Genomic DNA, 56,218 nt, shown 5'->3' with positions numbered 1-56,218 from the left:
TCGGGCGAGGTCATCGCGGTCGGGCCGGGCGTCACGAATTTCCATCCCGGCGACCGCGTCGCCTACTACCACAATCTCGGCGCCTATACCGGCGAGCGCAATATCCCGTGGGAGAAGCTGGTCAAGCTGCCCGACCACATCACCCACGAGCAGGGCGCCGTGCTGATGCTCAAGGGGCTCACGGTCTGGTATCTTCTGCACAAGACCTTCAAGGTCGAGCCGCACCATCGCGTGCTGATCCACGCCGCCGCCGGCGGCATTGGCCTGCTCGCCTGCCAATGGGCGAGGGCGCTCGGCGCCCACGTCATCGGCACGGTCGGCTCGCGCGAGAAGGCCGAGCTTGCGGAAGCCAATGGCTGCGACCACGTCATCCTCTACAACGAGGAGGACTTCGTCGCGCGCGTCAAACAAATCAGCCGCAACGAGGGCTGCGATGTCGTCTATGACGGCGTCGGCAAGGCGACCTTCCCGGGCTCGCTGTCCTGCCTGAAGCCGCGCGGCATGTTCGTCTCGTTCGGCAATGCCTCGGGTCCGGTGCCGCCGTTCTCGATCGCCGAGCTCAACAACCACGGCTCGCTGTTCGCGACCCGGCCGAAGCTCAACGATTACGTCGGCACGCGCAAGGAATTGCTGGAAGGCGCCGACACGCTGTTTTCCGCCGTCATCAACGGCAAGCTGCACGTGCCGATCAACCACGCCTACGCGCTGAAGGATGCCGCCAAGGCGCATATCGATCTCGAAAGCCGCAAGACCACCGGCGCGTCGATCTTGAAGCCGTAGCTAACCGTCGTTCCGGGGCGGCTCGAAGAGCCGAACCCGGAATCTCGAGATTCTCAGGCGCGCAATTGCGCACCGTAGTTCGATGCTTCGCATCGCCCCGGAATGACGAGCTTGTGTATGCGCCGCTACGCCACGCGCCTCGCCGCGCCGGCCTTGGTCAGGATCGCGTCGAGGCAGTCGATCATCTCGGCGATCTCCGCCCGCGTCACGTTCAGCGCCGGCATGAAGCGCAGCGTGTCGACCTGCGGTGCATTCAGCAGCACGCCGGCTTCGAACGCCTGCGCGACGATGCCGGGCGCGATCGGCAGCTTGAGGTCGAGCGCCAGCAGCAGGCCGCGGCCGCGCACGCCGCCGAGGCCATGCCGGGCCGAGACCTTCTGCAACTCGCTTTCGAGCAAGAGGCCGGTCTCGGTGACCGACTTCAGGAAGTCCGGCTTGCCGACCTCGTCCAGCACCGCAAGGCCGGCCGCGCACATGATCGGGTTGCCGTTGAAGGTGCCGCCCTGGTCGCCGTGCTCGAAGCAAGCCGCGCGTTCGGTCGCAAGCAGGGCGGCGAGCGGCACGCCGCCGCCGATGCCCTTGCCGAGCGTCATGATGTCGGGCGAAATCCCGGCGTGCTCGTAGTGAAAGAGCTTTCCGGTCCGGCCCATGCCGGTCTGGATCTCGTCAAGAATGAGCAGCAGACCGTGCGCCTTTGTCAGCGCGCGCAGCTCCTGCAGGAACTGATCGGTCGCGGGCCATACGCCGGACTCGCCCTGGATCGGCTCGAGCATGACCGCGACGGTGTTGTCGTTGATCAGCTTCTCGACCGAGGCGATGTCGTTGAGCTTCGCCTTCTTGAAGCCGGCGACCTTCGGCTCGAACAAGGGCTCGAACGCCTTCTTGCCCGAGGCCGACATCGTCGCCAGCGTCCGGCCGTGGAAGCCGCCTTCGAAGCTGATGATCTCGAATGCGCCGCCCTTGTGCAGGCTGCCGTATTTGCGCGCGAGCTTGATCGCGCCCTCATTGGCCTCCGCGCCGGAGTTGGCGAAGAACACCTGGTCGAAGGCACTGTTTGCGACCAGCGCCTGCGCGAGCTTGAGGCTCGGCTCGTTGTAGAACGCCGGGCTTGGCGTCAGGAGCCGCTTGGCCTGCGCGGCAAGCGCGTCGGCGATCGCCGATGGCGAGTGACCGAGGCAGTTCACGGCCCAGCCCTGCACGAAATCGAGATAGCGCTTGCGGCTGTCGTCCCAGAGGTAGGAGCCGGCGCCGCGGACGAACACGGCCTTGGGCCGTGCGGTGATGTCCATCAGCGCATCATACGGATGGGTGGCGGTGGTCATGTCGAACTCCTCTGGAGGGGCGGGTGGAAAATGGACGCAAAAAGCAAGAAGGCCGCACTTTGCGGGTGCGGCCTTCTCGAAAACTGGCTGAATTCAGTGCTTCAGCGGCGTCGTCGGACATGGCGCAACCCATCATCGTCGCGGGTGCGACGACGGAAAGCTGCGCGGCGGTTGGTCCGAGAATTGATCATGGGCCGCGTCCCTACAGCCGAAGGGCAGGGCTTGTCAAGCGGGCGTTTCGCGAGATGCCCGCCGAGCGTGCATCGGTCAGGTCGGATGCGCAGCTTCTTCGGCGTCCTCCGCCCCCCAATCCGCAGCCGCAATCGCGCTGTCGATGAGCTCGCCGCGCATCAGCTTGAGCGGGGATGTCCAGTACAGTGCGATGTTGTGGAAGGGATCGGTCAGCACCTTGAACACCCATACCAGTCCGGTTGTGACATCGCGCGCGACGAAGAGTTGGATCATGCGCGCAAGTCCGCCACCGACGCCGATCGCGAGCCAGAGCGCGCCGACATGGCGGATGAAGTCGAGACGCGTGGCGGGTGGATCGAACAGTCCGAACAGAGTGGGGAACACGTACAGCGCGAGCGGCGCGCTGCCCCAGACCAGGAGCAGGATGATCTTGCGGGTCTGGTTGTAACCGACCTTGACCGCTTCCTTGTACGCGTTGCTGACGTCGTTGACTGCGTCATAGCCGCTCGGCTCGAAGAAGAAATGCCCGGTCTGCCGTGTCAGCATCGCGAGCCAGCCGACGAGTCCCGCGAGCGCCGGATCTTTGAACAGCAGCGCATAGCAGGCGAGGAAGATCACGGCGCTGAAGAAGTGCAGCGTCTGGTTGACGGTGCTCTGGTGGTAGAAGCGGTAATCGTCGAAGCGCTGCGTGCGCAGCATGTCCGAGAGGCAGCTCATCATCAATCCTCGCTCGCGTTGAAAGCGCGGCAGAGTTAGGACGAGTCCGTGACCTCCGCGTGAATGCACTATAGTGTCACATTCCGGCGTGCGGTCGTACGCGGCACGACGGTTGCGCAGAGAAATTACTGCACGCCGTAACGGGCGAACACGTCGGCGATGCCGGCATTGATCGCCCTGGCCGCGGCGATGTCGCGCTCCGCGCCGTCGGCGTCACCCGTCCTGCGTTTCGCAAGGCCGCGGCCGTAGAGCGCGCTGTCGAGCTCCGGCTTTGCGCTCAGCGCCGTGTCGTAGTCCGCAATCGCCGCGTCGAGATTGCCGAGCTTGAGGTAGGTGAGGGCGCGGCTGTCCAGCGTGTAGGGATCGCCCGGGCGCATCCGAAGCGACTGCTCGCAATCGGCCAGCGCCTCCTGCAATTGCCCCAGGATCGCGCGCGTCATGCAGCGGGCATTGAACACGCCGGCATAGCTCGCATTGGCCTTGATCGCGCGGTCGTAGTCTTCCAGCGCCCGCGGGTAATCGTGGTCGTCGAAATACATGTTCGCGCGCGCATAGGCGTCGCGGTCGTTGTTCGGCATGAGCTGAAGCGACTTGCCGAAATCGGCCAGCGCCCGGGCCCGCTCGCCCTTGTCGCGGAGGATGCGTGCACGGTTGCCGTAGGCCGGGCCATAGTTGGGATCGAGCCTGATCGCCATGTCGAGATCGGCGAGCGCGCGATCGGCCTCGCCGTGCTCGCGATAGGCCGTGCCGCGATTGAAATAGGCGAGCGCGAATGTCCGATCGAGCTTGATGGCCTGATCGTAGTCGGCGAGCGCATGGGCGTAGTCGTTCTTGCCGATGTAGGAATTGCCGCGGTTGTTGTAGTAGAGCGCGTCATTTGGCTTGAGCCGGATCGCGCGCGTATAGTCGGCGATGGCGTGGTCGCGATCGCCGAGATCGTCATAGGCAATGCCGCGATTGTACCAGGCGATGGCGTCGTTCGGATCGAGATCGATGGCGCGGTTGAGATCGGCGAGCGCACGCTCGGCGTCGCCCTTGCGCCGGAAGATCTCGCCGCGGTTGGCAAGCGCCAGCGGATTGGAGGGATTGGCTTGCAGCACCGCCGAGCAGCCGGCGAGGCGCCGGTCGTCGCCGACCTTGTCGGTGCCGAAACACCATTGCCGCGCCTGGGCGGGTGATGGCGATTGTGCAGCGGCGGGAAGTGCAAGCAGGATCAATGCTGTGCCAATCGCGCACAGCCCGGCCCGGATACCAACCTCGTGATTGTATTTCATCGATAGCCGCGCAGAAACCATTGAGCCTCTGGCGCGTTTGTGATCGAAGGACGCGAATTGGTTCGAACCGGACGCTGGTCCGTTGAGACCAACACTGGCGTGACCAACCAGACAGTATTCAGCCTTGTCCGATACGCCTTACCCGATCGACCTCGACAGCATTCGCGGCGCATTTCCGCCGGGCATCGAAGCGCCATCCCTGCTTGTCGAATTCGCCGATTGGCTGAACGGGCGCCCGTGGGGCAGCGTCGGCCGCTTCTCCCTGCAAGGCCAGTTCTCCGATCATGCGCCGATCGTCGACGGTAGTCCCCTGCGCGACAGGTTTTCGTTGTTCATGCGACTTCCGGACGGCTCGGCCGTCGGCGGGTGGTACGGTGCCGGTCTCGACCGGGACAATCCGCCGATCGTCGGTCTGGGGTCGGAGGGCGACTACGAGCTGCTGGCGCCGAGCCTTGACGGTCTGCTCGCAAAACTGACGTCTCAGCAATTCGGTAACGCCTGGAGCGACCTGCTGCCGCATGACGAGGTCGAGTGTCAGACGGTCGAGCTCGCGCGGTGGCTCGCCGGGCGGCCGGCTGGCGAGCCGATGACGCCGGACGACGCATCGTCGGAGCTTCCCGACTTTCGCGGCTTCGTGGAAAAATGGAGCCGGGATCGCGAGGACTATTGGGCCAATCACCGCCTGATGGCCGAGTTGGGCTGGCGGTTGGCTGCGCATCTGCCGAAGGGGAAGAAGCCCTGGGACAAGACGAACTTCGAGGTCGCGATATCGGGCGCGCAGTATCAGGCGCGCGTCCTCACGCGTGGACCGCAGCCGTTCGAGGAAGCTTCTTCGATCGAATCCCTGCTACGCGACCTGCGCGAAGAGATGCGCCGCGCACAGCCCGAGCTCGGGTTGTGGTACGCGATGAGTTTCGGGCTCTACGCCGACGGCCGCGTCATGCCGAACTTCGAATACGATCTGCGCCCGACCATCGACGGCGAGCCTGCGCTGCTATCCGAGGCGAAGGCCGATCTCGTCCGCGCTCCGCGCCCGGAGCGCTGGGTGCCGAAATGGCTGGCGGCATCCTGAAGCTCGGAATCCCGCGATGCTGCCGCCCAGCCGGCGCGCCGAAATCTTCTGCTGTCGTGCCATCTTGACCTCGCGGGAACGGCACCTTCGATCCCCCTTGACTTAGAGTGCGCTCGAGGGGGTATCTGTACGTGCGTCAGTACGAGAACGGGCACACATGAAGATCGGCGACCTCGCAAAACGAACCGGCTTGTCGACTCACACGTTGCGTTATTATGAGCGCATCGGGCTGCTGCCATACGCAGACCGGGATCGTTCCGGCCAGCGTGACTTTGACGCATCGATCCTCACATGGATCGAATTCCTCGGTCGGCTCAAGACCACGGGAATGCCGATCCGGGACATGTTGCGCTATGCGGCGCTTCGTGATGAAGGCGAAGCCACCGGGCCAGCCCGGCGGCAGATGCTGGAAATCCACCGGGAACAGGTTCGCACGGAGATTGCCGAACTCCAGGAATGCCTGCTCGTCCTTGATACCAAGATCGCCGGCTATGCCGGCGGCGAACAGAGGACGAAGGAAAATGACGCACGCCCAAACACAAGCCGAAAGCCGCTTCGATCGCGGCCAGCGGGCCCTGTCACGCATTGACGGCAGAGCCGGCGAAAAGGTCGTCACCTCACTCGCCGACATCGCTCCGGATTTCGCACGATACGTGATCGAGTTTCCCTTCGGCGACATTTACAGCCGCCCGGATCTCGGCCTGCGCGATCGAGAGATCGCGACGATCGCCGCGCTGACGGCGCTCGGAAATGCCGCGCCTCAGCTCAAAGTGCATATCGAGGCGGGTCTGAACGTCGGGCTGTCTCGCGACGAGATCGTGGAGATCATCATGCAGATGGCCGTCTATGCGGGCTTCCCGGCGGCGGTGAACGGGCTGTTCGCAGCCAAGGAGGTGTTTTCCGCGCATGATGGACGGCAGGGGTCGGGAGAAGCGACATGACGAACTTCGAACACGATGTGCGCCCGACGATCGGGGGCGAGCCGGCAAAATTAGCCGAGGCACAGGCCGACCTCGCCCGCGCGCCGCGTCCGGAGCGCTGGGTGCCGAAATGGCTGGCCGAAGCCTGATCGCGACTTCGCACTTGCGCCCGGCGCGCGCTTGGTGATGCTGCCTCAGGCAGCATCGGGGGCTCGTTTGATTAGATCGATACAGTTCGAAAAGATTGGCACGGCGCCGACGCGTCTCGGATTTTCGCTCGTTGCGAGCGGGGTTGCGGGCGATCAGTCGCTACTTTTCCTGTTCGAGTCCTCGGGAGACAGCGCATCGACTGCAGCCGCGTTGCGCGCTTCTGGCGTATTGCCGCATCCGAAGATGGAAAGGTTGAAGCGTTACGGTCTGCACAAGTCGGCTGCCGGATCGGAGCTATGGATCGATCTGCCTCCGCTTGAGCTCGGCCATTCTCATGTCGACCTCTTTCCCGACGGGCGGGTCTTGCTGGCGAGCCGCAGACACAACTGGCGGGCCGAGACCGACCACGACCTGAACGGAGTCATCTTTGATCCCCGGACCGGACGAGCAGACCGCGTCGGCCTCGGCGATGCCATCAGCGATCTCCAGATCGATGACCTCGGACGGATCTGGATTGGGTATTTCGACGAGGGTGTTTTTGGCAGTTCGGTCGGGCAGGCCGGCTTGGTTTGCTTCTCGACTTTGGGAGAGAAGGTCTGGGAATTTCCAGCAGATGCAGACCACACGATTGACGACTGCTACGCGCTCAATGTGGCGGGCCCAGAGGCCGCCATTTTCTTCTACTCGGATTTCCCGCTCTATCGGATTGGCGCAGACTTCGAATTGACCTGGAAGCAAACGAAGCTTCGAGGCTGCCACGCGTTCGCAATGTCCGAGACGGAGATTCTGTTCTCGGGCCAATACGACGATCCACCCAATGTGGCCTACATCGGACGATCGGATCGAGAGGGCATGATTCTTGTGAGGCGGGCATACCTGTTCATGCCCGACGGCTCAGCGCGACCGCGCGGCCGTTTGCAGGGCCGCGGCAGGCATCTCTATCACTTCGGCGAGGACGGGATTTACCGGGCGACACTGGGTTGAGCCCGTTGACGGAGTGCTCTCAGAACCCCGCGACGCTGCCGTGCAGGTCGTATTGGTCGGCGCGCTCGATCTTTGCCGTGACGATCTCGCCGACGCGCAAGGGGCGGCGGCTCGACAGGTAGACCGCGCCGTCGATCTCGGGCGCATCGGCCTTCGACCGGCCCCGGGCAACGGTCGGGCCGACCTCGTCGATGATGATCTGCTGGCGCGTGCCGACCTTGCGCTTCAGCCTGCGCGCCGAGATCTTCTGCTGGCGCGCCATCAGCGCGTTGTAGCGCTCCTGCTTGACCTCTTCCGGCACGGGATTGGCGATCGCATTCGACGTCGCACCGGCAACCGGCTCGTATTTGAAGCAGCCGAGGCGGTCGATCTCGGCTTCGTCGAGCCAGTCGAGCAGATAGGCAAAGTCCGCGTCGGTCTCGCCGGGGAAGCCGACGATGAAGGTCGAGCGCAGGGCAAGATCAGGGCATTCCTCGCGCCAGCGCTTGATCCGCGCCAGCGTCTTGTCCTGCGCCGCCGGGCGCTTCATCGCCTTCAGCACCTCGGGGCTCGCATGCTGGAACGGGATGTCGAGATAGGGCAGCACCGTGCCTTGCGTCATCAGCGCGATGACCTCGTCGACATGCGGGTAGGGGTAGACATATTGCAGCCGGACCCAGGCCCCGAGCTCGCCGAGCTCGCGCGCGAGGTCGAGGAATTTGGCGCGGACCTGGCGGTCCTTCCACGGGCTCTCGGCGTATTTCAGGTCGACGCCATAGGCCGAGGTGTCCTGCGAGATCACCAGCAGCTCCTTGACGCCGGCGCCGACCAGCCGCTCGGCCTCGCGCAGCACGTCATTGGCCGGGCGCGAGACCAGATCGCCGCGCAGCTTCGGGATGATGCAGAAGGTGCAGCGGTTGTTGCAGCCCTCGGAGATCTTCAAATAGGCGTAGTGCCGCGGCGTCAGCTTGATGCCCTGCGGCGGCACCAGGTCGAGATGCGGATTGTGGGCGGGCGGCAGCGCGCGGTGGACCGCGTCCAGCACGCTCTCATATTGCTGCGGGCCGGTGATGGAGAGCACGCCGGGATAGGCCTGCTCGATCTGCTCGGGTTCCGCGCCCATGCAGCCGGTCACGATCACCTTGCCGTTCTCGGCCATGGCCTCGCCGATCGCCGAGAGCGATTCCTGCTTGGCGCTGTCGAGGAAGCCGCAGGTGTTGACGATGACGATGTCGGCCCCGTCATGCTTGCGGGCGAGCTCGTAGCCCTCGGCGCGCAGGCGCGTGATGATGCGCTCGGAATCCACCAATGCCTTGGGACAACCGAGTGACGTGAATGAAATGCGGGGCGCTCTGTCCATTGTATCGCCTGGAGCCTAGATCTGAATTGTCCGGATTTAGCGATCCAAGTAATTGAACCGATGGCGAAATTCAATAACTAACCTATGGACCGGTTCCGATTGTGTGACTGGAGGGGCCGAGATGAATCCTCCAACGTGCACGTTCCCGTTGTTATTCTGTTCTTGCGTATTTCCACGGAGCTAAACTGCGATGCGCCATTTCATCCTCGGCATGGTTTTCGCCGTCATTTCCTGGAGTGCGATGTTTCCGGCGCGGGCTGAAGTCGACAAGATCTTACGTGTTTGCGACGGACAAAAAGGCCTGTGTCCGGAATTCAGGCCGCGCGTGAAGGCGCCCGATGGGTGGGCGAAGGACGAGGCCGCAAGCCTCAAATACGGCGCCTCAATGTTCGTGCCCAGGGGGAAGGGATTCGGTAACGCCGAAGCAATCATCTATGCCGAAGGCCGCTACAACAAGGATCGAACCGAACTGGTTCAATGGGTGGCAACGAGCGATCAGGATTGGGCGGCGACGTCCGGCAAGAATGCCAAGATCACCTCGCTTCCCTCGGCCAGCCCCGGTGTCATCATCAACCGGTACGACAATCCGTCCCTGAAGGACCAACCGGTCGAAGTGATCGCGCATTACGTTGATGTCGACAAGGACGGCAACTCCTATGTCGTGCGGCTGGCGGTCTCCGGCAAGAACGAGGGTGCGGTGTTGGCCGCCGTGCCACTCCTCGATAAAATGATCGCTGGCGCGAGGATTCCGTAAGAGCGTAAGCCCACCAGATGGCAGCTGCCGTCGGGCGGGAGTGGGCGGCTTTGAAAGTTTACATTCGTTGTCTCAGGAGCATCCGAGCGACACGAAGCTGACCTTGGGCGCAGCCGTCTCTTGCATATCTCTTGATCTGCCTGATTGATCGGCAGGAGCTAGTCCTAAATGCGGTCAATTACAACCCTTTGCAGGGCGTTCCGGCGTGCTATGGATGAATCACCTGACGTGAGTGAGCCATGAGCGCCGAGCAGTCGCCCAAAATCGTGATCGTCGACGAAAGCCCGATCCGGGCCGCGATCCTCGAGGAGGGGTTGCGGGAGGCCGGATTCACGCAGGTCGCCCATATCCGCGAGATGCAGAGCCTGCTGGCCCGTATTTATGCGGTGGATCCCGACATCATCCTGATCGATCTCGAAAACCCCAGCCGCGACGTGCTGGAGGCGATGTTCCAGGTCAGCCGCGCCGTGCGCCGGCCGATCGCGATGTTCGTCGACCAGAGCGATTCAGCCTCGATCCAGGCCTCGGTCGAGGCGGGCGTATCCGCCTACATCGTCGACGGGCTGAAGAAGGAGCGCATCAAGCCGATCCTCGACCTCTGCGTGTCCCGCTTCAACGCCTTCGCCAAGCTTCAGGAGGAACTCGAGCGCACCAAGTCGCAGCTCGAGGACCGCAAGATCATCGAGCGCGCCAAGGGCATCTTGATGAAGGTGAAGGGCCTCACCGAGGACGAGGCCTATGTGCTGCTGCGCTCGACTGCGATGCGCGAGAAGAAGAAAATCGGCGAGATCGCCCAGTCGATCATCACCGCGTCGGAGATGCTGAAATGACCGGACCGCTTCGCATCGGGTTCATTCCGCTGGTCGATGCCGCCGCGCTGATCGTCGCCGTCGACAAGGGCTTTACTGCCGCCGAAGGCCTCGACGTCGAGCTGGTGCGCGAGGTCTCCTGGTCCAACGTCCGCGACAAGCTCAATATCGGCCTGTTCGACGCCGCTCATCTGCTGGCGCCCGTGGCGATCGCGTCCTCGCTCGGGCTCGGCCACGTCAAGGTGCCGATCGCCGCGCCGTTCAATCTCGGCATCAACGGCAACGCGATCACGGTGTCGCCGACGCTCCATGCCGCGCTGATGGAGGAGATCGACGGCGACCGCTTCGATCCGCTCGTCACGGCGAAAGCGCTGGCGCGGGTGGTCGCCAGGCGGCGCAAGCTAGGTGCCGATCCGCTGACCTTCGGCATGACCTTTCCTTTCTCGACCCACAATTACCAATTGCGGTTCTGGATGGCGGCGGCCGGCGTCGATCCCGACGAGGACGTGCGGCTGGTGGTGCTGCCGCCGCCCTACATGGTGGACAGCCTCAGGAGCGGCCATGTCGATGCGTTCTGCGTCGGCGCGCCCTGGAATTCGGTCGCGGTCGATCTCGGCATCGGCCACATCCTGCATTTCGCCTCCGACATCCTCGTCCGGGCGGCGGAGAAGGTGCTGGCGGTCCGCCAGACCTGGGCCGACAAGAATCCGGACGTGGTCGCCAGCCTCGTGCGCGCGGCCGTGAAGGCCGCCGAGTTCATCGAGCATCCGGAGAACCGCATCGAGGCCGCGCGCATCCTGGCGCAGCCGGAGCGGATCGGCGTCGATGCCGAGGTGATCCAGCGCACGCTCACGGGACGTCTGAAGATCTCGCCCGACGGCACCTTCCGCGAGAGCGGCCGTTACCTCCTGGTCGGACGCGAAGGGGCAGGGCGCCCCGATCCGGTCCAGGCCGCCTGGCTCTACGCCCAGATGGTGCGCTGGGGACAGACGGCGCTGACGCCGGACGGCGTCAAGACGGCGATGGCCGTGTTCAGGCCGGATCTCTACGATGCCGCCCTGGGCAGCCGGGCGCCCAGCGAGGCTCCCGCGGCGTTCGGGGCGTTCGCCGGCCCCGTCTTCGATCCCGACAATATCAGGGGGCATCTCGAGGCCTTCGAAGTCGGTCGCTGGAAGGCCTGATTCGAGCCTGCATCGTTTTTAGGCGCCTGGGCTCTTCGTCTAAATTTTGGGCTGGCTGCTCGAATTTCGTGAGAGTTCCCCGCCCGGGAGTTCCCGGGGGCACTCCTAATGATCTGAAATTGCAGCAATTCTCATTTCGATGAAGCTGGCACGCAACTTGTATGTTGCACTGCGGCCAGCTTGTCACAGACGCCTGCTGAGCCGAGTCCCGCAGCAACGAAGCTGATCGGACCGTTGGGTGCAGAGCAGGCTCTTGAGCCAGCCGAGTGCCTCGCGGGTCGCGCAATTTTCCGTCGATACCACCCCGGTGGCCGCAGGAGCTTCGTTACTGACCATGAAACTCGAAACAGTCTCAGTCGACTTTACCGACGAGCAGAAGCGCTATCTCGAAGGCTTCACGACCGGTCTGCAGATCAGCCGGGTCGGTCGCGGTCTTGGTGGCGGCTCCGGCAAGGCGAATGCCGAGCCGACCGGTCCGGATGCCGTGCACATCAAGGCGCAGGACAAGGTCATCGCCTCGGGCAAGAAGCTCGCCGACCAGGAGAAGTTCAAGCGCGACGAGCATCCCTTCGACGCCTATCCGCGGCTGCGACAGCAGGCGCTCGACAATGCGCCGCCGAGCCCGGCGGACAATTTCCGCTGGCGCTACTTCGGCATCTTCTATGTCGCGCCGACGCAGGACTCCTACATGTGCCGCCTGCGCATCCCGAACGGCATCATGAAGCACTGGCAGTTGTCGGGCCTTGCCGATCTCGCCGACGATCTCTGCGGGCCGTACAGCCATGTCACGACGCGCGCCAACCTCCAGCTTCGCGAGATCCCGCCGAAGCACGCCGTGAAGCTGATCGAGGGCATCCAGGATCTCGGCCTGTGCTCGCGCGGCTCCGGCGCCGACAACATCCGCAACGTGACCGGGACGCCGACCGCCGGCATCGATCCGCAGGAAATCATCGACACGCGGCCGTTTGCGCGCGAGTGGCACTACCACATCCTCAACGACCGCTCGCTCTACGGCCTGCCGCGCAAGTTCAACGTCGCCTTCGACGGCGCCGGCAGGATCGCGGTGCTGGAAGAGACCAACGACATCGCCTTCACGGCGTTCGAGGTGAAGGACGGGTTCGGCGTCGAGCCCGGGGTCTGGTTCCGGCTCGGCCTCGGCGGCATCACCGGCCACAAGGATTTTGCAAAGTATTCCGGCATCATCGTCAAGCCGGAGCAGGCGACCGCTGTCGCCGATGCCATCGTGCGCGTGTTCATCGACCATGGCGACCGCACCAATCGCAACAAGGCGCGGCTGAAGTATGTGCTCGACGCCATGGGCCATGACGGCTTCCTGAAGCTCGTCGAAGAACGGCTGAAGACGCCATTCACGCGCGTGCCGGAAGAGGCGTTTGCGCCGCGGCCTGCGGCTGACCGCATGGCTCATATCGGCGTGCACAAGCAGAAGCAGGACGGCCTCAACTGGATCGGCGTTTCGCTGACGCTCGGCAAGCTCACCTGTGATCAGATGCGGGGCCTTGCCAAGGTCGCGCGTGACCTCGGCGACGGGGAGATCCGCCTGACGGTCTGGCAGAACCTCTTGATCCCGGGCGTGCGCGACGAGAACGTCGAGCTTGCGATTGCCGCGATCAAGCAGATCGGGCTCGCGGTCGAGGCCTCGCATATCCGCGCCGGCCTGATCGCCTGCACCGGCAATGCCGGCTGCCGCTTCGCCGCCTCCAACACCAAACGCCACGCCGCCGAGATCGGCGACTGGTGCGAGCCGCGCGTCGAGATGGACAAGCCGGTCAACATCCACGTCACCGGCTGTCACCATTCCTGCGCGCAGCACTACATCAGCGACATCGGCCTGATCGGAGCGCGGGTGCCGGTGAACGAGGATGACACGGTCGAGGGCTATCACCTCTTCACCGGCGGCGGGTTCGGCCCCGATGCCGACGTCGGGCAGGAGGTCTATCACGACCTCAAGGCCGAGGACGCGCCGAAGACGGTCGAAGCGCTGCTCAAGGCCTATATCGCCCATCGCGCCTCGCCCGACGAAACCTTCCTCTCCTTTGCGCGCCGCCATGACGGCGAGACGCTGCGCAAGCTTGCCGATGCACAGGTGTCCGCATGAACCAGATCACCCCTCCGCCGAAACTCGATATCATTCCCGCCAGCGCCCCGTTCTCCGACGCGCAGCGCTCCTGGCTGAACGGATTCTTTGCCGGGTTGCTGTCGCCTGATGTGGCTACGCCCTTGTCGGCGGAGCAGGGCGCCGCCGTCATGCAAGCCGGCGACGGCGACGATGGCGAAGCGCCATGGCACGACCAGACCATGCCGATCGCCGACCGGATGAAGCTTGCAGAGGGGCGTCCCGTCCGCCGCAAGATGATGGCGGCGATGGCGCAGCAGGATTGCGGCCAGTGCGGCTATAATTGCCACGACTATTCGGAGGCGATCGCCACCCGCAGCGAAGCGCGGCTCAACCTGTGTGTTCCCGGCGGCAAGGAAACCGCGCGGATGCTGAAGTCGCTGTACGAGGAGCTGGACAAGGCGCCGGCGGCCAGGGTGGGCGACAAGGGGGCCGACAAGGCGGATGCGGTGGCAGCGCCGGCCGTGACCGTGACGATCGCAGAGCCGGGCCGCTCGCGCGACAATCCGACCGAGGCGACCTTCCTGTCGCGGCGCCTCCTCAACAAGGGGAAGTCGGAGAAGGAGACCTATCATGTCGAGTTCGATCTCTCCGCGAGCAAGCTCGACTACATCGTCGGTGACAGCTTTGGCGTGTTCGCGCGCAACGATGTCGGCCTCGTCGACCAGATCATCGCACTGCTCGGCGCTTCCCACACCACCAAGGTGAACGGCAAGACGCTGCGCGAGGTGCTGATCGACGACGTCTCGCTGTCGCCGGCGCCTGACTCGCTGTTCGAGCTGATCTCCTTCATCACCGGGGGCGCGCAGCGCGAAAAGGCGCGGGCGCTGGCGCAGGGCGAGGATCCCGATGGCGACGCCGCCACGCTGGACGTGATGGCGGCGCTCCAAAAGTTTTCCGGCATACGGCCGCATCCCGAAGCCTTCGTCGAGGCGCTGGAGCCGCTCCAGCCGCGGCTCTATTCGATCTCGTCCTCGCACAATGCGACGCCGGGAAAACTGTCGCTGACGGTCGATTCCGTGCGCTATGTGATCGGCAAGCGCAAACGCATCGGCGTTGCCTCGACCTTCCTCGGCGAGCGCATCGCTGAGGGCGAGAAGCTCAAGGTCTATGTGCAGAAGGCGCATGGTTTCGGCCTGCCGCAGGACCCGAAGACGCCGGTTATCATGATCGGCCCCGGCACCGGCATCGCGCCGTTCCGCGCCTTCCTGCTCGACCGCAAGGCGACCGGTGCGCCGGGCAAGAACTGGCTGTTCTTCGGCCACCAGCGCAGCGATTGCGACTTCTTCTACCAGGAAGAGCTCAACGCGATGAAGACCTCGGGCCTGCTCACGCGCATGTCGCTGGCCTGGTCGCGCGACGGCGAGAAGAAGTTCTACGTGCAGGACCGCATGCGCGAAGTCGGCCGCGAATTGTGGACCTGGCTCGCCGAGGGCGCGCATCTCTACATCTGCGGCGATGCCAAGCGCATGGCCAAGGACGTCGAGCGCGCGCTGGTCGACATCGTCGCCCAGTTCGGGGCGCGCTCGACCGACGAAGCCGTCAGTTTCGTTGCCGAGCTCAAGAAGACCGGCCGCTTCCAGGCTGACGTCTACTAAGGCGCGACAAGATCAGCGTGAATCGTCCCGGCGGAGCAAGCGCCGGGCGTCACGCCGAGCTCGCGTTTCTACTGTGCATGGGGTTGTTTTCGCCATTTTTGTTTGGACCGGGTCCAGGGCCTAAAGTCCGGCTGTCATCCCACCGTCATCCGGGCCGGTTCCAACTGGCTCGGATCTTAACGAATAAGATTCTCGGAACCCGCGTGTGAAGAGAATTTGCACCTGCGACGGGGCGCCTTCAGAGAACCACCATCGCTATTTTCGCCGCCATCTTGCCTCCCGCCAGGGTTGATCCTTCATACTCGCGCAAATGGGGCGTTGGAGATCGATCATGCGCGAACTATCGGCGGAAGCCAGGCTGCACTTCTACGCGCGCTCGCTCTCGCGCCGGACCGGGGCGAGCATGCACCACGTCGGGCTCTACAGCGCCTTCGCGGTCATCGCCGCGATCGTGTTCGGCACGCTCTCGGTGCACCCATTCTGATTACGCCCCGCGCTTGAACGGCGCGACTTCGATCCCCGCATCCTTCAACGCCTGACGCAAGGTCCGCGCGATCTCGACCGCGCCATGCGTATCGCCGTGGATGCAGACCGTATCCGTCCGCATCTTGATCACCTTGCCCGTCACGGACACCACCGCGCCGTCCTGCACCATGCGCACCACGCGGTCGGCAATCGCCTTGGCATCGTGCAGCACCGCGCCGGGCTTCTTGCGCGAGACGAGATTGCCGTCGTCCTCATAGGCGCGGTCGGCGAACACCTCGTGCACCATCGGCAGATTGGCCGCTTCGCCGGCCTTCACCAGCTTCGAATTGGCGAGCACGACGAAGATCAGGCTGGGATCGACCGCCTTGATGCCGGCGGCAATCGCCTTGGCCGTCATGTCGTCCTCGCAGGCGACGTTGGACAGCGCGCCATGCGCCTTCACATGCGTGACCTTGTGGCCGGCCGCGGTCGCGATCGCCTGCAAAGCGCCGATCTGGTAGGCGACGAGGTTCTCGATCTCGGAGGCCTTGAGGCCCGCGATCGGATGCCGGCCGAAGCCATGGAGGTCGCGATATCCGGGGTGCGCGCCGACCGAAACGCCGCGTGCTTTCGCCAGCTCGACCGTCCTGCGCATGATGTCGGGATCGCCGGCATGGAAGCCGCAGGCGACGTTGACCGAGCTTGCCAGCTCGATCATCGCGGCGTCGTTGCCCATCTCCCACGCGCCAAAACCTTCGCCGAGGTCGCAATTGAGATCGATCGTCTTCATGGTTGCTCTCCGCCTCTGGTCGTCTTGTCGTTACGGCTTCGCCGTGACCTGCCACGTTCCGGCATCCACCGCGCTGACCGCATAGCCCGCGACGTTAGCATCGCTGAGCGCCTCGATGTTGAGCGCGACGGTGTCGGCGGAGCGGAGGCGATCGGGCAGGCTGCGGATGGCTTGCGCGAATTTGCGCGCCTCGTCCTGTGCCTCCGCCATGCTGACAGCCTTGAAGCGGAAGGCGGTCCCCGCCGAGGTCTGCGCCAGACGGCCGACATCGGCCGTGATCACGGTTGCGATCTTCGGATAGCCGCCGGAGGTGCCGCGGTCCATCATCAGCGCGATCGGCGAGCCGTTGCCGGGCACCTGGATGCTGCCGTTGACGGTGCCGTCGGAGACGATGTTGTGGCCGTGCAGATGCTCGATCGCAGGGCCTTCGAGCCGGTAGCCCATGCGGTCGGAGGTCGCCGAGATCTTCCATTCGCTGTCCAGGAACAGCGCCTTGTTGGCGTCGTCGAACTCGTCGTCCTGCGGGCCCAGCACGACGCGGATCGGACCGCTCACGGGCTTCGGCAGTTCGATCCGCAGTTCGGGCGCGCCGCTCGCGGCATCGGCGCTGAATTCATCACCGGCCTGGAGCGGGCGCGGGTAGGGGCTGCCGAGGCCGGCGCGGGCATTGACCGCGAGGCTGCCGAACACGGGCTCGCCCTTGATCCCGCCTTCGATCGCCAGATAGGTGAAGGCGCCACCGCGGGCGAAGCCGAGCGTCAGGGTCTCGCCGTCCTTCAGCGTCACTGATGTGTCCATGACGACCGGTCGCCCCGCGACGTCGGCATTGCGCGGCGCGCCGGCAATCGCCACGCGCACGGCGCCGTCACGGGCGGTGAAGGTGGCGCCGAACGGGCCGATCTCGACACTGGCCGCGAACGGCTCGTTGCCGACCAGCGTATTCGCGGCCGCGAGCGACAGACGGTCCATCGCCCCGCTCACGGTCAAGCCGTAGCGCTGCGCACCGTGCCGTCCGCCATCCTGGACGGAGCTTGCAGGGCCGATGCTGGCGACGATGAGCCGGCTCATGCGACCACCTGCTCGGCGATGATCTCGCCGGCCTCGGCGGCGCGGTCCTGTTCCTCGAACGTCTTGTGGTCGATGGCGAAAAACGTCACGCGATCACCGGGTTCGGTCAGGAAGGTCGGATTGCGGTGGAGCTGATAGGTCCGCACCGGCGTGCGGCCGAGCAGGTGCCAGCCGCTCGGGGCGGCCAGGCACTGGATGCCGGCCTGGATGCCGCCGATCGAGATCGTGCCGGCCGGCGTCAGCAGCCGCGGGTTCTGCCGCCGCGACATGTGCAGGGATTTGTCCAGGCCGCTGAGATAGGACCAGCCCGGCGTGAAGCCGATCATGGCAACCTTGTAGTCGCCGGCGACGTGCCGGGCGACGATGTCGTCAGGCGTTGTGTTCAGCGCCTTGGCGACATCCTCGAGGTCGATGCCATGCTCGCCGCCATAGGCGACGGGGATGCGCCAGCGGCGCGTCCTGGTGGCCGGCGGCAGCGGCTGGGTCGCGATCGGGAGGAGCTTTTCGCCGAGCGCGTCGAAGCCGATCTTGCCGGGATCGTAATGCACCAGCAGCGAGCGATAGGTCGGCACGGTCTCGGTGATGCCGTCGATGGGGCTTGCCGCGAGCGCCTTGTCGAGTGCCAGCACGCGCTGGTTGGCGGCATCGTCGATGGTGCGGCTGAATTCGACCGTGACGGCGCTGTCGCCACTGGGCAGAAGGCGGGGCGGGGGAAGCGTCGCGGCCATTGAACTGTCAAAGCGCTGTCGAAATCGGGCTTCTCAGGAAACGCGGGCTCAGCCTAGAGTTCCGCTGGTCCCTGCTTCGCGTAAATGCGCCCGCAAGTCCAATAAATTAATGCAAGGGGAAGCGATAAAGCCTTGTTATCGCGTCGCATAACCGCCCTGCGGCCCTGCGTTCTTGGCCCTTGACGGAAAGCGCCCGGCTCGCAAGATGCGCGCGTTCTTTCCCGCCCATCCGGAGCTCGTCTGTTTCCATGTCGCTGTCCCCCGAAGCCCGCAAGACCCTCGCCGGCATCACCACTGCCACCATCACCACGGTCCTGCTGAAGAAGGGCCTGCGTAACGTGTGGATGCGCGGTGCGCGCCCGCTGCGCCCGGGCCTGCCGCGGCTGGTGGGACCTGCCTTCACGCTGCGCTTCGTGCCGGCGCGCGAGGATCTGGCGACGCCGGAATCCTGGTCGTCGCCGATCTCGACCCGCACCGCGATCGAGGCGATGCCGGAGGGCTGCATCGCCGTGGTCGATGCCATGGGCATCACCGATGCCGGCATCTTCGGCGACATCCTCTGCGCGCGCATGATGAAGCGCGGCGTCACCGCGCTCGTCACCGACGGCGTCGTGCGTGACGTCGAGGGCGTGCTCGGCACCAATCTTCCGGTCTGGTGCGACGGCTATGCCGCGCCGCCGTCGGTGGCGGGCCTGACCTTCGTTGGCTGGGGCGAGCCGATCGGCTGCGGCGGCGTCGCCGTGTTCCCGAACGACATCGTCGTCGCCGACCAGGACGGCTGCGTGCTGATCCCGCAGGCGATGCTCGATCACGTGCTCAACGAGGGCGTCGAGCAGGAGCGGATGGAAGCCTGGATCGTCAACGAGGTGAACAACGGCGCGGTGTTGCCGGGGCTCTATCCCATGAACGCCGAGACCAAGGCGCGTTACGCCGCCAGCAAGAAGTAACAGAAGCGAGGACACCATGGATATCACTGTCGCAGGCACGCGGCCGACCCGCCGCGCGCCCAAGGAAAACTTCACCGGCACCGTGTGGCAGGATCCCGTGATCATGGCGCCCGCGCCAGCACGGCTGAACTGCTCGCGCGTCGCATTCGAGCCCGGCGCGCGCACCAACTGGCATCACCATCCGCTCGGGCAGACGCTCTACGTCATCTCCGGCGTCGGGCGCGTTCAGACCAAGGGCGGGCCGATCCGCGAGATCCGCCCTGGCGACACCGTCTGGATTCCGCCGGGCGAGCTGCACTGGCACGGAGCATCGCCGACCAACGGCATGTGCCACATCGCCATGCAGGAAGCGCTCGACGGCGTCTACTCGACCTGGCTGGAGCCGGTCACCGACGCGGAGTATGGCGCAGCGCTGGGTTAGCGCTCGCGCCCCGGACAAGACGCATCGCCCCACGGCGATGCGTCGGCGATCCGGAGCCTAAATCCGCTCCGCCGTCCACGTGCCGGTGCAAAGGGCCCCGCGCCATGTGCCGGAGCCGGACGTGCCGCTCAGCCGGCCGAAGCCGACTGCACGCTTGATGCCGGTGCTCAAGGTGACGTTGATGCTGCCGGCATCGGCGACGCGGCCGGATGCGGACACCGCGGCGCTGCTCGAGGCGATCTGACCGTTGTTGATGCCGATCGCGACGGTCGCGCCGTTGCCGCAGGTCTCGCTCGATGACGAGATGCGGACGTTCCATGTCCCGTCGAAAGTGCTTGTCGTTGCGCCTGCCTGCGTGAGCGGGAAGGCGATGGCGACAATCGTGGCGAAGAGACCTTTGCGAAAACCGTTCATGACACGCCCCTGGGGTTGACCATGCGGCGATCGTGGCATGGGTTGCGCAACCGGCGATGTGAGGGCTGTCACGCGCGCAGCAGGCTCTGTGAGGTGGCGCACCTCGCGATGACACCGCGGGCAAAAGCAAAGGGGCCCGGATCACGGGCCCCTTGTCTCCGTCAAAGTGTCGAAGCCGAGCTTAGTTCACCCGCGTCCAGGTCTGGCCGCCGCAGAACATGCCGCCGAAGGCGCAGCCCTGCACGCGCAGGCGATCCGTACCCTTCATGGCGATTGTCGAATCGTAGGTCGAGCCGGTGTTGGGATCGAGGATGCGGCCGGACCATTTCTGGTCCTTGCCGGGCTTCATGTTGATCAGGACCTGCTCGCCGTTCTGGTTCGACTTGCTGTCGACCGAATAGCCACAGAGGTTGTTGCCGCATTGCTCGATGCGGACCTTGCCTTCCTTCTCCTCGGTGAGCCAGATGCCGAGCGGCGAATTGAGGTCGCGCGTCGGTGCGGCAGCGGGAGCCGGCGGCGCGACAGCGGCCGACTGAACGGGTGCGGGGGCAGGCGCCGGCGCGGGCGGCGGAGGTGGCGCCGGGGGTGCGGCAGCCACGGCCGGAGCCGGCGGGGGCGGCGCCACGGGAGCTGCCTGCTGCTCGACGGGAGCAGGGGCCGGAGGCGGTGCGGGCGGAGGCACGACGGCCGTATCAGCCGGTGCAGCATTGGCGGTCGCCGACGGCGGTGGAGCAGGTGGCGCGGCCACGACGGGCGCGGGAGCCTGCACGGCTGCAGGCGGCGCTGTGGCGGCAGCCGGTGGAGGCGCCGGAGCAGCCGGGGCTTGCGGATCGGCCTTGGCCTCTTGCGGCGCCTGCTGGCCCGGACTTGTCTCGTTCTTCTTGGCCTTCTTGGCCTTGCCTTGGCCGGTGTTGTCATAGACGCCGGGGATCGACACCGTGCCCCGGTCGGGATCGATGCGGATGGTGCGCCCGCCATATTCGAAGGTGTACTGCGCTTGCGCAGCGGTGCTCGCCAAAAGGAATGCGGCCGTGGCCAACAGCTTCCTCATTTCGCATCTCCTGAACAGATGGTCCCCGGACCGACGCATACGCCCCGGCTCGATCGCAAAAAGTGATCTAGATCACTTTCATCCGTATGAGTCGTGCTCCGGCAGGTTCGGGTTCAATACGCCCGGAACCCGTCCACAATTTGGCCGTAGCAAGCGACAGGAGGACACGGTCCAGAGCCCGTTCCGATGGAATCGGAACGCGCGAACCGATACCCATTTCGCTCGAAGACGCTCTAGTCGAACCAGGCGGCGTAGATCTTCCTGTAGCTGCCGTCCTCCATGGAAATGTGCAGCCACTGGTCGACGAAGGCCTTCAGCGCCATGTCGCGCTGGAGCCAATAGGCCTTCTCGGAGAAGTCGAACGGTTTTTCCGGATGCACCGCGCACAGCACGCCGGCATGCTGCTTCTGCTGGTAGCGCGTCTCGGAAGCGTCCGTCATCATCAAATCGGCATTGCCCTTGGCGATCTCGTCGAAGATCACGGTGTTGTCGGCGAAGACGGTGATGTCGGCGTCCTTGATGTTGGCACGCGCAAAGCGCTCGTTGGTGCCGCCGGGATTGACGATGACGCGGGTGCCCTTCTTGTCGATATCAGGGAGCGTCTGGTACTTGCCGACATCGGCGCAGCGCGCGATCGGCGTCTTGCCTTCGCGCATGATCGGCATCGAGAAGAAGCCTTTCCTCTGCCGGTCGAGCGTCACCGAGACGCCGCCCATGGCGATGTCGAACTGGTCGGCCTCGAAATCCTTCATCAGCTTCGGCCAGGCCGTCGGCACGAACTCGACCTTGACGCCGAGCGCCTTGCCGAGCGCCTCCGCCATGTCGACGTCGAAGCCGCTGAACTGCTGCGTGGCCTTGTCCAGATAGGTGAAGGGCTTGTAGTCGCCGGTCATCCCGACACGTAATGTGCCGCGCTTCATGATCTCGTCGAGGCGCGACGGCGCCGCCTGCTGTGCGTGGGCCGAAAGGTTCATCAGCAGCGCCACGGCCAAAGCCGACAGGAATCGAACGGTCATCTCTTCTCCACCCAAGCCCAAGCTGTCATTGTGCAGCTCTTCAGACGTGGATTTAGACCAGATGCCCGTCGCTGGCGAGGCAGAATTGAAAGGAATCCCGAGGTGACGATCTCGATGTACGAGGCCTCGGTCGGCCTCTTTGTGCCGTACTTACGCAACCTGTCCGCGCTGCTCGACAAGGGCGTGGCCTACGCCGAGACCCGCAAATTCAACCCGGCGGTCCTGCTCGGCATGCGCCTCGCACCCAACATGTACGACCTGGCGCAGCAGGTCGGTGAAGCCTGCCGCCATGCAACGGTCGCTCCGGCCTTGCTGGCGCAGCGCGAGCCGGTGACGCTGCCGGCGCTGGAGCACGACATGGCCGGGCTTCAGGCGCGTATCGCAACGTCAATCGAGTTCATCGAGGGCCTGCCGCGGGCCGAGATCGACGCGGCGGCGGAGCTGAATGTCTTCTTCAGGCTGAAGAACGGAACCGAGCTGCCCTTCACCGGGCGGACGCTGCTGCTGACGTTCAGCGTCCCGCAGTTCTTCTTTCACGTCACGACGGCCTACGACCTGTTGCGGCACGCAGGCGTCGAGCTCGTGAAGCGGGATTTTCTCGGGCCCCGCGAGCGCTAGATCGCGCTTTAGGCTTCGCCCTTGCGTTCGAACTCGGCGAGCGAGCTGCGGCCGGCGATCTCGCTGCGCAGCAGCTCGAAACGCCTGTGCGCCTCGTCCTCGTGCGTGTCGACGAAATGCACGGCGGCGTCGCTCGTCATGGGGCCGCTGATGACCGGCGCGGACTGCTCGCCGATGGTCTCGTGGACGTAGTACTGGTCGTCATCGCCGCGATGGACCGTCCATTTGAGGCGGATCGCAACCATCGGCCCGGGACCGACCTTGCTGTAGCCGTCGGCATCGGTGTGCTCCGGCACCAGCGGCTGCTCCTCGACCACCGGATGCTCATCGGCAACCGGATGCTCGTCGACGACCGCATGCTCGTCGACGACCGAATGCTCATCGGCAGCCGCCGTTTCCGTTTCGGCGTCGCGGACGACGAGGACGGGCTCGGGGTGCTCCAGGATGCTGGCGATGGTCGCCAGCGCGTGGTCGGTCGGGTCGATTTCTGCCAAGGGTCCATCCTCCAGCTCGACGTGGCCGGCAAGTCTGTCCCACTGCCGCCGCGGCTCGGCATATTACGCGGGTTTGATTAAGGCTGAGTTGGGGCTCGATCTGCACCAAAATGGGACGCATTCTGGCGTTCCGAAGGCGGGCGGATTTGCCGCCCGCCTTGCGGTTTGGTCAGCCCAGCACGTCCTGATTGATGATGTTCTGCCGGATAGGATCGCCGTCCAGCACGCTCAGGATGTTGCGCGCGGTCTGTTCGCTCATGCGGCTCACCGCCTCGACCGTGACGCCCGCGACATGCGGGGCCATGATGACGTTGGGCAGCGCGAACAGCGCGTTGCTGACCGGCGGCGGCTCCACCTCGAACACGTCGATGCCGGCGCCGGCGAGCTTTCCGGACGTGAGCGCGTCGTACAGCGCCGCTTCCTTCACGATGCCGCCGCGTGCGGTATTGATGAGATAGGATTTCGGCTTCATCCGGCCGATCCGGGCCGCGTCAAACAGGCCGACCGTTTCCGGCGTCTTCGGACAATGGATGGTGACGAAGTCGGCATGGGGCAACGCAGCGTCGAGATCGGCGACGGGCTCGTAGCCGGCGGCCTTGATCTCGGCGGCGGGCTTGTAGGGATCGTAGACCTGGACCTTCATTTCCATCGCGAGGCAGCGCTTGGCGGTGCGGGTGCCGATGCGGCCGAAGCCGATCACCAGGACGGTCTTGCCGTAGAGATCGAACGGCAGCATGCCGAGACGGTCGGCCCACTTGCCGTCCTTGACGCAGGAATGCATCTCCTGCGCGCGTTTTGCCAGTGTCAGCATCATGAACAGCGCCTGCTCGGCGACCGAGGGCGAATTCGCGCTGCCGGCGACCATCAGCGGCACCTTGCGGCGGGAGAGGGCGGGCACGTCAACCGCGTCGTAGCCGACGCCGATCCGTGTCACCACCTTCATGTCCTTCGAGGCCTCAAGCTCGGTCTCGCCGAACGCTGTGGCGCCGAGCGCCACGCCATGGACCGGGGCATGGCTCTTCAACAGGACCTCAAAATCCTTCGCTGAGATCAGGTTCGCAAATTCGACGAGCTCGATATCGTCTCGCTGAGTGAGGAGGGCGCGGGCCCCTTGCGACAAAGTTTGTGTAACGAAAATCTTCTTCTTGTTGGTCGCCATCGCTCCCTGCCTGCTCGCATTTCTTGGACCTGCGTCACAACACGACGCCGGTGTCCTCGTTTAGCAGGTGCATATTGTTGAGGTCCATCGCCAAACGCATGGGTGCCCCGTCCTTGGCGCCGGCATTGGGATCGACGCGGCCGCAGACCGGCGTGCCCTCGAGGCCGAAATAGACCAGGGTCTCCATCCCCATCGGCTCGGTGACGTCGAGCACGGTGTCGAAGCTCTCAACGCCCGGCCCCAGATGCGCATGCGCCTCGGTGAGGTGCTCGGGCCGGAGGCCGAGCAGCAGCTTGTCGGTGCGCGGCAGCGCGTTGTAGCGCGCGGCGCGGGCCGGCGGCAGCGCAAAGGCGATGCGATCGGTGAGGCGGATCTGGAGCGTGCCGCCCACGTCCTCCAGCCGGCACGGGATGAAGTTCATCGCCGGCGAGCCGATGAAGCCCGCGACGAAGCGTGTCGCCGGCTTGTGGTAGAGCTCGTTCGGCGTGCCGATCTGCTCGATGCGCCCCTTGTTCATCACCACCACGCGATCGGCCAGCGTCATCGCCTCGACCTGGTCGTGGGTGACGTAGACCGTGGTGGTGCGCACCTTCTGGTGCACCTTCTTGATCTCGATCCGCATCTGCACGCGCAGCTTGGCATCGAGGTTGGACAGCGGCTCGTCGAACAGGAAGACCTTTGGATTGCGCACGATGGCGCGCCCCATCGCGACGCGCTGGCGCTGGCCGCCGGAGAGCTGCTTCGGCTTGCGGTCGATCAGGTCGGTGATGTCGAGGAGCCGTGCGGCTTCCGTCACCCGCGCCTTGATCTCGGCCTTGGGATAGTGCTTCAGGCGCAGCCCGAACGACATGTTCTCGGCGACCGTCATGTGCGGGTAGAGCGCATAGTTCTGGAACACCATCGCGATGTCGCGGTCCTTCGGCGGCACGTCGTTGACGACGTCGCCGCCGATCATGATGTCGCCGTCGCTGATGTCCTCGAGACCTGCGATCATGCGCAGCGTCGTCGACTTGCCGCAGCCCGAGGGGCCCACCAGCACGATGAACTCATGGTCGGCGATATCGAGGTCGATGCCGCGCACGGCTTCGACATCATCGTAACGCTTGACGACCTTACGCAATGCAACGTCAGCCATGAGACATCAACCCTTTGTCGCGCCGGCGGTCAGGCCGGCAATGTAGTAGTCCATCAGGAAGGCGTAGATGACCAGCGGCGGCGCTGCACCGAGCAGCGCGCCGGTCATGATCTGCCCCCAGTTGAAGACGTCGCCCTTGATCAGCGTGGTGGTGATGCCGACCGGCAGCACGAGCTGATCGATCGACGTGGTGAACACCAGGGGATAGAGGAACTGCGCCCAGGACACCGTGAAGGCGAAGATCGTGGCGGCGATCAGCCCGGGCAGGGCCACGGGAATGAATATCCGTGTCAGGGTCTGGAGCCAGGAGGCGCCGTCGATGAGGGCGGCCTCATCGAGCTCCTTCGGGATCGAGGCGAAATAGCCGATCATGATCCAGGTGCAGAACGGCACGGTCAGTGTCGGATAGATGAACACCAGCACGTACCATCGGTTGAGCAGGGGGATGCCGGTGAACTCCTGGACCACCGCGAGCATCTTGAACAGGGGGATGAACAGAAGGCTGTCCGGGATGAGATAGGTGAGGAACACACCGGTCGCGAGTGTCGCCGAGCCCCAGAACTTCATCCGCGCGAGCGCGAACGCCGCCGGGATGCTGATCAGCATCGTGACGATCACGACCACGATCGAGATGATCGACGAGTTCCAGAAGAAGCGCAGGAACTGGTTCGAGGTCAGGAGCTCGACATAGTTCGCCAATGTCGGGTGAAAGACCCACCAGGGATTGGTTGCCGCCGAGATCTCCGCGCTGCTCTTGAGGGAGGTGATCAGCATGTAGACCGGCGGCGTCAGGAAGAAGATCGCAAACAGCACCAGGAAGAAGTAGGACCAGCGTAGCGCCCAGGTGCGGTCCCGGCTCATGCTTCCGAGTTTGACCTTGCGGCTCGGTCCGGCCTTGTCGATTGCCAGCGTGCTCATCAGGCTTCGTTCCCGCGTTTGGAGACATCGCGCAGGATGAAGACCGCTGCGACGGCGAGGATCGGCACCATGAACAACGAGACGCAGGCGCCGAGCGGAATGTCGCTGCTCTGGATGCCGACCTGGAACGCCCAGGTGGCGAACAGATGCGTCTGATCGAGCGGGCCGCCGGAGGTGAGGATGCGCACGATGTCGAAATTGGCGAAGGTGACGATCAGCGAGAACAGCGTCGTGATCGCGATGATGTTGCGCATCATCGGCAGCGTGATGAACCAGATGCGCTGCCACCAGTTCGCGCCGTCGATGGCAGCGGCCTCGTAGAGCTGGTCGGGGACCGATTTCAGCGCGGCGAGGTACATGATCAGGAAGAACGGCGCGCCGTACCAGACGTTGACGAGGATGACGGAGAAGCGCGCCCAGAAGGCGTCACCGAGCCAGGGGATCGGACCGACGCCGAAGAAGGACAGTGTGTAGTTGAAGGCGCTGTAGGAGGGATCGAACAGCCAGAGCCAGGCCAGCGTGCTCATTGCCGGCGGGATGACCCAGGGCACCAGCAGCATGCCGCGCCATTTGCGCTGCTTCTTGCCCGGAATGTTGTGGACAAAATGCGCGACGATGAAGCCGATCAGCGCCTTGAAGATCACGGCGGTAATCGCAAAGATGCAGGACTGCTTCACCACCATCCAGAACGTCTCGCGCTTGAACAGGAAGGTGAAATTGCTGAGGCCTACGAATTTCGTCATCGCCTTGTTCAGCGTCGCCAGGTAGAGCGAATAGAAGGCGGGGTAGAGCACGAACAGTGCGATCAGAAGGATCAGCGGCAGCGTCAGGAAGAACGCCACGGTCGATTTCCGACCCATTACGTTGCGCAGGCTCGCGTTCTTTTTGCGCGGGCTCCCGGCACGAGCGAGGCGACCTTGCTCAACGACGACATCGGCCATGGGTCAAACTTTCTGGTCAAGCTTTCCTGCGAAAGGTTCAACGGTGAAGCCGGCGACCGGTCGGCTTCATTGGCTTGCGGAGGTAGCGAGAGCGCGCCCCGGCGGCTCACACCCGAAGGCATGAACCGCCATGGCACACACCCGGCTCAGGTCCGCATGAAGCCCTCGCACTCGCCCTCGGCCCAGGCGAGCGCCGTTTCCAACTTCTCTCCTTGCGCAAAGCGCAGCGCCATCTTGGTCAGCGTCGCCTGGAAGTAGATCTGCTGCGCGATCTTCGGCGGCGCCGGCGATGCGGCGATTGACAGTGTCTGGTGGTTGTACGGGTTCGGGTAGTGATAGAGCGTGCCCTTCGGCGGTCCGACCTCGGCCCAGGTCTTGAACGTCGTCATGTTGGCGTAGGCCGGCAGGTCATAGCCGCCGCTCGCCACGACGAACTTTTCGATCGCCGCGGGTGAGGACAGATGGGTAAGCAGACTCTTGGCCGCCTCCTTGTTCTTGCCGAAGCTCCAGACGCCCCAGAAATAGGGTAGGTACGGGGAAAAGCGTCCTTTCGGGCCGGCCGGGAAGCCGTGCGTCCAGCACTGCTCGGCGACTTGCGGTGCGTCGCGCTTGGCGACCGCCCAGGCGCTCGGCGGGTTCAGGATCATCGCCCCGCGGCCCGAGATCAGCCATTTGTTGTTGGACGCATCATCCCAGGAGGGCGCGTCCGTCGGCAGCACGGCGATCAGCTTCTTGTAGAATTCGAGCGCCTGCCGCACCGCGTCGGTCTTGACCGTGACATCGCCCTTGGCATTGACGAGCTCGGCGCCAAAGGACTGGAAGATCGCGCCGGCTGTATCGACGCTGTCGGTGGTCTCGCCGAGACCGATGCCGAACGGGAAGCCGGCCTTCTGGCAAGCTTCCGCAGCCTTCAGGAACGTCTCCATCGTCCAGTTGTCGGCCTTCGGCGGACTGCCTGCCGGGTACATTTCCTGCACGTCGATGCCCGCATGCTTCTTCATCAGGTCGATGCGCGAGCAAGGGCCCTTGATCTGGCTGCCCGGTGTCGCTGGGATCGCGAGCCATTTGCCGCCCGACTGGCCCAGATATTTGACGGTGCCGTTCACCTCGCCATTCTGCTTGATGAGCGGCTCCATGACGTCGTTGAGCGGCTCGAGATTCTCCGAATAGGCGTGCGGCCACCAGCTCGGCATCTGAAGTATGTCGTGACCGGACTTGGCCTGGGCTTCGGCCGCCGCAGTCAACTCGATCTTCTTGTTGTTGCTGGTGATGTAGTCGATCGAGACCTCGACCTTCTCCTTCGCGGCCCATTCATTGACGAGAGCCGTGGAGGCGTCGTTGGCGCCGGGCACCCAATGGTCCCAGAAGCCGATCGAGAGCTTGCCGGCGGCATAAGCGCCTCTGACATAGGGCGCCGTGATCAGCGCCGCGGAGGACATTGCAGTGGCAGCCACAAATTGACGTCGCGTCAGTGTCTTGCGTGACATCTCGTTTCCTCGCTTGGATGTTTTATTGTTCTGGCGTTTCCTCTTAACTCTTCCGAGTTTTGCTCTTGATTTTCTTGTTGGCGTTTCTTGTTGGAATTCTCGTTGAACGTTTCTTGTTGGTGCCGTCAGCTCCGATTGCAATCACGCGAGGCGCGGCAAATTGGTAGCGCGATCAGATCATGATTGATCGCGTCTGTCGAGAAAGGCCGAACGGCGATCGTCTAGAACTAACGTTGTGCCCGACGGCGCGGCGGCGCCCGCGGTGCGGTGAGCCGGACCTGCGCCGTGGCTGCTCCTTTTGCGACGCACACGGTGCGCGAACCGGCCTGGAACGATCCGTGCGCAATTACGCCGCAGTTTCGAATAAGCCTGCATAACCGCTTCGCGTGAAAGACTTTTCGGGCGTGGACAGCAATTGGCTGCGTCTGGACCTGGAAGCGGCGGAAACGATAGTGTTGCAACCAGCGGGTGGCTCCCACCCGGACACGCCAATCAGTTCGACGATGGAGACGAGAATGATCAACCCGGCGCCGCCAGCGCGGCTTTACCTGCGACGATGGCTCGCGCTGGGGTCCGTGCTCGCGCTGCTGCTCGGCGCAGCCGCAGTCGCGAACGCTCAAGGATTGGTCAAAGGCGTTCAGGAGGGGGCGGCAGCCGGGAACAAGGCGGCCGGTCCGGTCGGTGGCGTGCTCGGCGGTGCGATCGGCGGCGTGGTTGGCGTTTTCACCGGCGTGCTCGGCGTCGGCAACAATGGCAACCAGGCGCCGGCCGCCAAGGACGCTAACAAGGACGCGGCCAAGGATGCCAAGCAGCAGCAAGGCGCCGGCAAGGACAAGGATGCCAAGAGCGCCAAGGCGGGCAAGGGGGCCAAGGCGAGCAAGGAAGCCAAGAACGCGCCGCAGGACACCAAGGACAACAAGGATGTCACGGTCCTCACCCAGAGCGGCGCGCCGCAACAGTCGGCTGAACAGATCGTCGCCAACAGCGATTCCTACATCGAGCGGATCAAGACCGAACTGAATCTCACCCCAGATCAGGAGAAGCACTGGTACGGGTTCTCCAGCGCCATGCACTACCTTGGGCATAATGGTGCGGAGCGGCTCAACTTGCGGGTTGCGCGCGCCAAGCGGGATCCGCCCGACGACATCATCGAGCAGATGCGCAACGAGGCGCAGTTCCTGATCGACCGGGCGGCCGACCAGCGCAATGTCGCCGACGCCGCCGAACCGCTCTATTCGAGCCTCGACGACAAGCAGAAGCAGGTCTTCATCCAGGAGATGGTACGCCTCAGCCACGAGCGCGGGCTGGATTGATCAAGTTGAATCGGATCGCCAGCGTACGAATTAACGGCGCCCGCCACGAATTCGTGAATCCTTTCCGCAATTCGGGTATGATTAGCTTCGCAAGTTGACTGCGGGGTTGATATGGCGGACGGACTCTCCGTTTTCCTGGTCGAAGACGAGGCGTTGATCCGGATGATGATGGCCGACCATGGTGGAGGAGCTCGGCCACCATGTCGTCGCGGAAGCGGACAATGTCCGGGACGCGAGCGCCTTTGCGATGACCGCGCAATACGATCTCGCGATCCTCGACATCAACCTCATGGGGCTCTACGTCGATCCCGTCGCCGACCTGATCGAGCGCCGCGGCAAGCCGTTTCTGTTCGCCACCGGCTACGGGCCGGAACTCCTGCCGTCGCTGCTCCGCCGCAGGCCCATCCTGCGCAAGCCGATTTCGATCGACCAGCTCAAGGCGATGATCGATTCGATGTTTCCGGAAACCACGGCGAAGGCGCCGCACTGAGCGACGGTGAAGGTACCGCGCTGACCGACGGAGCAGGCGCCGCGCAGGGATCGCCAACGAAAATGGCCGCCCGTCGGGGGCGGCCATTTGACGAAGGAATTCGTCGGGTTCTCAGATCAGGCCGGCGGTGAGGTCGATGCCGTGCGCCATCAGGCCGAACGAGGCGACGAGGCCCGTGCAGCAGAACAGCAAGATGGTCTTAAACGAAGAATCGGCGAAACGCGTTTCGACGGCGGCCGGCATCGCGGCGAGCGAAATCATGCTCATGTTCATTCCCCCCTGTGTTGACCCCTGAATTGCATCAGGTGAGGGAACTCTTAGAGCAAAAAGTTTGACGCGAGATTGCGAGGGATCGTTAACGGAATCGCAATCGGCTCGCGGATTCGCGCCTCCCGGCGCGGGACTGCAAGTCTCAGCCGCGACCGTTCCTCAGCACCGTGGCGATGGTATGGGCGGTCATGGCGGCCCGATCCGAGGCGCGCTGGGCGGCCAGCCGGTCTCGCGCCTTTTCCTCGATCAGGAGCTCGATCAGCGCCAGCCGTTTGTCGTCATCATCCGCCTCGGTCAGCAGGCGGTGATAACGGTGATAGTCGAAGCCCAGATCCGGTTTACGCATGTCACGCCCCCGCAACTACGCCACACACTCGGGGGGATTGTTTCCCATGGGAAACAATCGGGCAAGCACGATCCTGCGTGGAACCCCGCTTTGGATGCAATCAGCTGTGAATTAGTTAACGGACCGGACGGTCTCGGCCGGCCGCACTTCAATCAGGATTGTGGTCGGCGAACATCTTGAGGCCGAGGAAGCTCGCATCAGGCTTCGTGACCAGCCGGATCGGGATGTTGCGCAAATAGTCCTGGAAGCGCCCCTTGGCTTCGAAGCGCGCGCGGAACGCGGAGGCCGCGAGGAACTCCGGGAAGCGCGGCACGATCCCGCCGGCGATATAGACGCCGCCGCGGGCACCGAAGGTCACCGCGAGGTTGCCCGCGACCGAGCCCAGGGTGGCGCAGAACATCTCCAGCGTCGCGCGGCTGACCGAGCAGCTGCCATCCAGGGCGGCCTTGGTGATGGCGGCCGCGTCGCGGTGCGGCACCTGGACGCCGTCGATCTCCGCGAGTGCCTCGTAGAGGCTTTGCAAGCCGGAGCCCGACAGCGCACCGCGCTCGATGGAGACATGGCCGAAACGTCGGCGCAAGGACGCGATCACGCGTTCCTCGCGCTCGTTCTCTGCCGGCAGCGTCGCGTGGCCCGCCTCGGTGACGACGGCCAGCCGCGCCCCATGGCGCTCGACCAGACAGGAGACGCCAAAGCCGGTTCCGGGTCCGACCACCAGCAACGGTTCTCCGGGGAGGCCATCTTGTCCGCCGAGCGGGATCAGATCGGCGGGCCGCAAGGCGGGCAGGGACCAGGCGACCACCTCGAAATCGTTGAGCACATGGACGCTGTTGAAGCCGAGCGTTGGCTGGAGCTCGTTGCCGTCGATGACCCAGGGGCTGTTGGTCATGACGCAGCGGTTGTTGGTGACGGGGCCTGCGACGGCCAGCACGGCTCGTTGGGGCGGTTCGCCGCCGGCCCGGCGCGCCAGCACGTCGACAATGGCTTCCTGGACGGTCGGGAAGTCGGCGACCTTCACATAGTCGATCGGTCCGGTCTGGTCGCCGTTGCCCGGTTCGCTCTGGCTCAGCGCAAAGCGCGCATTTGTGCCGCCGATATCGGCGAGAAGAATTTTTCCTGTCTTGCCGATACTCATGACCCTTTGGTCGCCGCGGCCTTGCCGGCCTTCGGGAACCTTTGCCTCCGCTCCTGATCCGATCCGCAGTTTGCGGACGGTTTGAGAATCCTCGCTTGATTGTGCCTAGTCAACACGGACGAGGCCAAACCGTTGCATCCTGGAGACGATCCTTGGCCACCAGCGCGATATGGCCACACGCGATCGGCGGTTGCGAAGCCGCACCGGAAGATCGACATTGGAGGGAGCGTTCGGCGCCGGCGAAGCCGGCAAATGGAATGGGGCCTTGCGATGAAGATTTCCGACCGCGACGTGCTGCTGGTGATCGACGTGCAGAACGACTTCTGCACCGGCGGGGCACTGGCCGTGCCCGGCGGCGAGAAAGTCGTGCCAGCCATCAACCGTATCGCCCAAAAATTCGCCAATGTGGTGCTGACCCAGGACTGGCATCCGAGCGACCACGTCTCCTTCGCGGTGAATCATGCGGGCAAGCAGCCGTTCCAGACCATCGAGCTGGACTACGGCAGCCAGGTGCTCTGGCCGACGCATTGCGTGCAGGGCACGGCGGGCGCCGAATTCCATGGGGAGCTGGACGTCACCCGGGCGAGCCTGGTGGTGCGCAAGGGTTTTCGGCGCGGCATCGATTCCTATTCTGCGCTGTTCGAGAACGACCACAGGACGCCGACGGGCCTGCTCGGGTATTTGCGCGAGCGCGAGTTGAAGACCGTCTTCGTCGCGGGGCTCGCGCTCGACTTCTGCGTCCGCTTTTCGGCAGAGGACGCCCGCAAGGCCGGGTGCGAGGTCGTGGTGATCGAGGATGCCTGCCGTGGCATCGACCTCGACGGTTCTGTGGCTGCAGCCCATCGGAGTTTTGTCGAGCTCAGCATTTCCGTGATCAGCTTCGAGGCATTCCTGTGAGAATCGCGAGATAGCCATGGCGGCGAAGACAGGCAAACAGCCGGGCGGGCCGGACCATGTCCCTGGCGATCCGCTGCTGTGGCCGTTTGCGGCGGCGCGGCTCGCCATGGACGCCTGGTTCGGATGGATGGAGCGCGGGCCGGACGAGCCTGCCGACAGCAGCCTGCCGTGGACGACGCCCAACACGGTCGCGCTGGAGCTTGCGACCATGCACCTGCGCGATTGCACGAAGGACCGGTCCGGCCAGCCGGCGCTGGTCTGCGCACCCTATGCGCTGCATCGGGCCCTGATCGCCGACTTCGCGCCCGGCCACAGCGTGGTGCAGTCGCTGCAGAATGGCGGCATCGACCGGGTCTATCTCACCGACTGGCGCTCGGCCACCCCTGACATGCGCTATCTCTCGATCGACAGCTATCTTGCCGATCTCAACGTCGCCATCGACGAGATCGGCGTCCCGGTCGATCTCGTCGGCCTGTGCCAGGGTGGCTGGCTGTCGCTGCTCTATGCGGCGCGCTTTCCGGCCAAGGTGCGGCGGTTGGTCCTGGTCGGCGCTCCGGTCGACCTGTCGATCGATTCCTCGCTATCCAGGCTCGCCCGCAACGCGCCGGAGATGGTCTACGACCAGCTCGTCGCGCGTGGCGGAGGCAATGTCAGTGGCGAGGAGATGCTGCGCTTCTGGTCCAGGACGCCAAGCCGCGAGGATATCGCAGCCGCCTTGCAAGTGGGCCTATCCGACGAGGAAGGCGGGGCACTGCTCGCGCGTTTCGACCAGTGGAACGTGGAGACGCTCGATCTGCCGGGCACTTACTATCTCGAGATCGTCAACCGGATTTTCCGGGAGAACCAGATTGCCGGCGGCAACTTCGTGGCGCTCGGCCGCGCGATTGATCTGAAGGACGTCAAGGCGCCGATCTTCCTGCTGGCCGGGCTCGACGACGAAGTGGTGCCGGTGACGCAGGCGCTCGCCACCGCCGGCCTTGTCGGCACGCCGCCAGCCTTCATTGCGGCGGCCTCCGAGCCGAGCAATCACCTCGGCCTGTTCATGGGTGCGCGGACCCACGCGCATGCCTGGCCCCGGATCGCCCAGTGGCTGCGCGACGATCTGACCGGCGTCCTGGCCCGCAGCGCCTGAGCTCGCCGGCCAGAGCGAGGCGCAAATCCGTTATGCATGATGGCGAATGGCCTGCCCGGAGCCGGATCGATGAGCTACATAGGCTGGAGCTGACGGCTGCGGCCGGCCGGAAAGAGATTAAAGGTACTGCGCTCGATGACTTTCCACTCGATCTACGCCCACGGATTTGCGCGCGTGGCGGCCTGCGTGACCACCTCCCACGTCGCCGATCCCTCGGCCAATGCCAAGGCCATCCTGGCGGCCGCCAATGCCTGCCACGAACAGTCGGCGGCGGTTGCCGTGTTTCCCGAGCTGTGCCTGTCCGGCTATGCGATCGAAGACCTGGTCAAGCAGGATCCGCTGCTCGACGCCGTCGAGCGCGGTCTCGCGGCCATCGTCGAGGCCTCCGATGCATTGATGACCGTCCTGATCGTCGGCGCGCCGCTGCGCTTTGGTCATCGCATCTACAATTGCGCCGTCGTCATTCATCGCGGCAACGTCCTCGGCGTGGTGCCGAAGAGTTACCTGCCGACCTACCGTGAGTTCTACGAGGGGCGGCATTTCGCCTCCGGCGCCGGCATCGCCGGAGAGACGATCGCCTTCGGCGGGCTGCATGCACCGTTCGGCGTCGATCTGCTGTTCGCGGCCGAGGACGTGCCGGGCCTCACCATCGGCGTCGAGATCTGCGAGGACATGTGGATCCCGGTGACCCCGGCCTCGGAGCTCGCGCTCGCAGGCGCCAGCGTGCTGATCAACCTCTCGGGCAGCCCGATCACGATCGGCCGGGCGCGCTCGCGCGCACTGCTGTGCCAATCGACCTCGGCGCGCTGCCTCGCGGCCTACGTCTATTCCGCCGCAGGGGCAGGGGAATCGACCACTGATCTGGCCTGGGATGGCCAGACCTCGATCTACGAGAACGGCGTGCTGCTGGCCGAGGGCGAGCGGTTCCGCCAGGGCGGCCAGATCACGTTCGCCGACGTCGATCTCGACCTGCTCAGGCAGGAACGCGCCTTGATGGGGACGTTCGACGACAACCGCCGGCAGCGCGAGGCGTTCTTCCGCCAGGTGACGTTCGCGTTGAAGCCGCCGGCCTCCGATATCGGCTTCCTGCGCAAGGTCGAGCGCTTTCCGTTCGTGCCGAGCGACGAGAGCCTGCTCGAGCAGGACTGCTACGAGGCCTACAACATCCAGGTCGCCGGCCTCGTGCAGCGCATGCGCGCGACCGGCACCAAACGCGTCGTCATCGGCGTCTCGGGCGGGCTCGATTCCACCCACGCGCTGATCGTCGCCGCCAAGGCCGTCGACCTGCTCGGCCTGCCGCGTGAAAACATCCTCGCCTACACGATGCCGGGATTTGCCACCGGCAGCGAGAGCAAGACCAATGCGCTGGCGCTGATGAAGTCCTTGCAGACGAATTGGCAGGAACTCGACATCCGCACCACTGCAACCCAGATGCTGAAGGATATCGGCCATCCCTTCGGCAAGGGCGAGAAGGTCTACGACGTCACCTTCGAGAACGTGCAGGCGGGTCTGCGCACGGACTATCTGTTCCGCCTCGCCAACCACCACGGCGGCATCGTCATCGGAACCGGCGATCTCTCCGAGCTCGCGCTGGGCTGGTGCACCTATGGCGTCGGCGACCAGATGGCGCACTACAATGTCAATGCCGGCGTGCCGAAGACGCTGATCCAGCATCTGATCCGCTGGGTGATCGCCTCGCAGCAGTTCAGCGATGACGTCAACCGGACGCTTGCCTCGATCCTGTCGGCCGAAATCTCGCCCGAGCTGGTTCCGGTCAAGCCCGGCGAGAAACCGCAAAGCACCGAAGCCTCCGTCGGCCCCTACGAGCTCCAGGATTTCAACCTGTTCTATACGCTCCGCTTCGGCATGCGGCCGTCCAAGATCGCTTTCATGGCGCTCCAGGCATGGAAGGATGTCGCCAAGGGCGAATGGCCGCCAGCGTTCCCGAACGATCGGCGCAAGGCCTACGAGCTTCCCGAGATCCGCCGCTGGCTCGAAGTGTTCCTGCGCCGCTTCTTCGCCTTCAGCCAGTTCAAGCGCTCGGCCATGCCGAACGGCCCGAAGGTTTCGGCCGGCGGCTCGCTGTCGCCGCGCGGCGACTGGCGTGCACCGTCGGATTCGAGCGCAGCGGCATGGCTCGAGGATCTCGAGCGGAACGTACCGAACTGAATGACGCGGCGGATCGACATTGCTGGGGAGACGATCTGATGTCGGCCGGGGAAGGCTCAGAAACGGGTGAAGAGGCCAGCGTCGTCAACGGCCTCTACATCTTCGACATCGAAATGCGTGACGGCAAGCGCGGGCAGGCGAGGGGCGTGGTCGTGCTCTGCGACGGGCGTATCATGGGCGGCGACAGCTATTTCTACTACACCGGGAGCTACACGTTCCGGAACGGGAAATGGCGTGGCGACATGATCGTCAATCAGCACACCGAAGCGGTCGGCCGGTCTCTCGTCTTCGGAGGCAGGGAGGTCACTTGCGGCTTTTCCGGCGATTATTTCCCCGGCGGCGCGGAAGTCGAGGGAATGGCGCTGGTCGGCAAGATCAGCGTGACGTTCACGGCGCGGCTGACGCTGAAGGATGCGATGTGAGCTGAGGCGCCAGCCGGAGCTGCTGTGGAGTGGGTCTATGTGGGCCTAGCGATATGCTGGCAGGCTCGCGCTGAAGGAAAGCGCGAGGTCCGGAGTGCCTAGGAGTCCGGACCTCGTCACCTTGCCCCAGCCTTCGATCCCCCGCCCCATGTGGTCCCCCAACCCCGTGGTGCGCGATCAGAGGGTGATGCCCTTGGAAGTGGCTGCCGATCGATGTCGCGCGATGTACGCGACATCGGAATAGGATTCCATTCCGGAGCACTACGGACACGATTCAGCTTGCTTCTGCGGCAGACTGCACGTGCCTGCATCGACGCCAGCGCCGCTGCACAACATCGATGCGGGCGACGCGCGGGATGTCCACATCTGCTCGACGCTGCGGAACATCGGTTTCACGGGCCTGTCATTGAACTGGTCTAGCGCTGCTCCCGTCATTGCTGACGGTCAAAGGAGCAAGCCATGTCGAAGCCGGTGTTGGGCGCCGCACTGTCCATCAAATCGATCCCCGCGCATCGCGACTGGCTTCTGGAACGGCAGCGCGATCTCGAGATCCAGGATTTCTTCCGCGCCGATCTCCTCGATAGCGACTGGCGTGCGACCGCCGGCGACATCAAGCAGATGCTCGCGGGCTATACGGGCCGTCTCGGCATTCACGGACCGTTCTGGGGCTTCAAGATCGACAGCCACGATCCCATGATCCGGCAGGCGGTGACCAAGCGCCTGCTCCAGGGGTTGGAGGCCGCAGAGTTTCTCGGTGCGACGCAGATGGTGATCCATTCGCCGTTCACGACCTGGGACCACAACAATCTCGATCTCTATCCGGACAATCGCGGCAATCTGGTCGAACGGGTCAGGGCGACCCTCGCCGAAGTGATCGCGCGTGCCGAGACGACGGGCTGCGAGATCGTCATCGAGAACATCGAGGACAAGGATCCGCGCGACCGAGTGCGCCTCGCCAAGGCGCTGGAGAGCGGCAAGGTCCGCGTCTCGCTCGACACCGGCCACGCCAATTACGCGCACATCTCCACCGGCGCGCCGCCGGTCGACTACTATGTCGAGACCGCCGGCGACATGCTGACGCATGTGCATCTCCAGGACACCGACGGCTTTGCCGACCGGCACTGGGCGCCGGGCGAAGGCAACATCCCGTGGGTCGCGGTGTTCCGCGCGCTGGGCCGGCTGACCTCGAACCCGCGGCTGATCCTCGAACTCCGCAACCACGACGACGTCCGCGCCGGCGCAGCCCATCTCGCCGCGCTTGGCCTCGCAGAATAACCGACCTCATCAAGGGCAGGGCCTATCGTCATGAGCAAACTCACCCGTCGCACCATCCTGAAATCCGGCACCGCGGCTGCGGGCACGCTGCTGCTGCCGCGCTTTGCTATCGCGCAAGGCGACAATCGTCCGTCGGTGACGATCGCCGTGCAGAAGGTGACCAACGCGAACGTGCTGGACGTGCTGCGCGAGCAGTCCAATGTCGGCGAGCGCGTGTTTTTCTCCTCGATCTGGGAGGGCCTGATTTCCAAGAACTGGCGCGGCAGCCTCGAGGCCGTGCCGGGCCTTGCGACCGAGTGGCGCCGCATCGACGACCAGACTGTCGAGGTGAAGCTGCGCCAGGGCGTCAAGTTCCACAATGGCGACGAGCTGACGGCGGAGGACGTGGTCTTCTCCTTCAGCCGCGACCGCATGTTCGGCGAGACCGAGGCCAAGAGCCGCTCCACCATCCAGGCCTTCGAGAAGATCCCGACGCCGCGTCCGGGCAAGGAACTGCCGCCCGATGTGCCCGCCGTCGCGCGCCGGATCTGGCCGGACCTCGTGCGCGTCGACGCCGTCGACAAATACACCGTGCGCTTCTACAACGCGACGCCCGACGTCACCATCGAAGGCCGGCTGTCGCGCTACGGCTCCGACATCATGAACCGCCGGGCCTGGGACGAGTCCGCAAGCTATCTCGACTGGGCGCGCAAGCCTGTTACCACCGGGCCCTACCGGGTCGTCGAGCTCAAGCCCGACGTCTCGCTGACGCTGGAAGCACACGATGAATATTGGGGCGGCCGTCCGCCGCTCAAGCGCATCCGCTTCCTCGAAGTCCCTGAAGTCGCGAGCCGCATCAACGGGCTGCTCTCGGGCGAGTACCAGTTCGCTTGCGACATCCCGCCGGACCAGATCGCCGGCATCGAGAAGAATGCGGCGTTCGAAGTGCAGGGCGGCACCATCCTCAATCACCGCCTGACCGTGTTCGACAAGAACCACGCCCAGCTCGCCAATCCGCTGGTGCGGCGCGCCTTTACCCACGCGATCGACCGCCAGGCCATCGTCGACAGCCTGTGGGCCGGCCGCACCCGCGTGCCGAAGGGCCTGCAGTGGGAATTCTACGGCGACATGTTCAACGCCGACTGGAACGTGCCTGCCTATGATCCGAAGCTCGCGCAGGACCTGCTGAAGCAGGCCAACTACAAGGGCGATCCGATCCCGTATCGCCTGCTCAACAACTACTACACCAACCAGGTCGCGACCGCGCAGGTCCTGGTCGAGATGTGGAAGTCGGTCGGCCTCAACGTGCAGATCGAGACCAAGGAGAACTGGTCGCAGATCATGGAACGTGCGCCTACGCGCGCCGTGCGCGACTGGTCGAACTCGGCCGCCTTCAACGATCCCGTCTCCTCGCTGGTCGCCCAGCACGGGCCGAACGGCCAGCAGCAACAGATCGGCGAGTGGACCAACGCCGAGCTGAACACGCTTTCGGAGTTCTTGGAAACCTCGACCGACCGCGCGGCGCGCAAGAAGGCGTTCCGTCGCATGCTGGAGATCGCCGAGCGCGAGGACCCCGCCTACACGGTGCTGCATCAGAATGCGACCTTCACGGCCAAGCCGAAATCGATCAAGTGGAAGGCATCGCCCGCCTTCGCGATGGATTTCCGCGCCGGCAATTTCGAGGCCTGAGGTGTCACCGCTGGTCAGCATTGAGGGCCTGAGCGTCGCCTTCAACGGCGTGCCGGTGCTGCGTGGCGTCGATCTCGCCCTGCGCAAGGGCGAGGCCCTCGGCCTCGTCGGCGAATCCGGCTCCGGCAAGTCGGTGACGTGGCTTGCCGCGCTGGGCCTGCTGCCGCGGCATGCGCGGGTCCTGGGCTCGGTGCGGCTCGACGGGCACGAGCTCCTGGGCGCGCCCGCGGTTGAACTCGATCGGGTCCGGGGCGGGCGGGTCGCCATGATCTTCCAGGATCCGGCGAGCGCGCTCAACCCGGTGCTGACCATCCGCAAGCAGCTCTGCGAGGCCCTGGCGCTGCATCGCGGTCTCTCCGGTGAGGCAGTGAGGGCCGAAGCCCGGCGGCTGCTCGATCTCGTCGGCATTCCCGACGCAGGCCGGCGGCTGTCCGCCTATCCGCACGAATTCTCCGGCGGTCAGGTGCAGCGCATCATGATCGCGATGGCGCTCGCCGGAAATCCCGACCTGCTGATTGCGGACGAGCCGACCACCGCGCTCGACGCCACCATTCAGGCCCAGATCCTGGAGCTGCTCTCGTCGATCCGCCGCGAGATGAGCATGGCGATGGTCCTGATTAGCCACGACCTCGGCGTCGTCGCCGAGAATTGCGACCGCGTCGCCGTGATGTATGCCGGCCGCATCATCGAGGAGGCGCCGGCCAACCAGCTCTTCGCCGATCCCGTGCATCCCTACGCACAGGGCCTGATCGGCGCGCTGCCGCCGCTCGACGGTCCGCGCCGGCGCCTCACCGCCATTCCCGGCACGGTGCCCGATCCCGCGAGTATGCCTGATGGCTGTGCGTTCGCGCCGCGTTGCGCGTTGGCGGCCGGGCCGTGCGGCCTCGCCGCGCCGAGCCTGGCACCGATCACGAACGACCGCGCGGTCGCGTGCATCCGGGCCGAGGCCTCGCGCCGCGCACTGCTTGGGATCGCCGCCGAATGAGCGCGCCGCTCGTCGAGGTCTCCGCGATCGCCCGCAGCTACAGCATGCGCTCCGGGATGTTCGGCCGCAGCACGGCCGTGCACGCCGTCGATGGCGTCTCGCTCACGATTCCCAAGGGCGAAACGCTGGGCCTCGTCGGCGAGTCCGGCTCAGGTAAATCCACCACGGGTCGCATCGTGCTCGGCCTCGAGCCGCCCGATCGCGGCGAGGTGCGGTTTGACGGCAAGCCCATGGCAGCGCCTGGCACGCAGGCGTGGCGCGCGCAGCGGGCGCGCATGCAGATGATCTTCCAGGATCCATTGGGAGCGCTGGACCGGCGCTTGCCGGTCGCGACACAGATCCGCGAGCCCTTGGACATTCATGGCCTCGGTACGCCGGGCGAACGCGATGAGCGGGTGCGCGAATTGCTGCAGGCGGTCGAACTGACGCCTGCGCATGGCGCGCGCTATCCCGGCGCACTCTCGGGCGGACAACGCCAGCGCATCGTGCTGGCGCGGGCGTTGGCGACAAAACCTGATTTCCTCGTCTGCGACGAGCCGGTCAGCGCGCTCGATGTCTCGATCCAGGCGCAGGTGGTGAATTTGCTCGCCGATCTTCAGGCTCAGCTTGGTCTCACGCTGCTCTTCATCAGCCACGACCTGCGCGTCGTCCGCCAGATCAGCAATATCGTCGTCGTGATGTATCTCGGCCGCATCGTCGAGATCGGCAGCGCCGACGATCTGTTCGCCCGGCCGGAGCATCCCTATACGCAGGCACTGGTCTCGGCCTCGCCGGCGCCCGGCCGCCGCAGCGCGGGCCGCATCGTACTGGCGGGCGATCCGCCGAACCCGGCCGCGCGTCCCCAAGGCTGCGCCTTCCATCCGCGTTGCCCGCGCGCGATCGCGCGCTGCGCGAGCGAAGTGCCGGTTCTCTCGGTCGTCGGCGGCGACAGGCAGGTCGCGTGCCATCTGGTGACCGGTCCGCAGGTCGAAACGCGGGACGCCGCGTGATGGGGCGTTATCTTGCCATTCGGATCGGGCGCGCGGCTCTGACGATCGTCCTGGTCGTCACCTTCGCTTTCGTCGTGCTGCGGCTATCGGGCGATCCTGCGTTGATGATCCTGGGACCGGAAGCGCCACCGGAGGTCATCGCGGCCTTCCGCAAAGCCTGGGGCCTCGATGATCCCATCTGGTTTCAGTATCTCGATTACTTCAGCGCCATCGCCAAAGGCGAGCTCGGCCGCTCCATGCGCGACGGCCGCCCCGCGATCGAGCTCGTGCTGGAGCGCATCCCGGCAACGCTGGCGCTGACGCTGCCGGCCTTCGTCTTCAAGGTGGGGCTCGGCATCCCCGCCGGCATCTACGCCGCGCTGCATCGCGGCTCTGCGATCGACCGTGCCGTGATGATGACGGCGGTCGCCGGGTTCACCGTGCCGAGTTTTGTCCTTGCGCTGCTGCTGGTTCTCGTCTTCGCCGTGCAATTGGGCTGGCTGCCGTCGGGCGGGCAGGACAGCTGGCGTCACGCGATCCTGCCGATCGCGACGCTGAGCCTTGGCGGCGCAGCGGTGCTGGCGCGCTTCACCCGCAGCGCGATGCTGGAGGTGCTGGGCCAGCCCTATATCCGTACGGCTTCCGCCAAGGGTGTGCCGTGGCGCAGGGTGGTGACCTCGCATGCGCTGCCAAATGCGGCGATCCCGACCGTCACCATTCTCGGCTTCATGGTGGGAACGCTGATCGCGGGCGCCGTCGTGGTCGAGAGCGTGTTTTCGTGGCCGGGGGTAGGGCGCCTGCTTGTCGTCGCCGTCGCCAACCGCGACCTCGCGGTCGTGCAATGCATCCTGCTGCTGGTCGCGTTGACCATGGTCACGTCGAACCTGGTCGTCGACTTCCTCTACGGCTTCCTCGATCCGCGGCTGCGCACCAAGGGAGCGCATGCATGACCGACGCGACGCTGAAGGACACCGAAGCGTTTTCAAGCGAAGTGGACACCGGTTCGCGTAGAGAAAACGCGTCAAAACTGGAATCTAGAGCCCCGTTCCGATTTCATCGGAACGGAAAGGGCTCTAGCGTCCGCCGCCGCATCAGCCTGCCGGCGATCCCGGTGTCTGTCGCGCTTGCGGTCACCTGGATCGTCGCGATGCTGGTGATTGCGGCCTTCGCCGAGAAGATCGCGCCCTATGGCTACACCCAGCTCGACCTGCGCAATCGTCTGGCGTCGCCCGGCAATGTCGCGCACTGGCTCGGCACCGACGAGCTTGGCCGCGACGTGCTGTCGCGCCTCCTCGTCTCGATCCGCATCTCGCTCCTGATCGCCTTCGGCGCCACCGCGATCTCGGCGATTGTCGGCACCACGCTCGGCTTTTTCGCCGCGCATTTCCGCGGGACCGTCGAGCAGCTCGTGCTGATGCTGACCGATTTCCAGGCCAGCATGCCCTTCCTGATCATGGCGCTGGCCGTGCTCGCCTTCTTCGGCAATTCGCTGCCGCTGCTGATCGGCCTGATGGGCCTGTTCGGCTGGGAGCGCTACGCCCGCATCGCGCGGGGACTGGCCATCTCCGCCAACGCCCAAGGCTATGCCGCCGCGGTCCGTCAGCTCGGCGCGACGCCGTCGCGGATTTACCTCCGGCACATCCTGCCCAACATCGCCTCGACCCTGATCGTGTCGACGACGCTGGTCTTCCCCGAGGTGATCCTGATGGAGTCGGGCCTGTCCTTCCTCGGCCTCGGCGTGCAGCCGCCGATGACCAGCCTCGGCAACATGGTCGGCTACGGCCGCGAATACCTCACCCGGGCGCCCTGGATCATGCTGGCGCCGGCGACCACCATCGTCGTCACCACGCTGGCGGTCTCCGTGATCGGGGACTGGCTGCGCGACCGGCTCGATCCCACCCTGCAATAGCGCGACTGGCGAGAGGCGAGCGCCGAACTACCCGAGCTTCTAGCTCGGGATATCGAGCTTCCTGCCGCGCCCGAGCGCGAATTGACCGACCGGGCCTTCTATATGGAATTCCAGCTCCGTCATTGTCGCGAACAGGTCGATGTTGGTGCTCCCGATCGCGCAGCCGCCGAGGTCCATATCGGTCGCGGCCAGGTAAAACGTCTGGATCAGGCTGCCGACATCCTTCAGGATCAACGAATATGCGATTGAGCTGTATTTCCAGGAGACCCGCCCAAAGCGCGCCGCGATCGTGATCAGGATTTGTGGCTGACCCGGCGCGTCCATGGCGAACTGCGCTGCCACCGCGTGCGCCTGGAGTTGTTGGGTGGAGGCGCTGATCGCCACCAGCGCGTGGCTCCCTGCGTCGTAGTGGTAGAGTCCGCGCGCAAGCCCTTCGCAGTTCGAGACCGTCAGGTACAACTCCAGCTCGTAGGCGCTGCCCGCCGACGGATATGGCCTCGTGCTGTAGGTGACGTCGGGACCGCCGTCAAAATACGGGCCGCTCTTCCATTCGGACACGACGCGCGCGGTGGTGTCGAGAAACTGTGCGAGTTCGCCGAGCGTGACAGGATTTTTGTCGTCGAAATCTCGTGTCGAATGGCGTTCGCGCAACAGCTTCGGGAAGAGAGAGTTCGGCTCCGGGGAGGAGAATTTGCGTAGGTCGATCTTGCTGCCGGGCCAGGGCGGGCGCACCGCAGGCAGCGGCGGAACGATGCTCGCATAGGTGAAAGCGGCGCCGACCGGATTGGCTTGCCGCCCCTCCGTGCTCCGCGTGTGAAACACCAGGTCATGGAAATCCCAGAGAACGAGATTGCCGTCGCCTTCGTTCACTCGCAGGCCTTGTCCGTCTTTCGCATCGAGCTTGAGCAGGATCCGGCTTTCCACCAACAGTTCGAGCAGACAGAGATTGAAAGTGGCTGCCTTCAGGTTGAGCTTGCCGATCTTCTGAGGCTGCGACAGCGCAGAAAGGGTGGCGGCGACGGCGGGATCGCCAATCCGGAACAGCGCGCCGGCGCGTGGCGATTCCAGAACCATCTCATTGCCGCGCCGGCGCAGATAGGCAAAGCGTGACAACACAATGGTATCACGGCTGCCCAGCTTCGCGCGTCGCGGCCAGTATTCGGGGACTTGAGGCTCGATGACCACGAGGTCCCGCTCGTCGCGCGAGGAGGAGAGGCGGTATTCCAGAAGCCCCTGCCGGGCCAAGCGGTGTACCAGGGCGTCGACGTCTCTCGCGACGGCGCTCTTGCCTGCAAAGGACGCGAGCGGAAGGCCGGTGCTCAGATGTCGCGCGCGGTCTATCGCGGCCTTACTGAATTGTCCGAGGTTGACGGAATAGTCGCCCAGAAAGGCGACGAGGTTTCCGTCCGGCTGCATCTGGAGGGAGAAGCGATGGCTCAATCGGGCCGCAATGTCTGGCGCGATCTTTCCGGTCGGTTTTTTCCTGTTGGTGCGCACGAAAGAGCAACCCTTCAGGTGTGCGGAAGGAATGAAATCAGATCGCTTTCCAGTCGCGGCCGGTCCAACAATCCGAGCTTCACCGGCACATCGTAAAGGCGGCCCGGTGCGAAGCGGCGATAGAAATGACGCAAGCCGGGAACGAGCACTCTGACGACCGGAACCTCGACGTCGGGACGTGTCTGGTCGAGGACGAGGAAATCGTAGCCCGCACGGGCGGCGATCTCGACGCAGGCAATGACCTGGTCACGCGTATTGTCGTGGAGCTTGAGGCTCGGCGCCGGTGGGACGATCGGGCGGTCGCTCGGTGTCAGGAACGGGTAGTTTTCCAGGCGCAGCGGCGTGACACCGTCAAGTGTCGGCTTCTCGCCGCTTGCGCCGCCCATCATGCCGACGGACATAAATTGGGTCAGTTCGGTGAGGGAGCGCAACAGGGCTATGTGGCGGTCGAAATGCGCGCCGGAACCGAACTCGATATTTTCGTGTCCATTCTGCATCCAGTGCATGATAGCCACGTAAGTCGGAATGCCGAGGTCGGTGGTGACATCGAGCACCCAGAGCTTGCGCCCGGCTTCCACAAATTGAGCCTGGAGATCCCGGACATAGAAATCGTCGAATTGCTCGAGATCGACCGCGGCGCGCTGCACCTGATTATACCACCAGATCGCGTAGGCATCGCGCTCGATCAGTTCCAGGAAGCCCTGAACGATGGCTTCGTCGCGGGTATTGCCGGCCGCGCAGCCGTTGGAATCGGTATGAAAGCCGCCATAGAAGAAGTACAGCAGGCCGGTCGGCAGATATTTGAAGCGTTTGTCGCGCAACGATGAGACCGGCGACCACTCGGTCCTCGTCGAGGGATCGAACGGCTCGGGAACCGGATGGGGATCGTCCGGCTGCTGGAGAAACCTGTTCTTGAACTGCGTTTCGCTGAAGAGCTGGACGTCGTTGGGAAGAAGCGCGTCGCCGGGCGCGAAATCGACAAAGCGGCGCGTCGTCCTGATCTCATCGCCTTGGAAAATGCCCGAATAGCGTTCGATCGATTCCATCAGCGCGCTGGCCTCGCCCTGCTCGGCAGTCGAGCCCTTGCCAAAGCTGCCCCCGCTCAGTCCGGACCTGAGCTGGTCGATGCTGTGGGCCGGCGCGGAGAAATTATGCTGGGCGAAGTAATTGGTGTTCATCGGCAGATCGGCCTCGATCCGCTCAAGCCGCGTGACCACGCCGGTCAGCGGGCTCACATGCTTGCGGAAGCGCGACACCGTGGCCCGCGACGTCATGGTGCGATATCCACCGCTGGTCATGACGAGCTTCTTGCCTTCGGCGATCTCGACCAGGGCCGGGGATCGGCGCGGGTTGTGCAGCTTCTTGCTGCCGCAGGTTGGGCATTGCGGGCGTCGCGCGACATAGTGCTTTGCGATGACGGCGCCGGCCAGGTCGAAGCTTGCGATGTGATCGCGCAGATCAGTGCGAAAGCCCGAGGCGATTGCCTTGGCGATCTCGACGGCTGCGAAATGGATTGCGGTCCGTCCGACGGGATGGTTGACGAGCGGCGATATGGCGACCGCACGCGCCGGTCCCCGGTCAAGAAACCCCTTGATCTCCCTGTTGCGGATCATGCGATCGAACAGGCAAGTCCAGCACGAGCTTTCGCCCGGTTTGAACATGGGCCCGACCAGCGGAAACGCGCCGGACGGCTGCACCAACAGCCAATGCGTCTTGCCGGCTACGCGTTCCTGGTTCAGTTCGGCGAGCCGGCGGTCAAGATAATCGTTCACCAGCGTGATCGTGAGCTTCGGCGAGCGCTTGGCGATTTGAACGCCGAGCTTACTCAAGGACGCGGTCAGCTCCTTGGCGCCTTTGACGTCAATCGACTCGATCCGCACGGAGCAACTGCGAAGATTTTGCTCCGCGACTTCCGGAGACAGGCCGAGGCTTGCCCAAAAACCGCCGACGGCTTCGTCGAATGCTGGCGATACCCGCGCAACGACATATCGGCGCTCGAGGAGCCGCTTGATCGCCTCCTCGATCTTGTCGGCCGGGAAGCGCTTCGAAAGCTGGCGAATGATCGCCGGCCTGGCGTTGCCATGTTCTCCGATCGCGGTGGCCAAGGCGCAGTAGAGTTCGCCGTGCAGGAAGAACTTGCGATCCTCGGAATAGAGGCAAACCGCATCGGGAGGCAGTAAGTAGGCGGTGAAGTTCGGTGCAAATCGGAGGAGGTCTTTGCGGGTCTGCCGCGGGACGCGGGTCTTGCTATTGGCATTCATTGCGTCAGCACGCCGATCCGGTTGCCGTTACGTCAGATCGCCGGCGCAAGATGGATCTTCGTGCCCGCGCGCTGGTATTTTCCCAGAGAGTTGAAACAAATTCGCCCGTCACCGGCAAGCCATCGATGCAAGCGCCGTAGAGAAACCAAGCATTTGGCCGGCCGTGACAAAGGGGCCGGCCAATGAGATATGTCGGCTTGTGGACAGGCAATTCGGAACGCGCCGAGGCCTAGCACCAGCGGCAGCGCCCCCACGATGCGCAGCAACCCGCGCATGATACGGCGCACCCTACAACACCAACAGCACATCCAGCACACCGGCAACCGACGCCACATCGGCAACCGCGGCAACCTCGACAGCCTCTGCAGCCGCGGCAACCACCGCATCCGCGCCATGCCAACTGCACGCGGCTACCGACGTTTTCCTTGTCGAAGAGATGGAAGGTGGCGAGGCTGACGTCGGCCATTTCCTCTTCATCGAGCGTGATTGCCTGACCCGGTACAAGGTTCGGCATATGCTGTACGTCGGGTGCCGGCACGGCCGATGCCGATGCGCCTCCCGCTAGCGAAAAAGTCAGGCCTGCCGCCCCGAACGCAGGCACGGCGACTTTGGTTACTCGCTTCTTCGTTTTAGAAGATCGCTTCGCCTGCCGCATGGTCGAACCTCCGTGCATTGCAAGAAGCATCCCAGCCGCGCTAACTCTACGCCCGGAAAATAGGGCAGGCAACAATTGCGCGCCCAAAAGCGTGGCGCCGCACGTTCAGAGTGTATTCATCTTCATGAACAGCATCGGCCCGACCCGTTGACACAGGGCATCACCGATCCACGTACATGGCGGGCGCGCACGGAGTGCAGCTTGGTGCGGTGCCGCAATCGCATCCAGGCTTGAACGGAGAGATCGGCGTGGCAGATCAACTCGGACGTTTCGCTTGGTACGAACTCCTGACCACGGATGTCGCGGCAGCAGGCGCATTTTATCGCAAGGCGGTCGGCTGGGGTTTGAAGGATGAGTCGACTCCGAAGCTGGCTTACACGGTGGTTCGCAGCGGCAGCGTTCCGGTCGGCGGACTTTTGGATATCCCGGACGAGGGGCGGAGATTGGGGGCAACGCCGAGATGGATGGGTTACGTCGCCGTCGATGACCTGGACGGGACCGCCGCACAGATCAGGCGTCTCGGAGGCACGATCTTTGTGCCGCCGACCGACACCAACATTGGCCGAATAGCAGTCGTTGCCGATCCGCAGAAGGCGACGTTCGGTCTGATCGAGGAACCGACACATGGCCGATCGAAGCCGGGCGGGCTGGACGAGCCGGGGCGCGTCGGTTGGCACGAGCTATTGGCCGGCGACCGGACCGTGATCTTCGATTTCTACAGAGCATTATTTGGTTGGCAGAAGGCCGACGCTCAAGCCGATCCAGCGGACTGGTATCAATTGTTTTCGGCGGACGGACAAACGGTCGGCGGCATGCTGACGAAACTTCCGAGCGTAGCGCAGCCATGCTGGCTGCATTACTTCAATGTCGACGACATCGGCGCTGCGACTAAGCAGGTGAATGCCGGTGGAGGCCGGATCCTCCAAGGTCCGATCGAATTGCCCGATGGCTGCTGGATCGCACGATGTGTCGATCCCCAGGGCGCCCTGTTTGCACTGCAGGGGGCCCGAGGTCAGGCGGGCATCGAGCCATCCTCGGCCTCGGAAGTCGGGTGGTCCGCCAAGTGGGGCGACGTTGCCTCACAGGGGAGAATTGTGCTGCCCAAGCCGAAGCGCTAGCTACAGCGCCTGCCCGGCGCCGGCGCGTCCTTCCAATAGGCCGCGCCGGGAGCAGGGGAGGCCTGCGAAAGACCGATCCGGCCCTGTCCGGCCCAAGTTCCCGTTGCGCCAGCCGACCCCGTGCGCTATCCGGCCGGAAAGGCCTGAGGCGGCTTCCATTTTCCCGCCGGCCAGCCAAACCGAGGACGGAAACCGCCATGCCAGCCTATCGCTCCCGCACCACCACCCACGGCCGCAACATGGCGGGTGCCCGCGGCCTCTGGCGCGCGACCGGCATGAAGGACGCGGACTTCGGCAAGCCGATCATCGCGGTCGTCAACTCCTTCACCCAGTTCGTGCCCGGCCATGTCCATCTCAAGGACCTCGGCCAGCTCGTCGCCCGCGAGATCGAGCAGGCCGGCGGCGTCGCCAAGGAATTCAACACCATCGCGGTCGATGACGGCATCGCCATGGGCCATGACGGCATGCTCTACAGCCTGCCGTCGCGCGAGCTGATCGCCGACAGCGTCGAGTACATGGCCAACGCCCATTGCGCCGACGGCCTCGTCTGCATCTCCAATTGCGACAAGATCACGCCCGGCATGCTGATGGCGGCGCTGCGGCTCAACATCCCCGCCGTGTTCGTCTCGGGCGGGCCGATGGAGGCCGGCAAGGTCAAGCTCCAGGGCAAGACCAAGGCCGTCGACCTCATCGACGCCATGGTTGCCGCGGCGGACTCCAAGGTCAGCGACGAAGACGTCAAGGTGATCGAGCGCTCGGCGTGCCCGACCTGCGGCTCCTGCTCGGGCATGTTCACCGCGAATTCGATGAACTGCCTGACCGAAGCGCTCGGCCTCGCGCTGCCCGGCAACGGCTCGGTGGTCGCGACCCATGCCGACCGTAAGCGACTGTTCGTCGAGGCCGGCCATACCATCGTCGATCTCGTCCGCCGCTACTACGAGCAGGACGATGCTTCGGTGCTGCCGCGCAACGTCGCGAACTTCAAGGCGTTCGAGAACGCGATGACGCTCGACATCGCGATGGGCGGCTCGACCAACACCGTGCTGCATCTGCTTGCGGCGGCTCACGAAGGGCAGGTCGCGTTCACCATGAAGGATATCGACCGGCTGTCGCGCCGCGTTCCCGTGCTCTGCAAGGTCGCGCCGTCGGTTGCCGACGTCCATGTCGAGGACGTGCACCGCGCCGGCGGCATCATGGGCATTCTCGGCGAGCTCGATCGCGCAGGCCTGATCGATACGTCGGTCTCGACCGTGCATGCGCCGACCATGGCTGACGCGCTGGAGCGTTGGGACATCAAGCGCTCCAAGAGCGAGGCGGTTCGCACCTTCTATCGCGCTTCGCCCGGTGGCATCCCGACGCAAGTCGCCTTCAGCCAGGAGCGTCGCTACGACGAGCTCGATGCCGATCGCGAGAAGGGCGTGGTGCGCGATCTTGAGCACGCCTTCAGCAAGGATGGCGGTCTCGCCGTGCTCTACGGCAACCTCGCCCAGGACGGCTGCATCGTGAAGACTGCCGGCGTCGACGCCTCGATCCTGAAATTCTCCGGCCCGGCGCGCGTGTTCGAGAGCCAGGACGCGGCCGTCGACGGCATTTTGGGCGGCAAGGTCGTCGCCGGTGAGGTCGTGGTCATCATCTACGAAGGCCCGCGCGGCGGCCCCGGCATGCAGGAAATGCTGTATCCGACCAGCTATCTGAAATCGATGGGCCTCGGCAAAGCCTGCGCGCTCGTCACCGACGGACGCTTCTCGGGCGGCTCGTCCGGCCTGTCGATCGGACATCTGTCGCCGGAAGCCGCCGAAGGCGGCAACATCGGCCTGGTGCGGACCGGCGACCTTATCGCGATCGACATTCCGAACCGCAGCATCACCCTTGAGGTTTCCGACGAGGAGCTCGCCAAGCGCCGCGCGGCGGAAGAGGCGAAGGGTGACGCCGCCTGGCAGGCGACGGGCCGCAAGCGCAACGTCTCCACCGCGCTCCAGGCTTACGCTGCGCTCACCACCAGCGCCGCGCGCGGCGCGGTGCGCGAAGTGAAGCGGCGCTCGAACTGAGCGCGGCTTTCGCGCGCGTGATCGCGAGTGCCGCGGTCGCGCATGGTCAACAAGTCCTGAATGGCCGGCGAAAGCCGGCCGTTCGCATTAAGGATGCCTCAACGAAGTTCGGCAGCTTAGGATTTTGCCGCGTATACTGCTGCGACCTTCGCAAATCCATTTCGGGCAACTGGGGCACCACCACAATGTCTCGTACTCTTGCTGTCGTTTTCTCAACAGCCGTGGCCGCGCTTTCCATGACGGGCGCAGCCTCCGCGGGCTGCTATAATTGCTACGCGCCGCCGCCGTGCCAGACCTGCTACCAGCAGCAATACGTCGCGCCGCAATACCGCACCGTCGACGAGACCGTGATGGTGTCGCCCGGCGCAACCGTCGCGCACCGTACGCCCGCGCAGTACCGCACCGTGATGGTGCCGCAGACTGTGATGGTCGCCCCGCCCGGCGTCCAGTACGAGCGCATCCCGCCGCAATACGCAACGCGCCAGCGCGTCGAGATGGTCTCGCCCGGCTATTCCTATTACGCCCCGGTGCAGATGGGCTGCGCGTCCTGCGGCTACTGAGCCAAGCCAGCAAGAACAATTCCATGCGGCGCTCCTCACGGGGCGCCGTTTTGCTTTGGGGGCAGCAAACGAGGCCCGGAAACGGAGGCGACTCCAAACCGGGCCTCGCAACCAGCGACGCCCTGGGAGATGTCGCCAGTGTCCGGGATTGCTGAGAAACCCAGGCTAAGGGAACAGGCTGACGCTCGCCTGACAGATCAGGGCGGTCGAGGGGGGACGAGGGGCCAACTTCGCGTTGCCTTGCGCCGTCGACTACGTTAAGCGACAGCCATTCCGGGTTTGGAAGGGTGGCCGAGTGGTTTAAGGCACCGGTCTTGAAAACCGGCGTGCCTGCAAGGGTACCGTGGGTTCGAATCCCACCCCTTCCGCCAGTCAAGTATATTTTTCAATGCCTTAGACGCTCCGCTCACCAAAAGCCACTAACCAATACCGTAGCAGACGCACGTGCCGAAGAGACCGACGGGTCAACTCCCCCTCCTATTTAGCCTGTTCGCTCAGCGTCCAGTTTTGCGCGCAAGGGTCGAAGACTAAAAAACGTAATGGCGGTGACGCTCGCAAAAATCAGTAAGAAAAATGGGCCGGACATAAAGGTGAGCCAGGCGGCAGCGAGGGGGGACAAGGGACACGCCGCGTTCCATGCACCCTCAGCGAGATAATACCAATTGACACCCGCCCCCAGAATCGATGCCATCATAAATGGCAGGTGGAACCGTTCTAGGGCTTTGGATGTTCGATCAAATTCGAGCGCCAGGTCTGATAGAACTGCCCTCCGTTCGGCGGCGTGAGCCGTTGCTATACTCGCGAGCACGTTGAACTCGGATTTCAGGTCGCTATCGAACTTTCGCGATAAAATCTCGAAGGGCGCGCGGAAGACGGACAACCCGATGCCGATGCCGACGCCTAATTGAAGCAGGCTGCCAAACTCGCCCAAATTCGCCATAAAAGCCCCCCGAATGCCATCACCAAGAGTTCTTAGAACGGTCCGAGAAAATCGGCAATTCGAGTTGAACGCGGTTGCACGTGCAACTGGGATTAGCGCGTCGCGGCTTCAGGAGTTCGAGTCGGGGAAACGCGAGCCCTCATTTAGGCAGATGGAGAGCTTGGCCTCCACGTACGGACTGCCGAGCTATCTGCTTGGTAGCGACGCCATCCCCAATTTGCCAGAAGCACCTACGGACTTCAGACGTCCAAACCCAGGACCGGGCCACTTGTCACCTGACGGCATGCGACGCATCTGGAGCGCGGCACAAGCTGGTCAACTAACTCAGCAGCTGCTTGGAGCCACAGAAGCCCCTTTGGCGACTTGGGCAGACACGGTACCCAAGGGCGAGCCATCCTCTAAGCTCGCGGAAGATCTACGAGCGTATTTCGACGAGTGGTTCGCAAAAAGGGAAAAGGCGTTTCGTTTTACGGGCAGGGCCGAGCAAAATTTTTTCTCTGCTTTCAGATTGTTTTTGGAAGCTCAGGGCACGACCGTAAGAGTGAACGATGCGCCTGCAGAGGACTACCTTGGTTTTTATTTGTCAGACGATGAAATTGCGCCAACTATCTTCATTAACCGCAAAACATCAGCACCGAAGGCTCAGCTATTCACTCTCATCCATGAATTTGCTCACCGAGCTATGGGACTAACGGGCGTTTCCGACCCTTTTAAACTTAGAAATCAGACAGAGCGCCGGTGCAACCATTTCGCCGCCGAATTCCTCGCGCCTGCCTCTGCGTTCAAGGCGATTGTTGAACAACAACCGAAGCCTGTCCGCTCGGACGCTTTCAAGCTTGTCGACTCCGTGTCACGTGCATCTTTGCTTAGCAAGCACGCATCTGCCATCCGACTTTTAGAGACAGAGTATATCGATCAAAAGCAACTGAATGGTTGGCTCAAATTTCGGCAGCAACTTACGTCGCGGGACTTAAAAGACGAAGAGTCAGACATCACCGGCGACGTGTTTGGCGTGCCGCACGCGAAGCGGGTCGGAGAGTTGGGCTACTTGCCCGTCTATCTCGCTAAACGCGCCCTTGATCGCAAGCTTATGTCGAGCGTCGATATTGTAAAAAGTATTGCTCTCTCGCAAACGCTTCAAGACCGGGCGTTCTCGTTTGCGCAACGTCGCATGGACGTGGCGGTGTCATAGTGACAATTCCATGCCTTCCAGGTTGGCTGATCGATTTTGAAACAGCACAAAACATCTTCGACGCTCAAAACAACGCTCGAATTGTCCAATGTCAAAAGCTGTGTTCTAGCGGCGTACTCCACATTTGCCATAGCGAAGAAAAATTGTTTAAGGAACACGCAGCGCTAAGGGCTCCGTTCTTGGAGGATCAGAACTGCATCTGTTATCCAACTGCTGAAATCTGGGCACAGTGCGCTAATGTTTCAAATAGTCCAAAGTGCGCGAAATTGGTGCCGGGAAATCAGTCGGCCATTTATCTAACTGCCATTGCGTCATGTAGGCAGTACGGGTTGATTTCGGATAACAGATCTATTTTTTTTACAACAGTTTATGACCTGTGCACGCACTTTGGCGTGCCTGCGTTTTCTGCAGACGAATTTTTCATTTAGCTCAGCGATCCGAAAGCTGCGAGCGGCAAACCGGTCGATTGGTCAATCGTTTTCGTGAGTGGCATAAATTCGTAAGTCATTCCAACAGAAAGGGCGGTTGATGTTTCCGCGTACGCTCTCAATTCAGAATAAGGACTGGCAGCAGCACAGCCGCTGCGATTTCGGATGGGGGATACTTTGGCGCTTTCTGATTTGACCGTTGATGCAATCCGGCAAGCGATCACGGAATTCGACAACATTGGGCGCGATGCCTTCTTGCAGAGGTACGGCTACGGCAAGTCCCGCGGCTATTTCCTCCGCCACAACGGAAGCAACTACGACAGCAAGGCAATTGTCGGGGCCGCGCATGGCTATGTCGCTGGTCGTCAGGCCCTTGCGGCCAATGAATTTAGCGGAGGCGACAAGACCGTAGCTAAACGTCTGCGTGACCTAGGTTTTGAAGTGCTCGAACCTTCGGACACCCCTAGCGTCGGCATCCCGTTCGAAGTTGGAAATGTCTACCATCGCCAGAATGACATCCATCAAGTTTTTGGCGGCCAAGAGCGCGGTGGCATAGCTACCCCTGGCGATTGCCCGTTTGTTTTTCTATTCACCGGAGAATCGGGCGAGCAATTTGGTTATTCAGATGGCTGGCGACCTGACGGGGTCTTTGCTTACACCGGAGAAGGTCAAAAAGGCGATATGACGTTTGTCCGCGGCAATCGCGCAATCCGCGACCACATGGCCGATGGTCGTGACCTGCTGCTCTTTGAGGCCATGAAGACTAAGGGAAACTATCGCTTCATGGGCTGTTTTGCGTTTGCGGGTTGGGAAACAGTCAAAGCTCCAGACCGCGACAAACAACAACGAAACACAATCGTCTTTGAGCTTGTTCCGGTCCCGGACAGTGGTCCGGCCCCGCATGTAGAACCAATAGAAGCAAATCTTCGGGACAAATCGCTAAACGAGCTCCGTTCGTTAGCGCTCGCTGCGGCCGCAACGCCGAGGACCCCGTCAAAAGAGTCACAACGAACCTATTACGCCCGTAGCGCTAAAGTGAAGGCTTACGTTCTGAAGCGGGCAAACGGGCATTGCGAAGCATGCAAGAAACCTGCGCCATTCCTGAGGAGTGACGGCACTGCGTATTTAGAGCCGCACCACATCAAGAGGGTCGCAGATGGCGGCCCAGACCATCCCCACTCCGTTGGTGCGGTCTGTCCGACCTGCCATAGGCTTATTCATCACGGCGATGGGGGCGCCAAACTCAACCGCGAGCTCGAAAAATATGTTCTAGAGATTGAGCAGGTCCAAGAGTTGGGAAGCGCTGTCAAATAGCAGCGGCCGCCCTGCGCTAACGGTTAGTTGCTCTGGTGAGTGACCGCAACTTATGAACCATTTCAAATCGAACGGCGGAGCATGGGTCCGCCGCTCATCCGCTTCAGCGCGCTTTCCAGACATGGCCGCGCCTCGCGCGATAGTCTGCCACGGGCAACAAGGCGACATTCGCGGCGATCACAGTCTGCACGTGGCTATCGGCGGTTCGGACAGTTGGAAGCTAGCCAACTATTGTCCGCGGCACCTGTGATGCAGGGACCGAACGGACCATGATACGCGTCCGAATCTTTTGAGGGCGGTCCCGTATAAACGCCGCCGCCGGGGCCATCATAGAGGCCGCCCCCCGGT

At 64.0% G+C, this 56,218-nt stretch carries 52 protein-coding genes, 1 tRNA gene and 2 pseudogenes (1 of these 55 cut by a window edge); 33 read left to right on the top strand and 22 right to left on the bottom strand.

Features of this window, described 5'->3' with window-relative positions:
* On the top strand, positions 1 to 780 hold the 3' portion of the coding sequence (locus AAFG50_RS21945; RefSeq protein WP_028173980.1) for a quinone oxidoreductase. Its footprint begins 195 nt before the window's first position; the window shows 780 of its 975 coding nt (coding positions 196-975); its start codon lies off the left edge, out of view; the stop codon is at positions 778 to 780.
* Positions 781 to 905: 125 nt separating this feature from the next.
* Here the strand turns inward: AAFG50_RS21945 and AAFG50_RS21940 are convergent, their stop codons facing one another.
* From AAFG50_RS21940 to AAFG50_RS21930, 3 genes are all read right to left on the bottom strand, one after another.
* Complete coding sequence (locus tag AAFG50_RS21940) at positions 906 to 2,102, bottom strand: acetylornithine transaminase (protein WP_028173981.1); 1,197 nt, start codon at positions 2,100 to 2,102, stop codon at positions 906 to 908.
* 267 nt (positions 2,103 to 2,369) lie between these two features.
* Positions 2,370 to 3,011 carry a membrane protein gene (locus AAFG50_RS21935; RefSeq protein ID WP_028173982.1) on the bottom strand — a complete coding sequence of 214 codons (642 nt, stop codon included), beginning with the start codon at positions 3,009 to 3,011 and terminating at the stop codon, positions 2,370 to 2,372.
* Between the two features lie 125 nt (positions 3,012 to 3,136).
* A complete protein-coding gene (locus tag AAFG50_RS21930; protein WP_231166483.1) occupies positions 3,137 to 4,285 on the bottom strand; it encodes a tetratricopeptide repeat protein in 1,149 nt (382 codons plus the stop codon).
* A 124-nt stretch (positions 4,286 to 4,409) separates the two neighbouring features.
* Between AAFG50_RS21930 and AAFG50_RS21925 the strand changes: the two genes are divergently transcribed.
* From AAFG50_RS21925 to AAFG50_RS21905, 5 genes and pseudogenes are all read left to right on the top strand, one after another.
* Positions 4,410 to 5,357 carry a hypothetical protein gene (locus tag AAFG50_RS21925; RefSeq protein WP_028173984.1) on the top strand — a complete coding sequence of 316 codons (948 nt, stop codon included), beginning with the start codon at positions 4,410 to 4,412 and terminating at the stop codon, positions 5,355 to 5,357.
* 157 nt (positions 5,358 to 5,514) lie between these two features.
* A complete protein-coding gene (locus AAFG50_RS21920) occupies positions 5,515 to 5,946 on the top strand; it encodes a MerR family transcriptional regulator (RefSeq protein WP_028173985.1) in 432 nt (143 codons plus the stop codon).
* On the top strand, positions 5,879 to 6,298 hold the full coding sequence (locus AAFG50_RS21915) for a carboxymuconolactone decarboxylase family protein (RefSeq protein WP_028173986.1): 420 nt from the start codon (positions 5,879 to 5,881) through the stop codon (positions 6,296 to 6,298). Before AAFG50_RS21920 ends, AAFG50_RS21915 begins: the two co-directional genes overlap by 68 nt.
* Positions 6,295 to 6,426, top strand: a pseudogene (locus tag AAFG50_RS21910) (hypothetical protein); the annotation flags it as partial. The gene AAFG50_RS21915 and the pseudogene AAFG50_RS21910, both read left to right, overlap by 4 nt.
* A gap of 31 nt (positions 6,427 to 6,457) precedes the next feature.
* Positions 6,458 to 7,411: a hypothetical protein gene (locus tag AAFG50_RS21905; protein WP_231166482.1), complete on the top strand. Its 954-nt coding sequence runs from the start codon at positions 6,458 to 6,460 to the stop codon at positions 7,409 to 7,411.
* A 19-nt stretch (positions 7,412 to 7,430) separates the two neighbouring features.
* Here the strand turns inward: AAFG50_RS21905 and rimO are convergent, their stop codons facing one another.
* The gene (gene rimO / locus AAFG50_RS21900) at positions 7,431 to 8,750 is read right to left on the bottom strand and encodes a 30S ribosomal protein S12 methylthiotransferase RimO (RefSeq protein WP_011087346.1); all 1,320 of its coding nucleotides are present in this window, start codon (positions 8,748 to 8,750) and stop codon (positions 7,431 to 7,433) included.
* A gap of 190 nt (positions 8,751 to 8,940) precedes the next feature.
* On the opposite strand from rimO, the gene AAFG50_RS21895 reads away from it, so the two are divergent.
* The 6 genes from AAFG50_RS21895 to AAFG50_RS21870 all read left to right on the top strand — a co-directional run bounded on the left by AAFG50_RS21895 (position 8,941) and on the right by AAFG50_RS21870 (position 15,710).
* Positions 8,941 to 9,504, top strand: a complete 564-nt coding sequence (locus AAFG50_RS21895) for a hypothetical protein (protein WP_028173987.1) — start codon at positions 8,941 to 8,943, stop codon at positions 9,502 to 9,504.
* A gap of 239 nt (positions 9,505 to 9,743) precedes the next feature.
* Positions 9,744 to 10,334 (top strand): ANTAR domain-containing protein, encoded by a 591-nt coding sequence (locus AAFG50_RS21890; RefSeq protein ID WP_011087344.1) that lies wholly within the window; start codon positions 9,744 to 9,746, stop codon positions 10,332 to 10,334.
* Positions 10,331 to 11,494: a CmpA/NrtA family ABC transporter substrate-binding protein gene (locus tag AAFG50_RS21885; protein WP_028173988.1), complete on the top strand. Its 1,164-nt coding sequence runs from the start codon at positions 10,331 to 10,333 to the stop codon at positions 11,492 to 11,494. The genes AAFG50_RS21890 and AAFG50_RS21885 overlap by 4 nt, the downstream gene beginning before the upstream one ends.
* A gap of 334 nt (positions 11,495 to 11,828) precedes the next feature.
* Complete coding sequence (locus tag AAFG50_RS21880; RefSeq protein WP_028173989.1) at positions 11,829 to 13,610, top strand: NirA family protein; 1,782 nt, start codon at positions 11,829 to 11,831, stop codon at positions 13,608 to 13,610.
* Complete coding sequence (locus AAFG50_RS21875) at positions 13,607 to 15,226, top strand: sulfite reductase subunit alpha (protein WP_028173990.1); 1,620 nt, start codon at positions 13,607 to 13,609, stop codon at positions 15,224 to 15,226. Before AAFG50_RS21880 ends, AAFG50_RS21875 begins: the two co-directional genes overlap by 4 nt.
* A gap of 331 nt (positions 15,227 to 15,557) precedes the next feature.
* On the top strand, positions 15,558 to 15,710 hold the full coding sequence (locus AAFG50_RS21870) for a hypothetical protein (RefSeq protein WP_014495196.1): 153 nt from the start codon (positions 15,558 to 15,560) through the stop codon (positions 15,708 to 15,710).
* On the opposite strand, the gene AAFG50_RS21865 is transcribed toward AAFG50_RS21870, so the two are convergent.
* Genes AAFG50_RS21865 through pxpB form a run of 3 tightly spaced genes read right to left on the bottom strand, consistent with a single transcriptional unit; the run spans position 15,711 to position 18,277 of the window.
* A complete protein-coding gene (locus tag AAFG50_RS21865) occupies positions 15,711 to 16,481 on the bottom strand; it encodes a 5-oxoprolinase subunit PxpA (protein ID WP_011087339.1) in 771 nt (256 codons plus the stop codon).
* A 30-nt stretch (positions 16,482 to 16,511) separates the two neighbouring features.
* Positions 16,512 to 17,549, bottom strand: coding sequence for a biotin-dependent carboxyltransferase family protein (locus AAFG50_RS21860; RefSeq protein WP_028173991.1), 1,038 nt, complete (start codon positions 17,547 to 17,549; stop codon positions 16,512 to 16,514).
* Complete coding sequence (pxpB, locus tag AAFG50_RS21855; protein ID WP_028173992.1) at positions 17,546 to 18,277, bottom strand: 5-oxoprolinase subunit PxpB; 732 nt, start codon at positions 18,275 to 18,277, stop codon at positions 17,546 to 17,548. Before pxpB ends, AAFG50_RS21860 begins: the two co-directional genes overlap by 4 nt.
* Positions 18,278 to 18,525: 248 nt before the next feature.
* Here pxpB and AAFG50_RS21850 point away from each other — a divergent pair, with 248 nt between their 5' ends.
* Together AAFG50_RS21850 and AAFG50_RS21845 are read left to right on the top strand one after the other, a co-directional pair.
* Positions 18,526 to 19,224 carry a ribonuclease activity regulator RraA gene (locus AAFG50_RS21850; protein WP_011087336.1) on the top strand — a complete coding sequence of 233 codons (699 nt, stop codon included), beginning with the start codon at positions 18,526 to 18,528 and terminating at the stop codon, positions 19,222 to 19,224.
* 16 nt (positions 19,225 to 19,240) lie between these two features.
* A complete protein-coding gene (locus tag AAFG50_RS21845) occupies positions 19,241 to 19,645 on the top strand; it encodes a cupin domain-containing protein (protein ID WP_028173993.1) in 405 nt (134 codons plus the stop codon).
* A gap of 57 nt (positions 19,646 to 19,702) precedes the next feature.
* On the opposite strand, the gene AAFG50_RS21840 is transcribed toward AAFG50_RS21845, so the two are convergent.
* The 3 genes from AAFG50_RS21840 to AAFG50_RS21830 form a co-directional block, all read right to left on the bottom strand.
* The gene (locus AAFG50_RS21840) at positions 19,703 to 20,059 is read right to left on the bottom strand and encodes a hypothetical protein (RefSeq protein ID WP_028173994.1); all 357 of its coding nucleotides are present in this window, start codon (positions 20,057 to 20,059) and stop codon (positions 19,703 to 19,705) included.
* A gap of 181 nt (positions 20,060 to 20,240) precedes the next feature.
* Positions 20,241 to 21,110: a DUF2147 domain-containing protein gene (locus tag AAFG50_RS21835; protein WP_028173995.1), complete on the bottom strand. Its 870-nt coding sequence runs from the start codon at positions 21,108 to 21,110 to the stop codon at positions 20,241 to 20,243.
* Positions 21,111 to 21,343: 233 nt separating this feature from the next.
* Positions 21,344 to 22,126, bottom strand: a complete 783-nt coding sequence (locus tag AAFG50_RS21830) for a transporter substrate-binding domain-containing protein (protein WP_028173996.1) — start codon at positions 22,124 to 22,126, stop codon at positions 21,344 to 21,346.
* A 114-nt stretch (positions 22,127 to 22,240) separates the two neighbouring features.
* On the opposite strand from AAFG50_RS21830, the gene AAFG50_RS21825 reads away from it, so the two are divergent.
* Positions 22,241 to 22,744 carry a DUF1993 domain-containing protein gene (locus tag AAFG50_RS21825; protein WP_038967429.1) on the top strand — a complete coding sequence of 168 codons (504 nt, stop codon included), beginning with the start codon at positions 22,241 to 22,243 and terminating at the stop codon, positions 22,742 to 22,744.
* A gap of 8 nt (positions 22,745 to 22,752) precedes the next feature.
* Here the strand turns inward: AAFG50_RS21825 and AAFG50_RS21820 are convergent, their stop codons facing one another.
* The 6 genes from AAFG50_RS21820 to AAFG50_RS21795 all read right to left on the bottom strand — a co-directional run bounded on the left by AAFG50_RS21820 (position 22,753) and on the right by AAFG50_RS21795 (position 28,878).
* Positions 22,753 to 23,238, bottom strand: a complete 486-nt coding sequence (locus AAFG50_RS21820; protein ID WP_028173998.1) for a hypothetical protein — start codon at positions 23,236 to 23,238, stop codon at positions 22,753 to 22,755.
* A gap of 169 nt (positions 23,239 to 23,407) precedes the next feature.
* Complete coding sequence (locus AAFG50_RS21815; RefSeq protein WP_028173999.1) at positions 23,408 to 24,397, bottom strand: hydroxyacid dehydrogenase; 990 nt, start codon at positions 24,395 to 24,397, stop codon at positions 23,408 to 23,410.
* Positions 24,398 to 24,431: 34 nt separating this feature from the next.
* On the bottom strand, positions 24,432 to 25,532 hold the full coding sequence (ugpC, locus tag AAFG50_RS21810; RefSeq protein ID WP_011087328.1) for a sn-glycerol-3-phosphate ABC transporter ATP-binding protein UgpC: 1,101 nt from the start codon (positions 25,530 to 25,532) through the stop codon (positions 24,432 to 24,434).
* 6 nt (positions 25,533 to 25,538) lie between these two features.
* A complete protein-coding gene (locus AAFG50_RS21805) occupies positions 25,539 to 26,450 on the bottom strand; it encodes an ABC transporter permease subunit (protein WP_011087327.1) in 912 nt (303 codons plus the stop codon).
* Positions 26,450 to 27,391, bottom strand: coding sequence for a sugar ABC transporter permease (locus AAFG50_RS21800; protein WP_028174000.1), 942 nt, complete (start codon positions 27,389 to 27,391; stop codon positions 26,450 to 26,452). Before AAFG50_RS21800 ends, AAFG50_RS21805 begins: the two co-directional genes overlap by 1 nt.
* 146 nt (positions 27,392 to 27,537) lie before the next feature.
* Positions 27,538 to 28,878: an extracellular solute-binding protein gene (locus tag AAFG50_RS21795; protein WP_028174001.1), complete on the bottom strand. Its 1,341-nt coding sequence runs from the start codon at positions 28,876 to 28,878 to the stop codon at positions 27,538 to 27,540.
* A gap of 515 nt (positions 28,879 to 29,393) precedes the next feature.
* Between AAFG50_RS21795 and AAFG50_RS21790 the strand changes: the two genes are divergently transcribed.
* On the top strand, positions 29,394 to 30,191 hold the full coding sequence (locus AAFG50_RS21790) for a Spy/CpxP family protein refolding chaperone (protein WP_028174002.1): 798 nt from the start codon (positions 29,394 to 29,396) through the stop codon (positions 30,189 to 30,191).
* Positions 30,192 to 30,302: 111 nt separating this feature from the next.
* A pseudogene (locus AAFG50_RS21785) lies at positions 30,303 to 30,681 on the top strand (response regulator).
* A 111-nt stretch (positions 30,682 to 30,792) separates the two neighbouring features.
* On the opposite strand, the gene AAFG50_RS21780 reads toward AAFG50_RS21785, so the two are convergent.
* The 3 genes from AAFG50_RS21780 to glk form a co-directional block, all read right to left on the bottom strand.
* Positions 30,793 to 30,948, bottom strand: a complete 156-nt coding sequence (locus AAFG50_RS21780) for a hypothetical protein (protein ID WP_165448160.1) — start codon at positions 30,946 to 30,948, stop codon at positions 30,793 to 30,795.
* 145 nt (positions 30,949 to 31,093) lie between these two features.
* Positions 31,094 to 31,297 carry a hypothetical protein gene (locus tag AAFG50_RS21775; protein WP_028174003.1) on the bottom strand — a complete coding sequence of 68 codons (204 nt, stop codon included), beginning with the start codon at positions 31,295 to 31,297 and terminating at the stop codon, positions 31,094 to 31,096.
* A gap of 148 nt (positions 31,298 to 31,445) precedes the next feature.
* Positions 31,446 to 32,432: a glucokinase gene (gene glk / locus AAFG50_RS21770; protein ID WP_028174004.1), complete on the bottom strand. Its 987-nt coding sequence runs from the start codon at positions 32,430 to 32,432 to the stop codon at positions 31,446 to 31,448.
* A gap of 252 nt (positions 32,433 to 32,684) precedes the next feature.
* On the opposite strand from glk, the gene pncA reads away from it, so the two are divergent.
* From pncA to AAFG50_RS21720, 10 genes are all read left to right on the top strand, one after another.
* Entirely contained in the window at positions 32,685 to 33,329 is a 645-nt protein-coding gene (gene pncA, locus AAFG50_RS21765; RefSeq protein WP_011087320.1) for a bifunctional nicotinamidase/pyrazinamidase, read from the top strand.
* A gap of 16 nt (positions 33,330 to 33,345) precedes the next feature.
* Positions 33,346 to 34,461 (top strand): alpha/beta fold hydrolase, encoded by a 1,116-nt coding sequence (locus AAFG50_RS21760; RefSeq protein ID WP_011087319.1) that lies wholly within the window; start codon positions 33,346 to 33,348, stop codon positions 34,459 to 34,461.
* A gap of 135 nt (positions 34,462 to 34,596) precedes the next feature.
* The gene (locus AAFG50_RS21755) at positions 34,597 to 36,630 is read left to right on the top strand and encodes an NAD(+) synthase (RefSeq protein ID WP_028174005.1); all 2,034 of its coding nucleotides are present in this window, start codon (positions 34,597 to 34,599) and stop codon (positions 36,628 to 36,630) included.
* 38 nt (positions 36,631 to 36,668) lie between these two features.
* The gene (locus tag AAFG50_RS21750; RefSeq protein WP_038967432.1) at positions 36,669 to 37,052 is read left to right on the top strand and encodes a GrlR family regulatory protein; all 384 of its coding nucleotides are present in this window, start codon (positions 36,669 to 36,671) and stop codon (positions 37,050 to 37,052) included.
* A gap of 459 nt (positions 37,053 to 37,511) precedes the next feature.
* Positions 37,512 to 38,327 carry a sugar phosphate isomerase/epimerase family protein gene (locus AAFG50_RS21745; protein WP_028174007.1) on the top strand — a complete coding sequence of 272 codons (816 nt, stop codon included), beginning with the start codon at positions 37,512 to 37,514 and terminating at the stop codon, positions 38,325 to 38,327.
* A gap of 30 nt (positions 38,328 to 38,357) precedes the next feature.
* Entirely contained in the window at positions 38,358 to 39,995 is a 1,638-nt protein-coding gene (locus AAFG50_RS21740; protein WP_028174008.1) for an ABC transporter substrate-binding protein, read from the top strand.
* 1 nt (position 39,996) lies between these two features.
* Positions 39,997 to 40,980, top strand: a complete 984-nt coding sequence (locus AAFG50_RS21735) for an ABC transporter ATP-binding protein (RefSeq protein WP_028174009.1) — start codon at positions 39,997 to 39,999, stop codon at positions 40,978 to 40,980.
* The gene (locus AAFG50_RS21730) at positions 40,977 to 41,969 is read left to right on the top strand and encodes an oligopeptide/dipeptide ABC transporter ATP-binding protein (protein WP_028174010.1); all 993 of its coding nucleotides are present in this window, start codon (positions 40,977 to 40,979) and stop codon (positions 41,967 to 41,969) included. The genes AAFG50_RS21735 and AAFG50_RS21730 overlap by 4 nt, the downstream gene beginning before the upstream one ends.
* The gene (locus AAFG50_RS21725; RefSeq protein WP_028174011.1) at positions 41,969 to 42,898 is read left to right on the top strand and encodes an ABC transporter permease; all 930 of its coding nucleotides are present in this window, start codon (positions 41,969 to 41,971) and stop codon (positions 42,896 to 42,898) included. Before AAFG50_RS21730 ends, AAFG50_RS21725 begins: the two co-directional genes overlap by 1 nt.
* Positions 42,895 to 43,857, top strand: coding sequence for an ABC transporter permease (locus AAFG50_RS21720; RefSeq protein ID WP_011087311.1), 963 nt, complete (start codon positions 42,895 to 42,897; stop codon positions 43,855 to 43,857). Before AAFG50_RS21725 ends, AAFG50_RS21720 begins: the two co-directional genes overlap by 4 nt.
* A 39-nt stretch (positions 43,858 to 43,896) precedes the next feature.
* On the opposite strand, the gene AAFG50_RS21715 is transcribed toward AAFG50_RS21720, so the two are convergent.
* Both AAFG50_RS21715 and AAFG50_RS21710 read right to left on the bottom strand, forming a co-directional pair.
* Entirely contained in the window at positions 43,897 to 45,273 is a 1,377-nt protein-coding gene (locus AAFG50_RS21715; RefSeq protein WP_028174012.1) for a SagB family peptide dehydrogenase, read from the bottom strand.
* Positions 45,274 to 45,368: 95 nt separating this feature from the next.
* Complete coding sequence (locus AAFG50_RS21710) at positions 45,369 to 47,615, bottom strand: TOMM precursor leader peptide-binding protein (RefSeq protein ID WP_028174013.1); 2,247 nt, start codon at positions 47,613 to 47,615, stop codon at positions 45,369 to 45,371.
* A gap of 903 nt (positions 47,616 to 48,518) precedes the next feature.
* On the opposite strand from AAFG50_RS21710, the gene AAFG50_RS21705 reads away from it, so the two are divergent.
* The 4 genes from AAFG50_RS21705 to AAFG50_RS21690 all read left to right on the top strand — a co-directional run bounded on the left by AAFG50_RS21705 (position 48,519) and on the right by AAFG50_RS21690 (position 52,367).
* Entirely contained in the window at positions 48,519 to 49,388 is an 870-nt protein-coding gene (locus tag AAFG50_RS21705) for a VOC family protein (protein WP_231166481.1), read from the top strand.
* Between the two features lie 197 nt (positions 49,389 to 49,585).
* Complete coding sequence (gene ilvD, locus AAFG50_RS21700; RefSeq protein WP_028174015.1) at positions 49,586 to 51,436, top strand: dihydroxy-acid dehydratase; 1,851 nt, start codon at positions 49,586 to 49,588, stop codon at positions 51,434 to 51,436.
* 236 nt (positions 51,437 to 51,672) lie between these two features.
* Positions 51,673 to 51,996, top strand: a complete 324-nt coding sequence (locus AAFG50_RS21695) for a hypothetical protein (RefSeq protein WP_038967435.1) — start codon at positions 51,673 to 51,675, stop codon at positions 51,994 to 51,996.
* 281 nt (positions 51,997 to 52,277) lie between these two features.
* Positions 52,278 to 52,367, top strand: a tRNA-Ser gene (locus AAFG50_RS21690).
* A gap of 110 nt (positions 52,368 to 52,477) precedes the next feature.
* Here the strand turns inward: AAFG50_RS21690 and AAFG50_RS21685 are convergent.
* On the bottom strand, positions 52,478 to 52,936 hold the full coding sequence (locus tag AAFG50_RS21685; protein ID WP_028174017.1) for a hypothetical protein: 459 nt from the start codon (positions 52,934 to 52,936) through the stop codon (positions 52,478 to 52,480).
* A 268-nt stretch (positions 52,937 to 53,204) separates the two neighbouring features.
* On the opposite strand from AAFG50_RS21685, the gene AAFG50_RS21680 reads away from it, so the two are divergent.
* Together AAFG50_RS21680 and AAFG50_RS21675 are read left to right on the top strand one after the other, a co-directional pair.
* Positions 53,205 to 54,128, top strand: coding sequence for an ImmA/IrrE family metallo-endopeptidase (locus AAFG50_RS21680; protein ID WP_231166480.1), 924 nt, complete (start codon positions 53,205 to 53,207; stop codon positions 54,126 to 54,128).
* A gap of 593 nt (positions 54,129 to 54,721) precedes the next feature.
* Positions 54,722 to 55,870 (top strand): HNH endonuclease signature motif containing protein, encoded by a 1,149-nt coding sequence (locus tag AAFG50_RS21675; RefSeq protein WP_028174019.1) that lies wholly within the window; start codon positions 54,722 to 54,724, stop codon positions 55,868 to 55,870.
* Positions 55,871 to 56,218: the final 348 nt, after the last annotated feature.

This window comes from Bradyrhizobium sp. B039, from assembly GCF_038965675.1.
Classification (GTDB): Bacteria; Pseudomonadota; Alphaproteobacteria; order Rhizobiales; family Xanthobacteraceae; genus Bradyrhizobium; species Bradyrhizobium diazoefficiens.
The sequence above is the reverse complement of the archived record's forward strand: the minus strand, read 5'-3'. Positions and strand labels throughout refer to the sequence as shown.

Coding starts and splice junctions, on each gene's coding strand:
- AAFG50_RS21940 (WP_028173981.1), bottom strand. CDS start 2,102: ATGACCACCGCCACCCATCCGTATGATGCGCTGATGGACATCACCGCA.
- AAFG50_RS21935 (WP_028173982.1), bottom strand. CDS start 3,011: ATGAGCTGCCTCTCGGACATGCTGCGCACGCAGCGCTTCGACGATTAC.
- AAFG50_RS21930 (WP_231166483.1), bottom strand. CDS start 4,285: ATGAAATACAATCACGAGGTTGGTATCCGGGCCGGGCTGTGCGCGATT.
- AAFG50_RS21920 (WP_028173985.1), top strand. CDS start 5,515: ATGAAGATCGGCGACCTCGCAAAACGAACCGGCTTGTCGACTCACACG.
- AAFG50_RS21915 (WP_028173986.1), top strand. CDS start 5,879: ATGACGCACGCCCAAACACAAGCCGAAAGCCGCTTCGATCGCGGCCAG.
- rimO (WP_011087346.1), bottom strand. CDS start 8,750: ATGGACAGAGCGCCCCGCATTTCATTCACGTCACTCGGTTGTCCCAAG.
- AAFG50_RS21895 (WP_028173987.1), top strand. CDS start 8,941: ATGCGCCATTTCATCCTCGGCATGGTTTTCGCCGTCATTTCCTGGAGT.
- AAFG50_RS21890 (WP_011087344.1), top strand. CDS start 9,744: ATGAGCGCCGAGCAGTCGCCCAAAATCGTGATCGTCGACGAAAGCCCG.
- AAFG50_RS21885 (WP_028173988.1), top strand. CDS start 10,331: ATGACCGGACCGCTTCGCATCGGGTTCATTCCGCTGGTCGATGCCGCC.
- AAFG50_RS21880 (WP_028173989.1), top strand. CDS start 11,829: ATGAAACTCGAAACAGTCTCAGTCGACTTTACCGACGAGCAGAAGCGC.
- AAFG50_RS21875 (WP_028173990.1), top strand. CDS start 13,607: ATGAACCAGATCACCCCTCCGCCGAAACTCGATATCATTCCCGCCAGC.
- AAFG50_RS21870 (WP_014495196.1), top strand. CDS start 15,558: ATGCGCGAACTATCGGCGGAAGCCAGGCTGCACTTCTACGCGCGCTCG.
- AAFG50_RS21865 (WP_011087339.1), bottom strand. CDS start 16,481: ATGAAGACGATCGATCTCAATTGCGACCTCGGCGAAGGTTTTGGCGCG.
- AAFG50_RS21860 (WP_028173991.1), bottom strand. CDS start 17,549: ATGAGCCGGCTCATCGTCGCCAGCATCGGCCCTGCAAGCTCCGTCCAG.
- pxpB (WP_028173992.1), bottom strand. CDS start 18,277: ATGGCCGCGACGCTTCCCCCGCCCCGCCTTCTGCCCAGTGGCGACAGC.
- AAFG50_RS21850 (WP_011087336.1), top strand. CDS start 18,526: ATGTCGCTGTCCCCCGAAGCCCGCAAGACCCTCGCCGGCATCACCACT.
- AAFG50_RS21845 (WP_028173993.1), top strand. CDS start 19,241: ATGGATATCACTGTCGCAGGCACGCGGCCGACCCGCCGCGCGCCCAAG.
- AAFG50_RS21840 (WP_028173994.1), bottom strand. CDS start 20,059: ATGAACGGTTTTCGCAAAGGTCTCTTCGCCACGATTGTCGCCATCGCC.
- AAFG50_RS21835 (WP_028173995.1), bottom strand. CDS start 21,110: ATGAGGAAGCTGTTGGCCACGGCCGCATTCCTTTTGGCGAGCACCGCT.
- AAFG50_RS21830 (WP_028173996.1), bottom strand. CDS start 22,126: ATGACCGTTCGATTCCTGTCGGCTTTGGCCGTGGCGCTGCTGATGAAC.
- AAFG50_RS21825 (WP_038967429.1), top strand. CDS start 22,241: ATGTACGAGGCCTCGGTCGGCCTCTTTGTGCCGTACTTACGCAACCTG.
- AAFG50_RS21815 (WP_028173999.1), bottom strand. CDS start 24,397: ATGGCGACCAACAAGAAGAAGATTTTCGTTACACAAACTTTGTCGCAA.
- ugpC (WP_011087328.1), bottom strand. CDS start 25,532: ATGGCTGACGTTGCATTGCGTAAGGTCGTCAAGCGTTACGATGATGTC.
- AAFG50_RS21805 (WP_011087327.1), bottom strand. CDS start 26,450: ATGAGCACGCTGGCAATCGACAAGGCCGGACCGAGCCGCAAGGTCAAA.
- AAFG50_RS21800 (WP_028174000.1), bottom strand. CDS start 27,391: ATGGCCGATGTCGTCGTTGAGCAAGGTCGCCTCGCTCGTGCCGGGAGC.
- AAFG50_RS21795 (WP_028174001.1), bottom strand. CDS start 28,878: ATGTCACGCAAGACACTGACGCGACGTCAATTTGTGGCTGCCACTGCA.
- AAFG50_RS21790 (WP_028174002.1), top strand. CDS start 29,394: ATGATCAACCCGGCGCCGCCAGCGCGGCTTTACCTGCGACGATGGCTC.
- AAFG50_RS21780 (WP_165448160.1), bottom strand. CDS start 30,948: ATGAGCATGATTTCGCTCGCCGCGATGCCGGCCGCCGTCGAAACGCGT.
- AAFG50_RS21775 (WP_028174003.1), bottom strand. CDS start 31,297: ATGCGTAAACCGGATCTGGGCTTCGACTATCACCGTTATCACCGCCTG.
- glk (WP_028174004.1), bottom strand. CDS start 32,432: ATGAGTATCGGCAAGACAGGAAAAATTCTTCTCGCCGATATCGGCGGC.
- pncA (WP_011087320.1), top strand. CDS start 32,685: ATGGAATGGGGCCTTGCGATGAAGATTTCCGACCGCGACGTGCTGCTG.
- AAFG50_RS21760 (WP_011087319.1), top strand. CDS start 33,346: ATGGCGGCGAAGACAGGCAAACAGCCGGGCGGGCCGGACCATGTCCCT.
- AAFG50_RS21755 (WP_028174005.1), top strand. CDS start 34,597: ATGACTTTCCACTCGATCTACGCCCACGGATTTGCGCGCGTGGCGGCC.
- AAFG50_RS21750 (WP_038967432.1), top strand. CDS start 36,669: ATGTCGGCCGGGGAAGGCTCAGAAACGGGTGAAGAGGCCAGCGTCGTC.
- AAFG50_RS21745 (WP_028174007.1), top strand. CDS start 37,512: ATGTCGAAGCCGGTGTTGGGCGCCGCACTGTCCATCAAATCGATCCCC.
- AAFG50_RS21740 (WP_028174008.1), top strand. CDS start 38,358: ATGAGCAAACTCACCCGTCGCACCATCCTGAAATCCGGCACCGCGGCT.
- AAFG50_RS21730 (WP_028174010.1), top strand. CDS start 40,977: ATGAGCGCGCCGCTCGTCGAGGTCTCCGCGATCGCCCGCAGCTACAGC.
- AAFG50_RS21725 (WP_028174011.1), top strand. CDS start 41,969: ATGGGGCGTTATCTTGCCATTCGGATCGGGCGCGCGGCTCTGACGATC.
- AAFG50_RS21720 (WP_011087311.1), top strand. CDS start 42,895: ATGACCGACGCGACGCTGAAGGACACCGAAGCGTTTTCAAGCGAAGTG.
- AAFG50_RS21715 (WP_028174012.1), bottom strand. CDS start 45,273: ATGCAGCCGGACGGAAACCTCGTCGCCTTTCTGGGCGACTATTCCGTC.
- AAFG50_RS21710 (WP_028174013.1), bottom strand. CDS start 47,615: ATGAATGCCAATAGCAAGACCCGCGTCCCGCGGCAGACCCGCAAAGAC.
- ilvD (WP_028174015.1), top strand. CDS start 49,586: ATGCCAGCCTATCGCTCCCGCACCACCACCCACGGCCGCAACATGGCG.
- AAFG50_RS21695 (WP_038967435.1), top strand. CDS start 51,673: ATGACGGGCGCAGCCTCCGCGGGCTGCTATAATTGCTACGCGCCGCCG.
- AAFG50_RS21685 (WP_028174017.1), bottom strand. CDS start 52,936: ATGGCGAATTTGGGCGAGTTTGGCAGCCTGCTTCAATTAGGCGTCGGC.
- AAFG50_RS21675 (WP_028174019.1), top strand. CDS start 54,722: ATGGGGGATACTTTGGCGCTTTCTGATTTGACCGTTGATGCAATCCGG.